Genomic DNA, 57,671 nt, shown 5'->3' on the forward strand with positions numbered 1-57,671 from the left:
CCCCAGAGGGGAGAGGGGCTTACACACATCCCCAGTAGCAGACCAGTGAGTAGCCTCAGAGTCAGGCTAGCCATCGCTTCACCCGCTTTTCGCTGTCAACTGTCCACTGTCAACTAACTAGCCCGCTGTTAACTGCTTCAACGCCGCCTCCAGCCGCGCCACCGCCGCATCCACATCCCCCAGTTTGTCCAGGCCGAACAGGCCCACGCGGAAAGTCTTGAAGTCCGCGGGTTCGTCACACATGAGCGGTACGCCGCCGGCGGTCTGCAGGCCCAGCTGCACAAAGGCGGCGCCGCTCTTGATGGTGTCATTGTCGGTGTAAGACACCACCACGCCGGGGGCTTCGAAGCCCGGGGCGGCGACGCTGGCGAAGCCGTGCTTGGCCATCAGCTCGCGCACGGCGGTGCCCAGTTTCCACTGGCGTTCCTTCACGGCGGTGAGGCCTTCTTTCATGGTTTCCAGCATGGTGTCACGGAAGCCGCGCAGGGCGTCGGTGGGCATGGTGGCGTGGTAGGCATGGCCGCCGTTTTCATAGGCGATCATGATGTCGCGCCATTTGCGCAGATCGCAGGCGAAGCTGGTGCTGGTGGTCTCGTGCAGGCGCTGGTCGGCGGCTTCGCTGAGCATCACCAGGGCACTACAGGGGGAGGAGCTCCAGCCTTTCTGGGGGGCGCTGATCAGCACATCCACGCCGATGGCTTTCATGTCCACCCAGATGGTGCCGGAGGCGATGCAATCCAGCACGAACAGACCGCCCACGCTGTGTACGGCGTCGGCCACCTGTTTCAGGTAGTCGTCCGGCAGGATGATGCCGGAGGCGGTTTCCACATGGGGGGCGAACACCACGGCCGGCTTCTCGGCCTTGATGGTTTCCACCACCTGCTCGATGGGGGCCGGAGCGAACGGCGCCTGGGGCTGGTCGCTGGTGGGGGACGCTTTCAATACGGTTTCTTTGGACGGGATGTTGCCCATCTCAAAAATCTGGCTCCAGCGATAGCTGAAGAAGCCGTTACGGATCACCAGGCAGTGCTGGCCGCTGGCAAACTGGCGGGCCACCGCTTCCATACCGAAACTGCCGCCGCCGGGCACAACGGTCACCGAGTGGGCGTTGTAGACCTGCTTCAGGTTGCTGGAAATATCCCGCATGACCTGCTGGAAACGCTGGGACATATGGTTCAGGGAGCGGTCGGTGAAAACCACGGAATACTCAAGCAGGCCGTCTCGGTCAAAGTCACGGGGCAAATCTGTCACGGGGGGTCACCTCTGCAGCAACCGGCGCCTGGCCGGTCTCGTCGCGTTATTGTCTGTCTTGGATACTGGATTGCCGCCAGCGCCGCAACCGTCCAGGGCCAAAAGGATGGCAAAACCGGCCTCAACTGCTTAATTCGCAGTCAATGACTGTCTCCTGCAGTCAAGTAAGCTTATGCATTATCATTCTTGAGCCAACCGGGGCGCTGCCTCATACTATGCGCCCTTAACGCCCTGTAAACACAGCGTTTAACGTCTTTCTTTCTCGGCAAGCGAGCCACGATCACATGACAGAGTACGTCCTGATTCTGATCAGCGCTGTGCTGGTAAACAATTTTGTCCTGGTGCAGTTCCTGGGGCTGTGTCCCTTTATGGGGGTCTCCAACAAGATCGAGACCGCCATGGGCATGTCCCTGGCGACCACCTTCGTACTGACGTTGTCGTCCGTGCTCGCCTACCTGACCTGGGCCTATATCCTGGTGCCCTTCGAACTGGAGTACCTGCGCACCATCAGCTTTATTCTGGTGATCGCCGTGGCGGTGCAGTTCACCGAAATGTTCGTGAAGAAGGCCAGCCCCCTGCTCTACCGGGTCCTGGGCGTGTTCCTGCCGCTGATCACGTCCAACTGTGCGGTGCTCGGTGTGGCGCTGCTGAATGTACGCCAGGAAGATGCCACCTTTATGTCATCGCTCACCTACGGGCTGGGCGCGGCGCTGGGCTTTTCCTTGGTGCTGGTATTGTTTGCCGCCATGCGTGAGCGTATTGCCGTGGCCGATGTGCCAGAGGCCTTCCGGGGCCCCAGCATCGGCCTGATCACCGCCGGCCTGATGTCGCTGGCCTTCATGGGCTTTTCCGGGCTGATCAAGTTATGACCGCTGTACTGATTGCCGTGGCCGCCCTGCTTGCCCTGGCCGCCGTGTTCGGTGCGGTGCTGGGCTTTGCCTCGGAAAAATTCAAGGTCGAGGGCGACCCCATTGTCGACCAGATCGATTCCCTGTTGCCCCAGACCCAGTGTGGCCAGTGCGGGCACCCGGGCTGTCGCCCCTACGCCGAAGCCATTGCCGAAGGCGAGGAGCATAACCGCTGCCCGCCAGGCGGCCAGGATACCGTGGACGCCCTCACTGACCTGCTCGGCCGTGACGAGCTGACCCTGGATGACGAAGGCGCCGAGGATGCGGACATCCCCAAGGTGGCCTATATCCGTGAGGACGAGTGCATCGGCTGCACCAAATGCATCCAGGCCTGCCCGGTGGATGCCATCGTCGGCGCCGCCAAGCTGATGCACACGGTAATCGTGGACGAGTGCACCGGCTGCGACCTGTGCGTCGAGCCCTGCCCGGTGGACTGCATCGACATGGTGGAAGTGCAGCCCACCCTGCAGACCTGGGGCTGGAACCGGCCCGCGGGTATCGGCCAGCGCCCGGACAGCCGTATTGAGGTGGTGAACCTGTGATTCGTACCCTGTTCCGTTCACGCAGCCGCAAAATCTACGACTTCCACGGCGGTATTCATCCGCCGGAAAGGAAAGACCTTTCCAATGGCACCGACATTGCCGCCGGCCCCCTGCCGTCGCAACTGATTCTGCCCCTGAACATGCACATCGGCGCCCCGGCCAAACCGCTGGTGGAACCGGGCGAGCGGGTGCTGAAAGGCCAGATGATTGCCGAACCCAGCGGTGCGGTGAGCGCGGCCATTCATGCCCCCACCTCCGGCACCGTCAGCGCCATCGGCCCGCGCGCCATTCAGCACCCGTCCGGGATGGATGCCATCTGTATCGTCATCGACACCGACGGCAAGGATGAATGGATCGAACACGCCGGTGTGGCCGACTACACCGAGCGCAGCCCCGGCGAACTGGTGGACACCATCCGCCATGCAGGCATCGCCGGCATGGGCGGCGCCGGCTTCCCCACCAGCATCAAGGTGAACCTGGGGGACCACCAGCGGGTAGAAGAACTGGTGATCAATGCGGTGGAGTGCGAGCCCTACATCACCGCCGACGACCGCCTGATGCGCGAGCGGGCCGCGGAGATTATTGCCGGTATCCATATCCTCCAGTACCTGCTCAATCCGCGCCGTACCCTGATCGGCATCGAAGACAACAAGCCGGACGCCATCTCCGCCATCAAGCGGGCCTGCAAGGGCTGCGACATCGAGGTGCGGGTGGTGCCCACCAAATACCCCTCCGGTGGCGAAAAACAGCTGATCCAGCTGCTCACCGGCAAGGAAGTGAAAAGCGGCCAGCTACCGGCCCAGGTGGGCGTAGTGTGTCAGAACGTGGGCACCGCCTACGCCATCAAGCGGGCGGTGATCGACGGCGAGCCGTTGCTGTCCCGGGTGACCACCCTCACCGGCGAAGGCGTGCGCCAGCCGGGCAACTTTGAGGTCCTGCTGGGCACCCCGGTACGGGACCTGTTGGTCCATGGCGGGGTGGACCCGGATAATATCGGTCGTCTGGTCATGGGCGGCCCGATGATGGGCTTCACCCTGCACAACCCGGCGGTGCCGGTGGTGAAAACCACCAACTGCATCATCGCCGCCACCCTGGAAGAGCTTCCCGAACCGCCGCCGGAACAGCCCTGCATCCGCTGCGGTTCCTGTGCCGACGTGTGCCCGGCCAACCTGCTGCCCCAGCAGCTCTACTGGCATGCCAAGAACGACGATCTGGAAAAGGCCCAGCACCACAACCTGATGGACTGCATCGAGTGCGGCGCCTGTGCCTATGTGTGCCCCAGCCATATCCCGCTGGTGCAGTACTACCGTTACGCCAAGGCGGAAGTGCGACAGCAGGCAGCCGATCAGGTCAAAGCCGACAAGGCCCGCCAGCGTTTTGAAGCGCGCCAGGCGCGCATCGACGCGGAAAAGGCGGAAAAAGAAGCCCGTCGCCAGGCGCGACTGGAAGCCAACCGCAAGAAGAAAACCGAAACGGCCAGTGCCCCCAGTGTGGATACGGCAGCGCTCAAGCAGGCCTCTCTGGAAGCGTCCAAGGCCTATAAGGCCGCCGTCAAAGCGGCCAAAGCCGCCGAGGCAGACAACGCGGACAACCTGGACGCATTGAAAGCCGACGTGGATCGCCTGAAAGCCATCGCCGACAAGGCCAAGGCAGCCGTTCGTGACGCCAAGGAAGCGGGCCCCGCCGCCGCACCGGCGGAAGATATCGTCGGCAAGCTGAAAAAACAGGTCAGTGACGCCTCGTCCGCTTACAAGACCGCGGTGAAGGCCGCCAAGGATGCGGAAGCCAATGGCGACGACAACGCTGCCGAGCTACGCGCCAAAGCCGATGAGCTCAAGGCCACCGCCGACAAACTCAAGGCGGAACTGCGTGACGCCAAGGCCAACGCCCCCGCCACCCCGGCAACTGCGCCCCAGGCCGACCCGGTGGCAGACCTGAAAAAACAGGTNGGCGAGGCCTCATCTGCCTACAAGGCGGCCGTGAAAGCGGCCAAGGAAGCGGAAGAAAACGGCGCTGACAATGCCGCCGAGTTGCGCAGCCAGGCGGACGAACTGAAAGCCAAGGCGGATCAGCTCAAGGCCGACCTGCGCGACGCCAAGGCCAATGCACCGGCCACGCCCGCCCCGGCACCTGCCGCTGCGCCAGCCGACCCGCTGGCCGACCTGAAGAAGAAGGTGGGCGAAGTCTCGTCTGCCTACAAGGCCGCCGTCAAAGCCGCCAAAGAGGCCGACGAGAACGGGGCGGACAACGCTGCCGAGTTGCGCGCCGAAGCGGATCGCCTGAAAGCGGAGGCCGACCACTGGAAAGCCGAACTGCGCGAGGCCAAAGCGTCCGCACCGGCCCCGGCTGCCCCCAAGACACCGCCCGCCCCCACGGATACGCCCAAGGCACCGGAGACCGAGGCCCCGCAGGCGCTCACTGCGGTAGACCCGGAGGTGGCGGCCAAGCGCCAGAAGCGTCTCAAGGCCCTGAAAACCGCCTACAACATGGCCCACAAACAGTACAAGGAAGCCCATGCCGCTCTGGAGCGCGGTGAGCGCAACGGCGATATACCCGCCGAAGAACTCAATGCCATGCAACAGAAGGTGGACAAGCTGAAAGGCAAAGCCGACGTGGCCCGCGATGCCCTGGATGCGTTGGTGGAAGAAGCCAAGGCGGATATCCGCGCACACACCGGCAAGGATCTGAAAACCCTGAAGCTGGAAGCCGCCCGGGCAGAAAGTGCCCTGGCCGACAAGCAGCGCGAGCTTGAGCAACAGCGGGACAGCGCCTCGGAAGATACCCTGGAAGCGCTCAGTTCCGAATTACAGGCCCTGGAGGCGGAAGCCCAGATCGCCCGCAAGGCGCTCAAGCAGGCGGTGGAAGAACAAGGACTGCAAGACTGATGGCACTGATCTCTTCAACCTCGCCCCATACCACGGTGAGCAACAACACCGGCGCCTTCATGCGTCAGGTGATTTACGCCACCCTGCCCGGCCTGGCAGTGCTGACCTGGCAGTTCGGCTGGGGCACGGTGATCAATGTGCTCTGGGCCGTGGTGGTGGCGCTGGTCAGTGAGGCGCTGATCCTGAAAGCCCGCGGTCGCCCGGTGGCCTTCTACCTGAAGGACTACAGTGCGGTGCTCACCGCCGTGCTGCTGGCCCTGGCCCTGCCCCCCACTTCACCCTGGTGGCTGACCCTGATCGGAGTAAGCTTTGCCATTATCGTCGCCAAGCAGCTCTATGGCGGCCTGGGCATGAACCCGTTCAACCCGGCCATGGTCGGCTATGTGCTGCTGCTGATTTCCTTCCCGGTGGCCATGACCCAGTGGATCGCCCCCGGCGAAGCGCCCAGCTTCGCACAAAGCTGGCAGCTGTTTACCGGGCAACTGCCGGTGGACGGCCTGAGCGGCGCCACGCCCCTGGATACCTTCCGCACCTGGGCCGGCAATGAAAGCGAACTGGCCAGCCACGGCATCCTCCATGGCCAGTTTGCCGGGCTTGGCTGGGAATGGGTGAACCTGGCCTTCTTGCTGGGCGGTCTGTATCTGATAAGCCGCAAGATCATTACCTGGCATATCCCGGTGGGTTTTCTGGCCGGCCTGGCCCTGCCTGCGCTGGTGGCCTGGCTGATTGACCCGGTGCGGTTTGCCGATCCGATGTTCCAGATACTCTCCGGCGGTGCCATGCTCGGCGCGTTCTTTATCGCCACGGACCCGGTGAGCGCCGCCACCAGCCGCAGCGGTCGGCTGATCTATGCGGCGCTGATCGGGGTGCTGATCTGGGTAATCCGCAGCTTCGGCGGTTACCCGGATGCGGTGGCATTCTCGGTGCTACTGCTTAACCTTTGCGCGCCCTTTATCGATTACTACACCCAGCCACGGACCTATGGCCACGACAAGCCAAACAGGGGCACCCAGTCATGATGCGTTATGCCATTACCAAAAACGCCGTGATCCTCAGCCTTTTTGCCATCAGCACCGCCGCGGCCCTGGCCATCACCAATGAACTGACCATCGGCAAGGTGGAGTGCAACAAGCAGGCTGCACTGATGGCCTCGCTCAATGAAGTGATGCCCCACGACCGGCATGACAACGATCTGCTGGCCGATCGCATTACCGTCAGCGACCCGCTGCTGGGCCGCAACGGCCATCATATTTACCGGGCACGCCAGGATGGCGAGCCCAACGGCGCCGTACTGGAAGCCACCGCCCCGGACGGTTACGGTGGCAACATTGCCCTGATCGTTGGCGTGGATATGCAAGGCAAGGTTCAAGGGGTGCGCGTGGTGCCCCCGCACAATGAAACACCCGGGCTGGGCGACAAGATCGAAACCAAAAAATCCGGCTGGATTTATGGTTTCAATGGCCTGTCACTGGGCAATCCTGCCGATGCCGGCTGGGCGGTGAAAAAGGACGGCGGCCAGTTCGACAGCTTTACTGGCGCCACCATCACTCCCCGCGCCGTGGTGGGAGCCGTGCACCGCGCCCTGCAATATTTCGACGCCAACCAGACTGCTGTCTTTGAGGCACCTTCCGAGGCAGCCCCGGCGGAGACCTGTGATGAGTGATGTGAATTACAAAAAGATCATGGGCCAGCTCCCGGTAGGATTTACGCATTCAGCGGCAAGCAGAGCTCGCAGAGCAAGGCATTTCGTTGCAGGCATAGCGGGCCTATTCCAAGACGAAATAACACAGCTATGCGAGCTCTGCTTGTCGCCCTTCGGGTCATCTCCAAAATGGCCCACTGCTTCGTTGTTTCCCCTCGAAAGAGGCCCACTCTTCCTTCGAGAAAACGCCTCACATTGGACCATTTTGGAGGTGACTGAATGAGTAAATCCTACCGGGAGCTGGCCTTGGACGGGTTGTGGAATAACAACCCGGCCACCGTGCAGATTCTCGGCCTCTGCCCCCTGCTGGCGGTGACCGGCACCGTGGTCAACGCCCTGGGCCTGGGCCTTGCCACCCTGGTGGTGCTGATGGGCTCCAACATCTGTGTCTCGCTGATTCGTCAGTACGTGACCGATGCGGTCCGTCTGCCCGCTTTTGTAATGATCATCGCCGCCATGGTGACGGTGATCGAAATGCTGATGCAGGCCTTCACTTTCGAGCTTTACGAAATCCTCGGCATCTTCATTCCGCTGATCGTCACCAACTGCACCGTGCTGGGTCGGGCCGATGCCTTTGCCAGCAAGAACCCGGTACTGCCGGCGGCCCTGGACGGTTTCATGATGGGGCTGGGTTTTCTGGTAATTCTGCTGATCCTTGGCGGCATGCGAGAGCTGATCGGCCAGGGCACGCTGTTCACCAACATGCAGCTGCTGTTCGGCCCCATGGCCGCGGACTGGCAGCTACAGGTGGTAAATAACTACGGCGGTTTCCTGTTCGCCATTCTGCCGCCGGGGGCGTTCGTGGGCCTGGGTCTGATCATTGCCGGCAAGAACGTGATCGACAAACGCTTGAAAGCAATCCAGAAAGCCAGGGCCAGCGACGAGCCCAAGGTCAGCCGCCGGGTACGCACCACCGGCAAAGTCAGTTAAATGCATCACTTCCCTGCCGTAGGAGCGTCGCTGGCGGCGCGATAACAGCCGTCGCGAGTTGCGAGAAGCGAGTATCGAAACGGTTTTATGGCGACGCGAGCGTCTCTCCTAAAGCACCAACCCTGCCACCAGTAAAGCCAACGCCACCAACCCGTGCGGCAGAAACACATGACGCCAGCGCAGAATGCGCAGTAGCTCCTTCATCCCACCGGCACGGCGGCTACGCTCCCAACTGGCAGCAGTCTGGAACGGGGCGATATCGTCCACTTCACCACGAAAATGCGCTTCGATTTTTTCGATACGCGCATAATGTGCAGCCTGAAATGCCTTCCAGTGCCCCTCCACCAGCCAAAACATCAAGCTACCGACCACACCCACCCAGAGCAGTGCCGAGCGATCGAAAAACGCGCCGGAACCAGCAAGCACTCCCGCCAGGGTAACGCTCCAGGCCTTGATGGTGAGCGACTTCTGGTCAAAGGAATCAATCAGCCCGGTCAGGTGGAAGTACTCGGCTTCCAATTGTTTATCCAGTTGTGACACACCATCCCCCCATGAATGGATCAGATTCTCCGATAAATTCGCGCTATTAAACGCGATTCAATCCACCCAGACAAAACGGCATAGTAGCGAACAAGGAGAAATGCCATGAACCACAAAACCGTGACTCCACGACGTCAACCAATGCCCGAGGACATTCGACGCCAACTGTACGGCCCCGAGCGAGACCAGTGGCGGGATCACCCCCACTACCTGATCAGCGATGCACGGGCCTTGCAACGTAATCACCGCAACCTGAAGCGACAGGCCAGGCAGTATCATGGCGCCCTCACCCATATGCTGGAAATAGCCGATGCTGAGAGAAAGACGGACAGCAGTCGCCAGCTATTCACGACTATTGGCCACCATGGTCGCAGCCTGCTGAAGAATCTGCACAGTCACCATGGCTTCGAGGACAGCAGTGTCTTCCCGATGCTACGCCAACATCACCCAAGACTGGCGGCAGGCTTCGACATACTGGAACAGGATCATCTTGCGCTGGATGCGTTACTGGCTGATATCGACCAACAACTTGACCACTTCCCGGCGCTGGCCAACGACCTGCAAAAACTGGAAAACGCTCATCAAAAAGCGTCAGAGCTGGAGGCGTTACTGCATCGTCATATGGACGACGAAGAAGACATTATTGTGCCTATCTATTTGTTGTAAATGCCATTATTTGCACTTTATTGAACGGAACAATTCACATTCTTTTGCACTTGTTGTGCGCCCGTTGGCGAACCTTGTAGGGGCAACGGGATCATACTAGTCACGATCAACAAACAAGGAGTGAGCCATGAAAAGTGCAGCAGTTGCCGCCCTCAGTATCGCCGGGGCCGTGGCCATCGCCGGTGTCGGCTACGGTGCCTACCAGACCATGACCCCGGCCACCTCAGGCTATGCGGAAGTGGTGAATGTGGATCCGATTGTGAAGACCTGGCAGGAGCCCCGTGAAGTCTGTCAGCAAGTGTCCGTTCAACGGCAGAAGCCGGTCAAGGATGAACACCGGATTACCGGTAGCGTGGTCGGCGCGGTGGTCGGTGGCGTGATCGGCCACCAGTTCGGCGGCGGCAGTGGTAAAGATGCCGCCACCGCCGGTGGTGCCATTGCCGGTGGTGTGGCCGGCAACCAGATCCAGAAAGGAATGCAGGAAAAAAACACCTACACCACCACGGAACAGCGTTGTAACACCGTGATGGAAGACAAGAGTCGTACTGAAGGTTATGACGTGACCTATGTCTTCAATGATCAGGAAGACACCATTCGCATGGACAAGAAGCCCGGCGAACGCCTGCGCATTGAAGATGGGAAAGTGGTTACCCAGTAACCTTCTCTTATCTGCATAAGAAAGCCCGCCTCTGCGGGCTTTTTTATGGGCGCAAACACCCACGGCTTCCGGGACGTAGGGTGCACTGAGCCTAAGGCGAACTGCACCGATCCGGCGCTTGATGGTGCAGTTCGCCTTAGGCTCAGTGCACCCTACGCAATCTGTGACGGCGGTGAGGAATTCAGATTTACGGTTCTGTCACCCACAAGATAATGCCGGGCACACCCGCAAGCCCCTTGGCCAGGATCCACTCGCTTCCGTTCCCGCTAATCCGTGATGAAGCGTTTTTATGGCACCTTTCCGGTCAACCCGACAGCACCGACACAAACGTCTGGATGATGGTCGCGTTGGCGATATCCACGATAAAGCCCCCCACCACCGGCACGATGATAAATGCCAGTGGCGACGGACCATGGTGCTGGGTCACCGCCTGGATATTGGCCACCGCCGTGGGCGTGGCTCCCATGGCAAAGCCGCAATGGCCAGCGCAGAGAACCGCCGAATCATAATTGCGTCCCATCAAGCGGAAGGTCACCAGAGTAATAAACGCCAGCGCCAGCCCTACCTGCACCAGCAGCATGGCAAGCATGGGCAGGGCCAGATCCACCAGCTGCAGTAATTGCAGACTCATCAGCGTGATCGCCAGGAAAATCCCCAGCGCGGTATTGCCTACCACATCGATGGTGGCATCGTTCACCTGCCACAGACGCCGCGCCGTATTGCCGAGAACAATGCAGACAAAAAGCACCCACACGAAGGTGGGCAAGCGAAACACGGACGCAAATTCTTCCGCCGCCACGGTGCCAACCACCACCCCCACCGCCAGCAACATCATGATGCGGATCACACTGGCGGAAGAAATGGGCCGGGGCGTTTCCGCCTCGTCATGCCCGGCATCTTCCACCGCCGCTCCGTGGGCGGGGGCGGCGAGCCGGTAGCGGCGAATCAGGAACATGGCCAGCGGCCCACCCAGCAGGGCCCCGAATATCAGGCCAAAGGTAGCAGACGCTGCCGCCAGCTCACTGACGCCAGTGAGGCCGAAATCCCGCTCGAAAACGCCCGCCCAGGCCGCGCCGGTGCCGTGACCACCGGTCATGGTCACCGAGCCACCGATGAGGCCGTACCAGGCCTCCAGGCCCATGAGCTTGGCCATCATCACACCGACCAGATCCTGCAGGGCCACCAGCACGATCACCAGCACCGCAAACAGCAACATGGCCCAGCCGCCCCGTCGTAACAGGCGAAAGTCCGCCGCCAGGCCCACGGCGCCAAAGAAGAACAACATGGCGGGGGTTTTGATGCTCTCATCAAAGGTCAGGCTGATCCCGGACACCTGCATGACCGTCACAATAATGGTGGCCAGCAGGCCGCCCACCACCGGCTCGGGCATATTCAGCCGGGACAGCAACTCGACCTTGTGCACAATCCACTGACCCGCGCCCAGCACCAGCAATGCGACCATCAGGGTTTCCATGGCGGAAAACTGCATCCCTTTCTCCTTGTTCGCGGCTGGGGAGCCGCCAATTGATCCGCTATACTGCCCGCGACAACTGGAAGCTGTTATGAATCGCGAGAAACGAACTGAAATCTTTACCCGTCTGCGGGACCAGAATCCTCACCCCACCACCGAGCTGGAGTACAGCAACGATTTCGAATTGCTGGTGGCCGTGGTGCTGTCTGCCCAGGCCACGGACGTGGGGGTGAACAAGGCCACCGCCCGGTTGTATCCGGTCGCCAATACACCGGAAGCGATCTTCGCCCTGGGCGTCGACGGGCTTAAAGAGTACATCAAGACCATCGGCCTGTTTAATTCCAAGGCCGAAAACATCATTCAACTGTGTAAAATTCTCATCGAGCAGCACGACAGCCAGGTGCCCCGCACCCGCGAAGCGCTGGAAGCGCTACCCGGCGTGGGCCGCAAAACTGCCAATGTGGTACTCAATACCGCCTTCGGGCTGCCCACCATGGCGGTGGATACCCACATCTTCCGGGTGTCCAACCGCACCCGCATTGCCCCGGGCAAGAATGTGCTGGAAGTGGAAAAGCGGTTAGTGCGACTGGTGCCGGAGGAATTCCTGCGTGATGCCCACCACTGGCTGATTCTGCATGGCCGCTATGTGTGCACGGCACGCAAGCCCAAGTGCGGCGAATGCCTGATCGCCGATTTGTGCGAGTTCCCGGCAAGTCAGCGGCCTTCGTAAACGGCGATTGAGACCCCCGCCGGCCGTTGCTACTCTGGGATTTCACGGTTCAACCGACGAAGGGACGCGATATGAAACATCCCCTCTTGCTGGCAGCGACGCTGGCCCTGTGCGCACCGGTTATGGCTGGCGACCTGAAGCCCGGCCTGTGGCAGATCAATACCACCATGGAAGGCGACAATCTGCCCCCACAGATGCGCGCCCATACCCAGCAGGACTGCCTCAGTGCCGATCAGGCCGAGGACGTGGTGACCGCCCTGCGCAAGGACTGGAATGCAGAAGGCTGCGACCTGGGCCAGGTGGATCGCAGCGGAGACAGCCTGAGCTGGGAGGCTTCCTGCAACCAGAATGGCATGCAGAGCACCATGAAAGGTTCAGTGACGTTGCACAGCGACACCCATTACACCAGCGTCATCGACATGACCATGCCGGGCAACCAGATGGTGTCGACAAGCGAAGGAAAATGGGCCAGCTCGGATTGCCCTGAATAAGAATTGGCGGTTCGCCTTGCCAGCAAGGCTCCAACGAAATCATCACATACCACCTAACCGTTGGAGCTATGCTTGCATGGCCAAGGGGCTTAGTCAGATGGTGATACCGGTCATCCACCCTTCGCCATGCGAGCATAGCTCCAACAACGCAGCGAGGCGCTTTATAGCTTCCCGGCAAACACCTTCTCAAAAAACGCCAACACCCGCTGCCAGCTGTCTTCCGATGCACCTGCATCAAATTTTGAGCGCAGCGGCGGCAGTGGCCCCAGTTTCTTGAAGGTGAAGGTCTGGTGGTCATTCATGAAGGAATGGCCCACGTCTTCATAGGTCTTGATATCGTGGGGCACGCCCAGCGCCTCCATGTGTTTTGCCAGACGATCACCATGGTCACCATAGATCATGTCTGTGCGACCCCAGCCACCGACTGCCGGGCAAATGCCGGTCACATCTTTCACGTTTTTCGGGATACCGCCATAGAACGGTGCCACGACCTGCACCGGTGCCTGGCTGGCGTAGAGCACCGCAAAACGCCCGCCCATGCAGAAGCCCATGACACCCACCTGGGTCACCGCCTCCTCGCCCTGATTGAGCAACCATTCCCGGCAGGCTTCCAGCTGCTCGAAGGTCTGGCCCTTGCCGGTCTCATGGGCCTTCAGGGTTTTCACCACACACAGGGCCTTGCTGCCGGGCAGATCGTAGAGGTCCGGCACCAACACCGGATAACCGTTATCCGCCAGCCGCTGGGCAATGCGCTCGATATCCTCGGTATAGCCGAAGATGTCATGGATGGCGATCACCGCCGCCTTATGGGGATTAGCGGTTTCGGGGCGCAGCCAACGGGCACGCATGGTATGGCCGCCGGGGATGGGAATGCCTACAGGTTGGTTGGACATGGGAAGACCAATGAATAGTTAATAGTGAATAATGAATAACGAAAACCAGAGGCTACTACTAGCCGGGGCAGACATCCCTGTCCATCGGGGCCACTCCACTTCGTTATTAACTATTAATTATTCATTATTAATTGCTTCTCACCCTTCCTGCATGGCCACCAACCGCGCCTCCTGCAGGGCGGCGGTGCGGTGTCGGGTGGCTTCCCGGTATTCCGGGTCGGCCAGCATGGAGGCAAAGGCCTGTTTGGAGGGGTAGCGGACCAGCAGCACGTCGTCCCACTTCTCTCCTTCCGGGGCAATCACGCCTGCCAGGGCCTTGCCCTTCCAGACCATCTCACCGCCGACACCGCGCACCTTGCCAAAGGCCACGTCGGAATATTTCTGGTAGGCCTCGCGCCCGCTGTAGTCTGCTTCGCCATCCTTGTAGAACGCGGTGTCGTTAAAACGCAGCAGATTCAGCATGACGATGGGGGTATCGTCCGGCAGGGACGCCAGAATCTCGGGCAGGCGTTGCGGGTTGGGATCAATAACCGGTTTCTCTGACATGGTGACTCCGTGTGTTTTTTTCAGTGAGGCCGAGTCTTCATTAGGGCTTCGCCTTGCCAGCAATTTACCAACGGCAGGCTTTACCCGAAATGTCCCCGGCAGACCAGAAGTCCAATCCCTACCCTGCCGCCATATCAGAAAAAGAGACAGGGCCAATCACGACACCCTGCACGCCAAAGCGGTCACTGTGTTGCCAGGGTAATGTGTTCCGCTGCACACAGGCTTTCCAGATCGGCCAGACTCTGCGTCGGGCAGCGCAACGTCATCGCCACCCGCTGGCTGTATTGCACGTCCAGGACCGCTGCTCCATTCTGCTCCGCCCAGTGACGAAGACGTTGCTCCAGGGGAAAGTCCAACGTCAGCTGGCAGGTACACTGCGGAACGCTCTCCACCCGTTCTACTTCCGCCAACACCGTTTCCGCGGCAGCCGCATAGGCACGAACCAGGCCGCCGGCGCCCAGTTTCACACCACCGAAATAACGGATCACCACCACCAGCACATCACTCATGCCCTTGTGCTGGATCACATTGAAAATGGGTTTGCCGGCGGTGCCGGAGGGTTCGCCGTCGTCATTCATGGCCGCCTGGGCAGACGCCGGGCTGCCCAGCAGATAGGCGTAGCAATGGTGACTGGCATCCGGATAAAGGGCTCTGGCTTCATCGATGATTGCCATGGCCTGTTCGCGGCTGCTCACCGGCCGAAGCCAGGTGATAAAGCGGCTTTTGTTGATCAGCAGCTCCCGGTCAACGGGACCGGCGGGAACGGGATAACCTTTGATGGCTGACTCCGGGTATCACTGACAGGAAACGGCTATGGTAAGGTAATTGCCGTTGTTATCCGAATACGTGACCCGCCATGACCGACCCCCTCCGCCGAGACAATGACAGCCTGCGCCGCCGCAAACAGCTGGCCGTTGGTGTCGCCCTGCCTGTCAGTGGCGTGATCTTCGCGCCGTTGCTGTGGGCCCTGTATCAGGATGGCAGCATTGTCTTTCTCACGCTGAGCGCCCTGCTCTGGCTTGGCGCCGGCCGGTTTATCTATCACTTGCTGGCACCGGATGAAAAAGGGCGGCCCATGGCCGCCCGCGATACGGATCAGTGATCCACGTAGAGGTAATGTTGCCAACTCATCATCCGCAACAGCATGCGGCGGATGATGGCCGTAAAGAAGCAATCTCCGAGACGTACAGTACAAACAGAGATGGCTACAGATCCCGCCCGCAGCCACTGTAGAGCGTTTCGTTGTGGGTCACCTTCACCTGATACTCGAAGCTCTCGCCACTCATCGTATCCTCGCAGGGCGTTTCGATGATTTCCACTTTCAGCTGTGCGGTGTCAGTCTCGGCCAGGTAAATGGTTTCCGTGCCTTCGGTCTGGGCGCCTGGGTCGGGAGTGGTGACTTCGGTTTCACCGTAATCCCCGACAAACATCAATTTTTCTTCCGGATAAATCGCCAGATGCCAGCCCGGCTCGTTCCCCACCGCCCAGAAAGTGGCCCCCGCTTCCCTGGCGCCTGCCATGCCGGTTTTTGGCGGCTCCGCAGCAACTTTCTGTAGCATGATGGTGGCATCCTCACCGCTGGCTCCTTCACCCAGCTCCACCGTGTGCCGTTCGGTTGTGGTCCATAATAATTGCCCTTCCGGGCCACGAATCTCTGCACGCAGCGCATAGGCCATGGGGTGCTCATGCACCACCGCATCTCTGGCATAGCGCAGGGTAAAAGGGACCGGGACCTGCCCCGGGTCATCGATGTGTTGTTCGGCGATCACGGTGGAGGGTGCGTCTGCCAGCGAGACATCTTCAAGCCTCACCGTGAGGGTGGCGCCTTCCGGCATGGCCATACGCTCGCGGTACATGATTTTGCCGCTGAGAACCTGCTGCTCGGTTTTTTCACTCTGTTGCGTCATGGCCGGTTGGTCGCTTTCGGATTCCGGTGTGTTCTGGTCACAGCCGGAGAGGCCCACCAGGGCAATTAGCCCGGCGCCACCAAGCAACACGGGAAGGGAGCGGAGAGTCGGTGTCAAAGATCGCATAATGATTCCTTTTGGTCGTCAGCGTGTTCAGAGTCTCTGCACGTGCGGCGGTTCCCTGCCGAGGTAACACTATTAAATCAAGCCACATAAAAAAGCAGCCTCGCGGGCTGCTTTTTTACTTTTCTTCAAGGTTTTCACCTATACGGTTACGACCAACTCCACATCAATATTGCCGCGGGTGGCATTGGAGTAAGGGCATACCTGATGGGCTTTTTCCACCAGCGTCTGTGCCTGCTCCTGATCCAGCCCGGGGAGATTCACATTCAGGGTGGCCTGAATGCCGAACCCGCCACCCAGCGGACCAATGCCCACCTGACCGGTAATGGCAGTTTCTTCCGGCAGGGACACCTTGGCCTTGCCGGCCACCAGTTTCAGGGCGCCAAGGAAACAGGCCGAGTAACCGGCGGCGAACAGTTGCTCCGGATTGGTTCCCTCGCCGCCCGGACCGCCCAGGGCCTTGGGGGTGGTGAGTTTGACGGACAGCTGGCCGTCATCGCTGGCGGCGCGGCCATCACGACCGCCGGTGGCTGTGGCTGTGGCTTCGTACAACACTTTTTCCAGACTCATCATGCTCTCCTTTTATGTGCCTTCATGTGATTTGCTGCGCCATTCAATATGCACGATTTAATCGTGCACTATTTAGTGGAGCGAAAACGTGCAATTCTGCTTCCTGGCCGGGCCCCGGTAACGGCACCGGGAACCCAACCCATTCGCTACGGAATCAATCTTCCGCGGCCAGCCGTGAACGCAGCGCATGTAACTCATCACGCAGCTGGACCAGTTCTTCCGGACGGCACTGGCTGGCGCACAATACCGCTTCGGGCACTTTCTCCGCCTGGTCGCGCAAGGCCTTGCCGGACTGGGTGAGCGTCACCTCCACATGGCGTTCGTCCGGCCGACTACGTTGGCGCAGCACCAGCCCCAAGCCTTCCAGTCGCTTGAGCAAGGGGGTGAGTGTCGCCGAATCGAGAAACAGGCGTTCGCCGATTTCCGATACGGACAGCCTGTCCTGCTCCCACAGCACCATCATCACCAGATACTGCGGATAGGTGAGTCCCAGCTCCTTCAACAGCTTGCGGTACACCTTGCTCATGGCAAGCTGCGCGGAATACAGGGCAAAACAGACCTGCAGGTCCAGCTTCAGCCAGGAGGTATTGTCAGGAGCGTCATCGTTCATGGGCCCACCTTAAATAGCGCGCTATTTAATAGCAAGCACCTTTTATTGGAGCCTTGCTCGCAAGGCGAATGGCGGGACGAAAAACCCCGGCTTGCCGGGGCTTCAGAGTCTTCAGCCTCGCGCTATCAACCGAATGCCGGAATCCCGGTCTGGGCACGACCCAGAATCAGGGCATGCACATCATGGGTGCCCTCGTAGGTGTTCACCGCCTCCAGATTCATCACATGACGGATCACGTGGTACTCGTCACTGATCCCGTTGCCGCCGTGCATGTCGCGGGCCTGACGGGCGATGTCGATGGCCTTGCCGCAGTTGTTGCGTTTCATCAGCGAGACCATTTCCGGCGCCCAGTGGCCGCTATCCATCAGCCGGCCCAGCTGCAATGCGCCCTGCAGGCCCAGGGTGATTTCCGTCTGCATGTCCGCCAGCTTTTTCTGGATCAGCTGGGTCGCCGCCAGGGGCCGACCGAACTGCTTGCGGTCCAGGGTGTATTGCCGGGCCGCCTGCCAGCAGAATTCCGCCGCGCCCATGGCGCCCCAGCTGATCCCGTAGCGGGCCTTGTTCAGGCAGCTGAACGGCCCTTTCAGTCCTTCCACGTCCAGGCGGTTTTCGTCCGGCACAAAACAGTCGTCCAGCATGATCTGTCCGGTGATGGAAGCGCGCAGGGAGAACTTGCCTTCAATTTTCGGGGTGGTGAAACCGTCAAAGCTGCGCTCCACCACAAAGCCGGTGATCTTGCCGTCCAGGTTGGCCCATACCACTGCCACATCGGCAATGGGGGAATTGGTGATCCAGGTCTTGGCACCGTTGAGCAGGTAGCCACCGTCCACCTTTTTGGCGCGGGTACTCATGGAGCCCGGGTCAGAACCGTGATCCGGCTCGGTAAGCCCGAAGCAACCCACCCACTCGCCGGTGGCCAGTTTCGGCAAGTATTTCTGGCGCACCGCTTCACTGCCAAAGGCATGAATCGGGAACATCACCAGCGACGACTGCACGCTCATGGCCGAGCGATAACCGGAATCCACCCGCTCCACTTCCCGGGCCACCAGGCCGTAGCTCACATGGTTCACCCCGGCGCCGCCATACTGCTCGGGAATGGTGGGACCGAGAAAACCGAGTTCCCCCATTTCCGTCATGATGTCCCGGTGGAAAATCTCGTGCCGGTTGGCTTCCAGCACCCGTGTCATCAGTTTGCTCTGACAGTAATCATGGGCCGCGTCACGGATCATGCGCTCGTCTTCGGTGAGCTGGGTTTCCAGCAACAACGGATCTTTCCAGTCGAATCTCTGCATGTCTTTTCCCAAATTCTTTCGCTGTTAACTATTCACTATTAACTGTTCACTGCCTTTCAATCACCATGGCCACACCCTGGCCAATGCCAATACACAGGCTGACCAGCGCATAACGGCCACCGCTGGCCTCCAGCTGGCGCATGGCGGTGAGGGCCAGGCGCGCGCCGGATGCCCCCAGTGGGTGCCCCACCGCAATGGCCCCACCATTGGGGTTAAGGCGTTCATCATCGCCAGCCAGCCCCAGCTGTTTGCAACAGCCCAGTACCTGGGTGGCGAACGCCTCGTTGATCTCGATTACATCCATCTGCGCCAGGGTGAGACCGGCCCGGGCCAGAGCCTTGCGGCAGGCCTCCACCGGGCCCAGCCCCATGACCCGTGGGGCCACACCAGCCACCGCACCCGCCAGAATACGGGCACGCGGGGCAATGCCCGCCGCGTCACCAGCAGCACGGGAACCGATAATCAGCGCCGCCGCGCCGTCATTCACGCCGGAGGCATTCCCTGCGGTGATGATGCCACCCTCAACGATAGCAGGCAGTTTTGCCAACTTTTCAGCGGTGGTGCCGGCGCGGGGATGCTCATCCTCTGTCACCGTCAGCGGCTCTTTCTTGCGGCCCTGGGGAACGGTCACCGGCAGAATCTCTTCCCGGTAGAAACCCTGTTCCCGGGCCGCCTGATAGCGTTGCTGGGAGCGAGCGGCAAACGCATCCGATGCCTCACGGCTGATGCCCAGGTCGTCGGCCACGTTCTGGGCAGTTTCCGGCATGGTGTCGCCACCGAACTGGCTGAGGATGGCCGGGTTGGGGAAGCGGGCACCGATGGTGCTGTCGAAAATGGTCATATCACGGCTGAAGGCTTTTTCGGCCTTGGCCATCACGAACGGCGCCCGGCTCATGGACTCGGTGCCGCCGGAGACAATTAGCTCGCCCTCTCCCACCGTCACCATACGCGCCGCATCGAGCGTCGCCGCCAGGCCACTACCACACAGGCGGTTAACGGTGATCCCGGCCACGGATTCCGGCAGCCCCGCCAACAGGCCGGCGTGACGCGCCACGTTGCGGGCATCTTCACCGGCCTGATTGGTATTGCCGATCACCACGTCTTCATAGCGGGACAGCTCGAACCCGTTGCGCTGTACCAGCTCACGGATCACCCCGGCCAACAGGTCATCCGGACGCACCGGCGCCAGGGCGCCACCATGGCGACCAAAAGGGGTTCGCAGGCCATCGTAGATATAGGCATCCAGCATTTGCACTCTCCAGGGAGCGGCAAGCTACAAGCTACAAGCTGCAACGCGGACCGGCATGGCGATAAACGAAAAACGCCCTCGCCGCGTTTCACTCTGTTTAATCATGCAACGGCATGGCGACACTGAAGATGAAGCGCGGAGGAAACACTTTCAGCCAGCCCGTAGCTTTACCGTGTTGCAGCTTGTAGCTTGAAGCTTGCCCCTTCTATGTCCGCTATGCGGAATGTTGTTTTGAAAACTTGACGGGCAGAATAGGCCGTGACAGAGTGCGATGCAAGTGATTCGCCTCGCGGTCACGCCCCCAAAAGACCCAATGTTACCGCCGGACCCGACCATGATTCGTGATGCCGAAATCCTCAGCCAGTTGACCGATACCATTGCCCGCTTTGTCCGTGAACGACTGGTGCCTGCTGAACAGCACGTGGCTGAGACGGACACCATTCCCGATGACATTGTCGCCGACATGAAGGCCATGGGGCTATTCGGTCTGTCGATCCCCGAGCAATACGGCGGCCTGGGGCTGACCATGGAAGAGGAAGTGCTGGTGGCCTTTGAACTCGGCCGCACCTCTCCGGCTTTCCGCTCCCTGATGGGCACCAATAATGGCATCGGCGCCCAGGGCATCCTCATTGATGGTACCGAAGAGCAGAAACAGAAATACGTCCCGGCGCTGGCCACGGGCGAAGTGATTGGCGCCTTCTGCCTGACCGAACCGGATGTGGGCTCTGATTCCGGTGCGGTGAAAACCCGCGCCCAGCGGGACGGCGACCACTACATTCTCAATGGCACCAAACGCTATATCACCAATGGCCCCCATGCGGGGCTGTTTACCGTGATGGCCCGCACCAACCCGGAGATCCAGGGTGGCGCTGGCGTTACCGCCTTTATCGTGGAAGGCGATACCCCCGGCATTTCCCGCAGCAAGGCCGATGTGAAAATGGGCCAGAAAGGCGCCCACACCTGCGACATCATTTTCGACAATTGCCGGGTGCCCGCCGAGAACATCATTGGTGGCAAGGAAGGGGTGGGTTTCAAGACCGCCATGAAAGTTCTGGACCGGGGCCGCCTGCACATCTCTGCGATCTGTGTGGGCGTGGCCACGCGACTGATTGAAGACGCAGTGAATTTTGCCGCCGAGCGCAAACAGTTCGGCAAGCCCATCATCGAACACCAGTTGATTCAGGCCATGCTGGCGGATTCCCGGGCGGAAATGTTTGCCGGCCGCTCCATGGTGCTGGAAGCCGCCCGCAGCAAGGACCGGGGTGAAAAGGTCAGTCTGGATGCGTCCTGCTGCAAGCTGTTCTGCTCTGAAATGGTAGGCCGCGTGGCCGACCGTGCCGTGCAGATTCACGGCGGTGCCGGCTATATGGCGGACTATGCAGTGGAACGCTTCTACCGCGACGTGCGCCTGTTCCGGATCTACGAAGGTACCACCCAGATCCAGCAGATCGTCATTGCACGAGAACTAGCACGCCAGGCAGCACAATCATGACCCTCTCTGTAGGAGCTATGCTTGCATGGCGAAGGGCCCGCTGATTCGCCATGCAAGCCCCCAAGGGGATCTTCGACATGCTCCTACGGCAGGCAAACCACACGCTTAACGCCACCCTCCCCCTGTGCATGCTGGGCACCCTGCTGTTTCTGGTGTTCGACCTGCAAGCCGGGGGCTGGCTGGCGCGCATCACACTGCTGCTTTATCTACTGGTGCAATGGCCCCGCCAGACCCGGATGGCAAAGGGGATTCTGCTGGGGGTGATCGCCATGGCTGCAGTGGTTGTCTGGCGTGACGCCCAGCCCGTTCCCATTCTGCTAGGGGCACTGGACCGGCTCTGTTTCTTTGCCACCTTTGTGTCGTCCCTGGGGCTGCTGCGAGTCTCCGCCATGCGCTCGCGGCTGGTGCGTGAGGCCGGCACTACCCTGATCCGCCAGAAACCGGCCCTGCGTTATCCCACCCTGTCACTGGGCACTGCTCTGTTCGGGGTGATCATCAATATCGGCGTGCTCAATCTGTTTGGCGCCATGGTACTGCGCAGCAATACCCTGAAAGCCGCCGGCGGCCATGAGGAGATTCAGGCAGCGCGGGAGCGACGCATGATGCTGTCGATTCTGCGCGGGTTTGCCCTGGCACCACTGGTCTCGCCTCTGGGTATCACCCTGGCAGTGATCCTGGCCACTATGCCGAGTCTCACCTGGGCCACACTGGCGCCGGTGGCACTGCCCACCGCCGGCCTGTTCTTCCTGCTGGGATGGTGGCTGGACTGGCAATTACGCCCCGGCCATCTGGCCAGCCGGGTGCCACACACCGCGCCACCCTCCCTGACACCACTGTGGCAATTCACCCTGCTGGCGCTGGCGATCACCCTGAGCGTTTTCGCCGTGTCGGTGACAGCGGACCTGCGTTTGCCCGTGGCAGTGCTGGTAGCCTGCCCGCTGTCAGCAATACTGTGGATGGCCCTGCAACGGCGGCGGCTGGGTGGCGGCACCGGCTTGCCCCGGGCCCTGACGTTACTGGGGAGACATTCACGGCTGATCTTTGGCGCCAATCGGGGAGAAATTGCCGTGCTGGGCGGCTCCGCCTGCCTGGGGGCACTACTGACGCCTCTGATTGACCAACACCTGTTACACGAGCTGCTGCAAGCCACCCACCTTCAGGGCGCCGCCATGGCCGTGGCCGCCATGTTGCTGGTGGTGGCGCTGGCACAGGTAGGGCTCAACCCGATCGTGTCAGTCACCTTACTGGCATCCTTGCTGGGTGATGGGGTCGGCGCCGACCCACGCCTGCTGGCCGTGGGCCTGATGTGCGCCTGGAGCCTGTCGATGATTTCCTCGCCGTTCACTGCCTCCATGCTCGTGCTCAGCCAATTGATTGGCCGCTCGCCCTATCGGATCGCCTGGCGCTGGAACGGGTTGTTCTTTGTGCTGGTGGTGCCGATGCTGGCGTTATGGATGATGCTGGTTGCGGCAATATTGTAGGTATTACCCCTTGATAAACCCGTTTCGAATTGCCACGCGTATGGCCTCAGCGGTTGTCGCCACCCCCAGGCGTTGCCGTGCCTTGCGCAGGTGATTCTCAACGGTTCGGTTGGACAAACCCAAGGTTGCCGCAATATCCGCCTGGCGCCAGCCTGCCGCTGTCCATGCCAATATCTCGCTTTCCCGGCCGGATAAAACTCTGGACGTCTCCCGGTCCGGCATTTCGATAAGCCGGCGAGCGGCAAGAAAAGCCGAGGTGGCCACCAGCCCTGCCGATAGCCTGGCCGCCGGTGACGCATCAATTTTTTCGCCGCCCAGGCTCATCGCCCCCTCCAGTCCGAGTGGTCCGAATATCGGAACCTGCAGTCCATGGATGCCAGGCCCCTGTGGCTTGCGAACAATGCGATAATGCTCGCCTTCCTGATCCAGTGTCTTGGTCCAGAAAAATGCCTCGCCGATATCCAGAATATGTCGGGTTACCGGACAACGCCTGACGTAGGTTTTCGCATCCACCGCTTTTCCGTCTCCGAACCAGTCCCCCTCTACCCAGTAAATGCGGTCGACCAGTTCGTCCAGTGACGCGGATGCCGAAAACAGGACGAAGCGGTCGTAACCAAAGCCGCTGGCGTAGCGACGAACCGCATCCTGGATACTTGTCAGGCTCTCGCTTCTTTCCAGCAAGAGAGCCACGCGCACGGCGTCATCGGTTGGCACAGGGGTTACTCATTACCCACAGCGTCAAGCAAGGCCTTCGCTGCCAGTTTCCCCAGCGCATTGCCGGCCAGAGGGCTGTCACCGGTCAACATTTTTCGATCCTGGCAGGTCTCTCCGGAGATGTTGTCATTCACAATTTCAAATCCCATGGACGTCAATTGTTCCCCGAATTTCCAGGTCAGATGGCCCGGCATATACCCCATGTCCGGGGTCTGGGCATCCAGTGCATCCGGGAAGGCACAGATTTTATATCCGGAAAAAGAAGGCCCGCCTTTCGCCGCCAGGAAGGCCGCGGGGCCATGACACAGGGAAATGATGAATTTGTCATTTTCCAGCGCCCACTCCAGAACCGCTTTCATATCGTCGCTCTCTGGCAGGCCGATCAGGGCACCATGGCCGCCGGGAATAAACACGCCGATATAATCCGAGTCTTCGCCCAGTGCGTCTTTCACCACATCTGCCAGCTTCAAGGGCTGCTTGAACTGGTCCCGGTACTTGGAGAACAAGCCTTTCACTTCCTCGTCCTCGGACGGCATGGCCCAGAACTCGAACTTGACCGGGTTGCCGGACAGGGTCGCGATGTCGAATGCAAAACCGGCTTTGTCCAGGTGATACATGGGCAGCAAGGTTTCCACCGGATGGTTACCGGTAGAGAACATGGTGCCGTTGTCAGTCATCAAATAGCGCTCATCCGCACCAACGACCAGCACTTTCCAGCGACCTCCGGTATAGGGGGACGGGTAGTCTGCGCCACTCAAGTCTGATTTCGGAGCAGTGAACTGGCTGAGGGAATATGGGGACGGAAAGAATGCATTGTCTTCCGCCGGGTCCGGAGTGGGACGCTTGTCATCAGATTGCGCTGTTGCCATGAAAACTCTCCATCACTGTATGGGACATTAGTCGCTTCAGTGTAGAACGAGTTTCATGACAGGCAATGAGGGATTTCCCCCAGTGGCAACGCCGATCTATTTCATCATGTGTCATTCGAGCCGCTTCGGTTGCCTTGCCCTTTTTGCAACGTTATTTTGACTCCGGTTCACGCAGCGCTTCTGAACACCCAGATTCCTCCACGGTTCTGCCGCTGCACCCTCCCCTGCTCCACCAGACAATTGAGGTGAGCAATGCTTTCGCCCATGGCAAACATCAGCTGTTGCACATCCAGTTCCCGACGGAACATGACCGGAAGCATGTCGTGGGCATTGTGGGGGTGCTGACGACAGGCGGCCTGCACCTGATCCAGTTGCTGGTCATGGTGGTCCACCAGTGCATTGATGCGCTGGTGCAAGCCTCGAAACGGCAGACCATGGGCAGGCAACACCAGGGTGTCCCGGGGCAAGGCATCGCGTATGGCCTTGAGGCTGCCCACGAAGGCGGCCACCGGGTTCGCTTCCGGTTCCGTGGGCCGCACCATCAGATTGCTGGAAATGGTCGGCAATACCTGATCGCCACTGATCAGCAGACGATCACTTTCCCGGTAAAGGCACAGGTGCTCGGGGGCGTGACCGCGACCGATATGAATCTGCCAGCGCTGGCCATTGATGGTCAGGCTGTCACCGGCGCCGACAAATTGCGGGTCCACCGGCATGGGCATCACCACGCGACGAAAGCCGTTACCCTTGCCGGCCACCTTGTCCAGGTTGTCGCCCTGCAGGCCATGGCTGCCGAGAAAATGTTTGAAGCGTTCGATGGTCTGTTCGTCGCTGGCGTCGCAAATATGGCTGGCCAGTTGCCATTCACCCCGACTCATGATGACCGGTGCCTGGCAGTGTTGCTGCAGCCAGCCGGCCATGCCCAGATGGTCCGGGTGGTAATGGGTGACGATGATGCGGGTCACCGGTTTGCCGTCCAGTTGTTCGCTGAGCAGCTGTTGCCAGATTTCCCGGCTGCGGCGGACTCCCAGCCCGGTATCCACGATCACCCAGCCATGGTTATCTTCCAGCAACCAGAGATTGATATGGTCGAGGGCAAAGGGCAGCGGAAACCGCAGCCAGTAAACCCCGTCGGCCACCTTGAAACGCTGACCTGCCGGCGGCAGATCAGTGAACGGATAGTGTAAGGACATAACGAACCTTTTCTTCACCACAGAGCCCTATCGTAGGAGCCTCGCTGGCGGCGCGATAAACAACGCTGAATATCGCGCCGCCAGCGACGCTCCTACGGGAAGAGAGTCTATTTTTCCGGCACGCTGTGCCGACTCATGTTTTAAAGGAGCACAACCATGCGTGCCTGGTGTATTGAGGATCAGCAACTGCAACTGGACACCCTGCCGGACCTGCAACCGGGGCCGGAGGAAATTTGCGTGCAGGTGAAAGCCATCGGCGTAAACCGGGCGGATCTGTTGCAGGTGCTGGGCCGCTACCCAGCACCGCCGGGCACCGACAGTCGCATTCCCGGGCTGGAATACGCCGGGGTGGTCAGCGCCGTGGGGGCGCGGGTGCAGCAACGGAAAGTGGGTGATGCGGTGATGGGCCTGGTGCCCGGTTGTGCCTATGCGGAACAGGTTGTCACCCATGAACGGGAAGCGCTGACCGTTCCCGATGGCATGGACTTCGCCCGCGCCGTCACCCTGCCCGAAGCGTTTCTGACCGCTTACCGGGCCCTGTTCCTGGAAGGCGGTTTGCAGCCTGGCCAGTGGTGTCTGATTCGTCCGGCCACCGCCGGCGTCGGCCTGGCCGCCACGCAACTGGCTGCAACGCTGGGCGCCCGCCCCATCGGCAGCAGCCGCGACCTGAGCAAGCTGGACACGGCCACCGACATGGGGCTGGCGGCCCAGGTTTGCGAGGACGACACCTTGAAAGCGCAGCTGGATGCGTTGACCGAGGGTCAGGGAGTGGCGGTGATTCTGGATATGGTTGGCCCGGACTGGAATGCCCTGCTCGGCGGCCTGCGTGCCGAGGGCACCCTGGTGAATATCGGCGTCCTCGGCGGACTGAGCACGGAGCTGAATCTGGGCGCCCTGCTGATGAAACGCCAGACGCTGAAAAGCATGACCATGCGCAGCCAGCCCCTGGAGAACCGCATCCGTATGGCGCAGCTGTTCAATGACCGTCTTGCGCCCCTGTTTGCCAGCGGTCGCCTGCTGCCCCTGCCACTGGAAACCTTCCCCTTCACCGACGCCAAAGCCGCCCACGAGCATATGGCCGGGAACGACTTCAGTGGCAAGCGAGTGATTGTGGTTGGCGACTGACATGCACAAGGCCCAGCGTGAAACAGTATTTGAAATACTATTTCACGCTTTCTGCCCGCGCCTCAATGACCAAAAACATCAGGTTGACCGAATCTCGGAACCTGCCAGAAGGGCTGGCCAGAATAACCCTTTTAGACCACGTCACCGACCAGAGCCTTGCTCCCCACGCGACGGTTTGAAGACGCAGGAGCAGATTCGACGCTTCGCCTTGCGAGCAAGGCTCCAACGGTTTTGCCGGGTATCAGAACGTGAAGCCCACCCCCAGGTGGAAGGCGTACACATTCATGTCCGCCACAAATTCCGCATCACCCACTTCCGCGAATTGATACTGGGGAAGCCCCGGGGCGCGAATAAAGGTGCGCTCCACCTTGGCTTTCACTTCCTTGACGCTGATGTACTTGGCGTCCGCCGTCAGCCACCAGTGGTCGCTCAGCCGCCAATCGGCACCTATCTGCCCCACCCAGCCAAATTTATCCTGAATCTCCAGTTCCGGTTCTCCCACTTCCGTGAGAATCGGGTTGGTGACATGGCTGTCGTAGGTAAACAGATACACGGCTCCCAGACCCACATAAGGCCGGAAGTTGTGGTCCAGGCGGAATCGCTTCACCAGGGTCACCATGGGCGGCGCCACCTTGGTTTCACCCACTTTTTCGCCCAATGCGGGCACCCCGGTGGGAATACCGTTGGCCTCGGTGACCAGTGGCTCATCCGCCAGCTTGCCCTTGGCCTTCAGTTCCAGAGTGGGCGGCAGGGCCGCCATGGTCTCGATGGACCAGCCACCGTCCCCCCAGCGCAGTTTGTAGCCGATGATGGCAGCCGGAATGGTGAGCGGATCACTGAACGCCTCCCCTTCCTGCTCACCAGGCTCCACAGCCACTTCAGCAATCTCTGACAGGTTGCTGAGCGTGATCGATCGGGTCTTTACGTCCGGGGACATATGGATGGCTCCGAAGCGAAAGTAGAGCCGGTCTTCGCCAAAAATTTTCTGGGTGAATTTCACCCCGGGGTAATCCGGGCCGTACATGTCCTGACTGGCAACATGGGCAGAAAGAAACCCCAGCACGACAAACAGGAAAATCCGTTTTTTCGCATCCATTGTTTTTCTCATTTTCAACGCTCCCCCGCATTTTCCTGACCCGCCGTGGTGAGGCGGGCGTGGGTGGGGTTGTTAACCACACGGATACGGAAGTCGTCCTTGGCAATGCCCAACTCCAGTGAACCCACGCCCTCTTCCGGGAGAATGCCGCCGATGATCAGGTCAAGCAGGTCTCCCAGTACCGGGATCAGAGCACCAAGGTCCACTGACAGGTTCAGCGTCGCGGCAATGGCGGACGCATTGCGCGACTCCAGGGTGATCTGTCCGTTGCGCAGGAATTTCACCGGCCCGGTCAGGTAGGCCGATACCGGCAGGCTTCTCACGTTGGCATCCGCCACATTCGGAATGGCTTGCCCACCGGGGATCAATGCGGAGAGCAGGCGCAGGTCCGGCGCATCCAGCCAGGCATCCAGGCGGGTGATAAAAATCGGATCGTCGATTTCTTCCCCGGTATCCGGATCAATCTGGTTCACCACGAAGCCGCGCAGGGGCTGAGGAGGCTTGTCGTCATAGGGGCGGAAGCGGAGCACCAATGCGCCGGTTTCCAGGGGCAAGGGAATCAGATCGCCCAGAATCGGAATGGCCAGCGTCGCGTTGGCAGTCAGAGATGTGCCCATCACATGCTGGGCATTGATCTCCACCGGAATCGCCGACTCTCCTACGGTCTGGATACAGAAGATTTCGCCATCGGCATCTTCCTGGGTGGCGCACCAGCGGCCATTGCCTTCATCGACCAGACCGATATAACTCAGGTCCAGCGGTTGCTTTGGCAGAAACGCCATGGGCAACGCCGCATGGGTAAAGATCTGGTCACCTTGATCCAGGTTGGCGCCGCCAATCAGCCCACCGGTGCTTTTCACATGACCGCGGGCATGGTTGTTTACCGCTTCCACTTCATCGTTATCCCAGTTGCCATTGCCATTGACGTCGGTGTACTCCCGGGTCAGAACAGTGGCATAGGCAGCCCCTTCATCCGGGGTGGCGGTGAAATCGAGCAGAATCGGCGGCCCTCCTACACAGGGCTGGTTGGAAAGCGGGCCACAGGTGCCCATGCCATTGAGCGGGTCCGTGTTGATGCCCAGGTTGCCGAAGCGATCATGACTGCGGAACACCGCTTCGCCACTGTCGCCGCCATTGATCACCAGACGATAGGCATTGCCGGGCGTAATGGTATCCGGTGCCGGCTGAGCCCGCAGACGCAGACTGTTGCGTCGTGCTGACACGGGGATGTTCTGCCACTGGCCATTCACCTGCTCACCCAGACACATGGCCCCGCCTTCACAGGATTGGCCATCGGCGGCAATGGTGCCGAACGTCATGGAGGCCATTTCCATGGGCATATTGAAACTGATCTCGATGGGGCGACTGACGTCATAGAAGAAGGGGTAGTAAAGCGAATCCGACGCCAGGCCGCCCACACACCGGCCAGCCATTTGCACGGTGTTGCCATCGGCATCCTGGCGTTCCACACCACGGTCTTCCAACGCACACCCGATGCCCGGGTAGGCCCCCAACACCACCGGTGGCAGTACCGGCGCGCCATTGTCCGCCGCGTAGCTGGCCGTATCGAAAACAATCTGACCCGTGCCATCGGTGGCATCCCCGGGCACGAACTGCAGATGCGAAGGATCAAACAGGTCCTGATCTTTCAAGCCATCGCCAAGATCCAGGTAATAGCGCTGCCCTGCTGCCAGTTCATTGAGCGGAGTAATCACCAGGTTGGAGCCACTGCTACGGACCTGCACCGGCATCGGTTCGCTGCTGTCCTGACGGAACAGTTTCACCTGCTCCATTCCTTCGTCATGCACTGGCTCGTTGAACACCACAACGATGTTGTTGCTCGGCTCCACCTGGGTCTGATTATGCTCCGGGAACGACCCGGTTGCCTGAAGTGGGTCGCGGTTGAACTGCTCGAACTCGAAGTCCACGTCTGCACGGACGCCAAGTGCAAAGTCCGCGCTGACTTTGGCAGCTCCGCTGAGAATATCCAGTTCCAGGGTTCGGAATACCTCGAAGGTCAGCGCGCCATCCTTCACATCCACCACGCCAACCGCCTGGATGTGCATCAGGTTCTGGTTCACTGAAGCATTGCCCCGTGGTTCGACTGCATGCATGGCCAGATCAAAATTCATGTACACAAACATCGGCGCATAATCATCATCGGGCTGGAACCCCTTGGGGCGATAGGGGTTGGTCACCAGATAACCGGTCACATCGGTCACAAAAGTGCCGATGATGTCGCCGGTAAACATGGGAGTGCGCACCTCGCCACCCAGCTTGATCGGATCAATACCGGTAATGCGCAGCTGCTGGCCGGCTCGGGCGACCACGGGCACCGCATCCACATGTACGTCCGGACGGCCCATCCAGCCCTCCAGTACCAGCGGCATGGCATTCACCTGGGTCACACCCAGTGCCTCGGTAACCAGGTTGAACTGGTTAAGCGGCAACCCGTGCAGCCGTGAGGCTTGCGGGTAGCCCGGGTCCCCCAGGGCCGGCTGGGCTTTCATCAGCTGCTTGATGGGCGGGTTGAGGTCGACCACGTCGTCCTTGGACAGGGTGGGCGTCAGCTCATAGGTCACTGTCTCCAGAACGTCTTCATCAAAATCTTCCAGCCCCTGCAGGGTGAGTGTGTAGGTGTCGCCGCCGATCAGGTCCTCTTTGGGATCCAGGGTGATGTAGTGGCGCTCATTGAGAATCCTCACATCCACCAGTTCCCCGGACTGCTGATGCTCCAGCTTGACCGTGTCACCGTAACGGACGGTGGTCTCCACCAGCGGCTCGGTGAAGGTGATGCGCACCGGCGAGAAATCCATGAACGGGAAACGCTCTTCTGCAACAGGCTCCGGCAGATAGGCCCCGGGATTTTCCTGGTTGATGGCCAGCACCTCGGGAACCTGATCAGGCAGCGGGTGGTACTGGCGGGTGCGAAACGTAATCAGCGGGCCGTCCTGATCATCCAGGTTGACGATGCCGGAGGCGATCTGCGGCGACACCCACAACCGGTACTCTTCACCGGGGCGCAGACCCGACATGGAAAAGGTAAAAGTATGGTTGCGGTTGGAGACCTGGGCGCTGGACAGATCCACCAGGTTCCCTTCACTGTCGGCCAGACACAGGGCGCCGGCAAAATTTTCACCGTCAGGCTGACATTCTGCCTTGGCGGCAGCCTCATCAATGGCACTGGAAAAAGTCAGCAGCAACTTGCTGCCCAGGGGCAGATCCACCATGCCGTCAGACGGATATGCGTAGATCAGCGCATCACCCGGCTCCGGAGGGATAAACACATCCGGGTCGTCTTCACAGGCATTGAGCAGGGGATAAAGCAGACATAAAACAGCCAGACGCTGTATCGATATTGTGCGCATCCTTTCACCCGTTTCTTGTTTTTGGAGGCAGATTTTTCTATTGATTCCGGGGACAGGATTCAGTGGCGCGGTGACGGGGACAAGTTATCGTTTGCAAGCAAAAATCCACATAATGGTGCGTTTTATCTACCTGATAAATAGACACTTTCTGCATTCACGTATACTTCACGCAGCAAATTCCCAAGTAATTCAACGGCTTTGGAAAAGGGGATTTTTGCTCAGGGATTCCGCACTAAAACTTTGTTCGTAATCCCTGGTTGACAAGAAAAACCGCAACATGACGTTTTGTATCATGCTGCGAACAGAACGCCGCCTTATTGGTAACGAATACGCAGTGCGGTCAGCACCGTTTTCAAGTGAGGGACAGCCACTCCATGGCGTTCGGCAATCGCCACCACATTACCCAGGATGGCATCCAGTTCGATGGGCCGGTCGTTCAGGTAGTCCAGTGCCATGGAATTTTTGTAGGCGCCCATCTTGCGGGTACCGGCCAGATTTTTTTCCACCAGATCGTCCGGGAGCGGATAGCCATCGGCAGCGGCGACGGCCATCACTTCTTTCATCATGGTACGGACCAGGTCTTCGCCACCGGGGGCATCAAGAATCGATAACGTATCGGCCCCATTGCACAGCACGCTGAGAGGATTGAACGGCGCATTCCAGACACACTTGCGCCAGCGCTCCCCCACAACCGCTTCGCTATCGTTAACCTCAATGCCCCCTTCCCTGAACAGGGCGCTCAAGCGGCGGCAGTGCTCATCAAACCCCGCGGGAAAATTGCCCATTACCAGTTGGCCGTAGGCCTGATGATGAACCTCACCGGGGCCCGTGCGGCTGACAGCGATAAATGCCAAGCAGCTCACCAGGGGATGCTGCGGATAGGCATCGGCCAGCTCCCGTTCGATATCCAGGCCATTCTCAATCAGCACCAGGCCGGTGTGGTCGCCCATCCACGGGCGCACCAGCGCGGCACGATCCACGCCGGGCAACACCTTGACGCAGAGCAGAACATAATCGGGAAACGCGTCCGGGGTGTCATCCGGGCGATACACCCGCTCCGGCTGCCAGGACAACTCCCTCAGTGGGCTGGTAAAACGAAAGCCGCCCTCCTTAACCGCGTCATAATCCGAGCGCAGCACCACACTCACCTCACAGCCAGCCCGTTTAAGAATGGCCCCATAAAAGCTGCCGATGGCACCGGCACCGACGATCAGAATGCGAGGTTTATCCGTCATAACAGTGTCTCTTTATCAAGCCCTGCCGCATGGCATGCAAGGGCCACAACGACAGCAGGAAAACGATTAACAACAACCAGAAAGCCCGATCAAAACCAAATTCAAAGGCCTCTGCCAGCGACAACCCAGGATCAGTCTGCCCATAGCGATCACTGAAAAATTGTATGCAAAGGGCGCACAGATTCACGCCCAGGGCACCGCCGATCTGCCGGGCGAAATTGAAAATGCCCGAGCCCTGTGGAATCAATGCCGGTGGCAGCAAGCCCAGTGCCCCGGTGGACGATGGCGGCATCATCAACCCCAGCCCCACCCTGCCCAGCAGCGTCCACCACACCAGCCATACCGCCGATGTCGCCAAGGTGGCACCCGCCATCAGCGCCATGTTGAGGACAAACAACAGCAGACCGATGATCATGATGCGGGTCTCGGAAAATCGGTCGGTAAGGTGTCCGGCCACCGGAAAGGTGAACGCCATGGCCAGTCCCGCCGGCATCAACATCAGGCCGGCACTGGCGGCGCTTTCGCCCAGTACCTGCTGAAAATACAGCGGCGTCACATAGGTGGAGGCGAACACCCCGGCACCAATCACCATGGACATGAGAAAGCTGCCCGTGAAGCCCGGATACGCAAAGACCCTCAGATCCATGAGAGGGTGGGCATGGCGCCGCTGCCACACCACAAACCATGCCAACGAGACAGTGCCAACAAGCAACGTGGCCAGCAACCAGGGGTCGCTCCAACCACGGCGATGGCCATTGGCCAGACCCCACAGCACTGCCGTGATACCCAGGGCCAGCAACAGCACGCCAGCACGGTCGAGGCGAACCGGTGCCAGCTGGCGATCCTTGCCGGGCAGGTACCGCCAGGCCATCACCATGCCCACCACACAGGCCGGCAGCACCACCAGGAACACCGCCCGCCAGGACAGGGTATCCACCAGCACTCCTCCGATGGCAGGGGCAATCGCCGGCCCCAACACCACGCCAAGCCCATAGATTCCCATGGCCTGGCCGCGCCGGTTAAGCGGGAAGACCTGAAAGATGGTAATCATGGCCAACGGTTGTACCAGCCCGGCCAACAGACCTTGTCCGATACGGGCCGCCACCAGCAGAGGAAACTGCTCACTGACAGCACCGATAATGGACACGACGATAAACAGCCCCATGGCCAGCAGATAGGCACCACGGGCACCGAATCGCTGGGCACACCAGGCATTGAGCAGCATGCCCACGGTCATGGCAGCAAGAAAGCCGGTGGCCAGCCAGTGCACCTGATCCTGGGCCAGCCGAAACTCCACCATGATGGTGGGAATGGCCACATTGATAATGGTGGACGCCAGCACCACGGACATGGTGCCGAGCATCACGGTTATGGTGGCCAGCCAGCGGTAGCGTGGCCCATAACGGTCGAACAACCGTTCGACCTGGGCCTCTACCGACGCCATTACCGGGTGGGGTCCTCGCTGACCTGCACCAGCAGCTTGCCGCGATTACGTCCGGTCAACAGGCCCTGGAAGGCATCCACGGTGTTTTCCAGACCCTGGACGATATCTTCCTGGTACTGAATTTTTCCAGCCTGCATCCAGGTACTCATGTCACGGACAAAGTCCTTCATCAGGTGGGCGTAATCGAACTGGATAAAGCCTTTGATCAGGATCCGCTTGACCAACAGCTTGGTCAGAAACGCGGGCAACTGATCCGGTCCCTGAGGCGCTTCGGTATCGTTGTAGTGGGCGATGCGACCACACAGGGGAATGCGGGCGAAATCGTTGACCTGCTTCATCACCGCATCGAACACCTTGCCGCCCACGTTTTCGAAATAGATATCGATGCCGTCCGGGCAGGCTGCCTTGAGCTGCGCGTCAAAATCCTCGTCCTTGTAGTTGACGCAGGCATCGAAGCCATAAGCCTCAACCACATGCTCGCACTTGTCCGGCGCCCCGGCCACGCCCACCACACGGCAGCCTTTGAGCTTGGCGATCTGACCGACCACCTGCCCCACGGCCCCGCTGGCGGCGGACACGACCACGGTTTCGCCTTCTTTCGGCTGACCGATTTCCAGCAGCCCGGCATAGGCGGTAAAGCCCGGCATGCCCAGCACACCCACGGCGGTGCTGATGGGCGCCTGCTTCGGATCCAGCTTGCGCAGCATGGCCTTGCCCTGCACGGAGTATTCCTGCCAGCCCCCGAAGCCGAGCACGTAATCACCGGCTTCATAGCCTTCCAGCCGCGACTCCACCACCTGCCCCACGGTGGCCCCCTGCATCACATCACCCAGCTCCACACTGGCGGCATAGGACTTGGCCGGGCTCATGCGACCGCGCATGTAGGGGTCCAGGGACAGGTAGATGGTCTTGATCAGAACCTGCCCGTCTTGCGGGGTTGGTATCGCCCCTTCGCGCAGGGGCAGATGCTCAGCCTGCGGCATCCCCTTGGGATACTCGGACAGAATAATCTGGCGGTTGATCGTCATGGTGCTCTCCCGGATTTCAAACCTATCTGTAGGAGCGTCGCTGGCGGCGCGATCACCCAAAACCTGAAAAGCGGTATTTACCACAGAGGACACAGAGATCACTGAGGAAAAAACGGGTTCTTCTCTGTGTACTCTGTGCCCTCTGTGGTGAGAGTGCTTTTGATCCTGGTCTTTTATCGCGCCGCAAGCGACGCTCCTACGGCTAAGAAATATTTTTTATCATCAAAAAAGGCGGCCGAAGCCGCCTTGGTGTGTTGCGTTACGCAGCGTCTTCGTCCACATCCAGCAGGTTTTCCAGCTGCTGCATGTGATAGCCCAGATCACCAAGCTGGTGGTCAATCATCACGATACGCTTGGCGTAATGAGACACGGCGGTTTCTTCCATCATGCCCATGCCGCCATGGAGCTGGATGGCTTCTTCCGCCACCTTGCGCCCGGACTTGCCGATGATCGCCTTGGCCGCCGCCAGGCGCTTGGCACACACCGGTGCCGACAACTCCAGGGAGCAGGCTGCCAGAATGGTCATGGAACGGGCTTTTTCCAGCTCCATGCGCATTTCCACCATGCGATGTTGCAGGGCCTGGAACTTGCCGATGGGCACGCCGAACTGCTGACGTTCCTTGATGTAGTTCAAGGTGTGGTCACAGGCCACTTCCATGGCGCCGGTGGCTTCCGCACAGAGGGCAACGATACCCAGCGCCAGGGATTTCTCCAGGGCGTCAATGGCATTGCCTTCTTCACCCAGCAGCTCCGCCGGCGCCTTGTTGAGGCTAATTTCCGCCGCATGCAGACCATCAATGGTTTCATAACCGCGACGGCTCACGCCCTCGGCGGCAGCATCCACCACAAAGGCGGACAAGCCATTGCGGTCATTGGCATTACCAGCGGTACGGGCAATCACGACCAGCTTGTCGGCGCTATCCCCGTGCAGGACCACCGCCTTGCTACCGCTGATCACATAGCTATCGCCGCTCTTTTCCGCCGTTGTCGCCACATGGGTATGGTCATAACGACCTTCCGGTTCATAGGCGGCCAGGGCCAGGCGCAATTCACCGCCAACGATGGCGCTGATCAATGCCTCTTTCTGGCTGTCGCTAGCCAGGGCATTGATCAGGGTGCCACTGAGCACCACGGTGGCAAGATAGGGCTCCAGGACCAGGCCGCGACCAAAACCTTCCGCCACCACCATCAGTTCCGGACCGCCACCATTGAAGCCGCCGAAATCTTCGGAAAACGGCACGCCCAGCAGGCCCAGTTCGGCGAACTGCTGCCACATTTCTTTGGAGAAGCCCAGCTCGCTGGTGCGGGCTTTTTCGCGTACGTCGAAGGGGTAACCATCGCGAACCAGACGGCCCACGGTTTCCTCGAGCATGCGTTGTTCGTCGCTCAGTTTGAAGTCCATGGTCGTCTCCTTACAGTCCCAGAATCATCTTGGCGATGATGTTCTTCTGAATTTCATTGGAGCCGCCGAAGATCGACAGCTTGCGCATGTTGAAGTACTTGGTGGAAACACTGTTGGCAAAGTCGGGGCCCACCATTTCACCGTCGTAATCTGCGTCAAAGGTTTCCGGCAGGAACGGCTGGGCGTAGGGACCCGCCGCACGACGGAACAGGTCGGTAATTTCCTGACGCAGTTCGGTGCCCATGATTTTCAGGAAAGAACTTTCTGCGCCGGGGACACCGCCCGCCTGGGCTGCGGCCACGGTACGCAGGTTGGTCATTTCCAGTGCCATCAGCTCCATTTCCACATCCGCCAGACGGTTGCGGAACAGCGGGTCTTCAATCAACGGTTTGCCGTTCTGCTGGACCTTGCGAGCCACCTCTTTCAAGTGCTTGAGCGCCGCCTTGGACTGGCCCACACCGGCAATACCGGTACGCTCGAAAGTCAGCAGGTACTTGGCGCAGGTCCAGCCCTTGTTCTCTTCACCGACCAGGTTTTCCACCGGCACTTTTACGTCGTCGAAGAACACTTCGTTCACTTCGTGCTCGCCGTCCAGGGTAATCAGAGGCCGCACGGTGATGCCCGGGGTTTCCATGTCGATCAACAGGAAGGAAATCCCTTCCTGTTTCTTGGCATTCGGATCGGTACGTACCAGACAGAAGATCCAGTCTGCATGCTGCCCCAGGGTAGTCCAGGTTTTCTGGCCATTGACCACATAGTGGTCGCCTTCACGAACCGCCTTGGTTTTCAGGCCGGCCAGATCAGAGCCGGCACCCGGCTCCGAGTAGCCCTGACACCACCACACATCACTGTTGAGGATGGGCGGCAGGTATTTCTGTTTCTGCTCGTCGGTGCCGAACTTGATGAGCACCGGCGCCACCATGTTCACGCCGAAAGGCAGCACGGTAGGGGCGCCATACTCGGCGCACTCTTCCTCGAAGATGTGCTTCTGGATGGGAGACCAGCCAGTACCGCCGTGCTCTGTGGGCCAATGCATGGCCATCCAGCCCTTTTCGTTAAGGATTTTCTGCCAGCGGATGGTGTCTTCCTTGCCCAGGTGCTGGCTGTTCTTGACCTTGCTGGCGATGTCCTTGGGCAGCTTTTCATCCAGAAAGGCGCGCACTTCATCGCGAAACGCCAGTTCTTCCGGGGTGTAGTTGATATCCATCTTTGAACCTCTTGAAAGGTTGTTCTTTGCTTCGCAACCACTGTTGGAGCCTTGCAAGCAAGGCTCAAACGACGGGTTGCAACATTCGTTTCTCAGCGGTAAAAGCCTTTGCCCTGCTCTGCCAGGTCGCTGAGCAGTTTGGCCGGCTTCCAGGCATCCGAGCCGGTTTGCTGATAGATCTCGTTGATCTTGTCGTGGATGGTTTTCACACCCACCTGGTCCGCCCAGAACAGCACACCGCCGCGGTACACCGGGAAGCCGTAGCCGTAGATCCAGATCACATCCACATCCAGCGGGCGAGCGGCGATGCCCTCTTCCAGGATCTTCGCCCCCTCGTTGACCATCACGTACATGCAGCGCTCCAGGATTTCCTGGTCGCTGATTTCACGGGGGTTAATCCCGTTATCACTACGATATGTAGCAATAATGCTCTCAACAGCCGGTGAAGGAACAGGGGTGCGGTCGCCGTCTTTATAGTCAAAAACGCCAGCCTGGGTTTTCTGACCGAGACGACCGGCTTCCACCAGTTCGTCAGTCCAGTTGCGCGGCGGTGCGTTATCCGGGTCTTCCTTGCGCAGTTCCTCGCGGATGCGATAGCCCACATCCATACCGGCCAGATCAGACATGGCAAACGGCCCCATGGGGAAGCCCAGATCGAACAGTACCTTGTCCACCTGCTCCGGGCTGGCCCCTTCGTTGACCAGCTCGATGGCTTCCGCCTGGCGCTTGTGCAGCATGCGGTTGCCGACAAAACCATGGCACACGCCCACCAGCACACCGACCTTGCCGATGCGACGGCTCAGGTCCATGACAGTGGCGATCACTTCATCGGAGGTCTTCTCACCACGCACGTTTTCCAGCAGCTTCATCACGTTGGCGGGGCTGAAGAAGTGCATGCCCATCACGTCTTCGGGACGGCGGGTGAAGCTGGCAATGCGATTCACGTCCAGGGTGGAGGTGTTGGTGGCGAGAATGGCGCCGGGTTTGCAGACCCGATCCAGCTCACTGAACACTGCCTTTTTTACGTCCATGTTCTCGAACACCGCTTCGATCACCAGGTCCACATCGCTCAGATCGTCGTAGCTGAGGGTGGGCTGAATCAGCGCCATGCGCTGCTCCACCTGCTGTTGGGTAATGCGGCCTTTCTTCGCGGTGTTTTCGTAGTTCTTGCGGATGATGGCGATGCCCTTTTCCAGGGCCTCTTCTTTCACCTCGAGAATCTTTACCGGAATGCCCGCATTGGCGAAATTCATGGCGATACCGCCGCCCATGGTGCCCGCGCCGATCACCGCCGCCAGCTTGATCTCGCGCTTGGGGGTGTCCTTGTCGAGCCCTGGCACCTTGGCCACTTCCCGTTCGGCAAAGAACACATGACGCTGGGCCGCGGATTCGCTGGAAACCAGCAGCTTGAAGAACAGCTCCCGTTCCCGCTCCACGCCCTTGTCGTATGGCAACTCCACCGCTGCCTTGACCGCCTTGATACAGGAAAACGGCGCCTTGAAGCCGCGCTGTTTTCTGGCTATGGATTGCTCGAAATGCTCGAACAGCTCGGCACTGGTATCCCCGGGCACGTCCAGTTCGGAGAGTTTTCGCAGCGGCGCGCCATCGGCCACCAGCCTGCAGGCAAAGGCCAGTGCGCCATCCAGCAGATCGCCACTGACCACCTCGTCCACCAGACCCAGCTCCCGGGCCTCGGCTGCCTTGATGGGGTTGCCGCCCACGATCATTTCCAGGGCTTTCTGTGCCCCCACCAGACGCGGCAGGCGCTGGGTGCCACCGGCACCGGGCAGCAGGCCCAGCTTCACTTCCGGCAGGCCCAGGCGGGCGCTGTCCAGGGCCACGCGATAATCGCAGCCCAGCGCCACTTCCAGCCCGCCACCCAGGGCGGTGCCATGGATGGCAGCGATCACCGGCTTGTCGCTGGCTTCGTATTCATCAATCACCGCGGGCAGTACCGGCTGCTGGGGCGGCTTGCCGAATTCACGGATATCGGCGCCGGCCGGAAAGGTCTTGCCCTCGCCGATCACCACCACCGCCTGGATGCCATCGTCCGCCAAGGCCTCGCGTAGACAGCTCTGCAGTCCTTCCCGGACCCCATGGCCCAGCGCATTGACGGGGGGATAGTTGATTCGGATTACGCCAATATCGCTATCGCGACTGAGGCTGACCGGATGACTCATAGTACTCTCCTCGTTGAACTGCCATGCTCCGGTGAAGCCAGGCAGTACCTGCCCGGTCTGAGGCCGGGTCAGGAAGATGAAATCTCGACGTGCTATCAACCTTGCAGGTTGCAGGAGCGTCGCTGGCGGCGCGAAAACCGTTGCGAGTTGCGAGAAACGAGTTTCGAAAGGCAAAACCTCAAAGCGCGGAGGTTTCCGGTTTTCGCGACTCGAAACTCGTGCCTCGAAACTGTTATCGCGCCGCCAGCGACGTTATTCGCTCCGCTCATCCTTCGGGCCGACCCGCGGTCGTTGCTCCACTGCGCTACGCTCCTGCGGCAGAGGGCCACTGCTATTGCACAGGCATTTCATTGCCGCTTGATAACACTGATCTGCGATGCCTAATGGCGACGCACATAACTGTTAACTGCCCCCAGTATAAGCAAAGGCGGATCGCTTTCAATTATTTTGGAATAATATTTCATTATCTGAAGAAGACGAAAAAACAGGGCGCCTGGCGCCCTGCTTCCCCTCCTCGCCAGGTTACTCGCCCAGCACCTCGGAAATACGCTGCAGCTCAACGGTGCCACCTTTCTTGACGGTAGCGATATTGGGATCGGCCATCATGCCACCCTTGGCATCGATTTCAGTCACGCCGTAGGGGTTATGCTCCTCCGCCAGGTTTTTCAGCGCATCGCCCATGGCCGCCCGGATTGCCTTGGCGTCCTCCACGGTACCGGCTTCCTTCATGGCCTGAACCACGGTATGCATGGCGAAATAGTTGTAGGCCACTTCGGTGGTGGGATCCTTGCCGTCATTCTGCGTGTGGTACTTGGCAACAAAATCCTTGGCGCCCTGCTCCTCGTACATGGTCAGCGGGACCACACCCACGGAGCCTTCCAGCATCTTGTAGCCGCCAATGATCTTCGACATTTCGCCCATCTTGGCCTGGTCCATGATCACGAAGCCGCCTTTGAAGCCCAGCTGGCGGGCCTGCTTGGCCACCAGCGCTGTGGGTTCGGACGCCCCGCCAATGAACAGCACGTCCGGCTTCTCTGCCAGCACCTTGCTGACGCCGGTATAGAAGTCCGCCGACTTGTTGTAGTCCATGGGGTTATCCGCCACCACGGTGCCGCCCATGGCTTCCCAGGTGGGCACGAATGCCTTGGTCCAGTACTTGGCGTAGTCATGGGTGGCATTGGCGATGGCCACTTTCTTGCCATTCTGTTCCATGGCGATCTTGGTGAACGGCTTCATGTAGCCGGTAAAGGTGGGCGGGATACGCACGGTCAGTTCATTGCCCTTCTCGGTCACAGTGGGCACCGAGGTATAGGACATCACCAGGAAATCATCCCGCTCATTGAACGCTTGCAGGGCAAAGGTGCCACCGGAATGCGGCGTAAAGATCACCGGTGCATTGTACTGCTGCACCAGGCGCTTGCCGTTCACCGCCGCCTGACTGGGGGCGTACTTGTCATCCAGGGATACCAGGTTGATCTCGTAGGTGTCATCACCCACCTTGAAACCACCCTTGTCGTTGATTTCCCGGGCAGCCATTTGCAGGCCTTCCAGGGTGTTCTGCCCGTACAAGGCGGCACCGCCACTCAGTGGCCCGGTGAAACCGATGGTCACGGTTTCGGCCGCCTGTGCGCCGCTGGCGGCCAGTGCGATGGCGCTGGCGCAGGCCAGGCGGCAGAAACGCTTAACCAGTGTATTTTTTCCGTTGCTCATGAAACTCTCCCGTTATTATTTCAACCTTGTTGTGTAGCGCACACGTTGCGGGTGATCGCCTCAGGCCCCGATGTAGGCCTTGCGAATTTCTTCATTACCCAGCATCGCGTCTTTATCACCCTCCATCACCAGGCGACCGTTTTCGATCACGTAGGCGCGGTGAGCAATTTTCAGTGCGGCGAAGGCATTCTGCTCCGCCAGCAACACGGTGGTGCCCTGTTCGTTGATGCCCTTGATGGTTTCAAACATCTGCTTCACGACCAGCGGGGCCAGCCCCAGAGAAGGCTCGTCCAGCAGCAGTAGTTTCGGCCGCCCCATCATGGCGCGACCAATGGCCACCATCTGTTGCTGCCCGCCACTGAGGGATCCAGCCGCATGGTCCTTCTTCTCGTCGAGAATCGGAAACAGCGCCAGCACCTGGTCCAGCGTCTTCTTCATGGCGGCCTTGTCCCGGCGATGCACATAGGCACCCAGCATCAGGTTTTTCAGCACCGACATTTCCGGGAACAGCTTGCGTCCCTCCGGGCACTGCACCACGCCACTCTGTACCAGGCCGGAAGGCTTGAGGCCGGTGACATCCTTGCCATTCAGGGAAATTTTGCCGGCAGTAGGTTTGAGCAAGCCGCTGATGGTATTGAACAGGGTGCTCTTGCCGGCGCCATTGGCGCCCAGCAATACCACCAGTTCACCCTCGCCCACCGTCATGGAGACTTTTTCCAGGGCCTTGAAGCTGCCGTAGCGGGCTTCCACATCGTTAAGCTGCAGCATCGTCATCACTCCCCAGATAGGCTTCGATTACCACCGGATTGTTTCGGATTTGTTCCGGGGTGCCTTCGGCAATTTTTTCACCGTGGTCCAGCACCATGATCTTGTCCGCCAGGCTCATGATCATGTCCATCTTGTGCTCGATCAGGCAGACAGTGACGCCGTGCTCCACCATCTTGCGGATCAGTGAGGCCAGATTCTCGGTCTCCTCCGGGTTGATGCCACCGGCGGGTTCATCCAGCAGTACCAGCTCCGGGTCGGTGGCCAGGGCCAGCGCAAAGGCCACGCGCTTTTTTTCTTCCTGGCTGATGTCCGCGGTAATGCGATGACCGATATGGGACAGGCCGACGAAATCCAGCACTTCCTGGGCCCGGGAACGACATTTTTTCTCTTCATCACGCAGACGCTTTGAGTTGATGATCACGTCCCACAGGCGCGACTGGGTGCGAAGACGGTGGCCCACAATCAGGTTGTCCAGCACAGTAGATTCATCGAACAGTGAGGTGGTCTGGAAGGTCCGCGCGATACCCAGGCGGGCAATGCGGTCACAAGCCATACCGGTGATATCCATACCCTGGTATTCGATGGAGCCTTCCGTGGGCGCCATGGCGCCGGCCACCAGATTGAAGAAAGTGCTTTTCCCCGCACCGTTGGGGCCGATGATGGCGTTGATCTTGTTGGCGTCGAATTCGATGCTGACGTTGTTCACCGCCGCCAGACCCCCGAACCGTTTGGTCAGGTTATTGATCTTAAGCATGGTTACCGGCCTCCTGATTGCGAGGTGTTACCGCCTTGTTCGGCTGCGACTTTTTTTCGCTGGCAGATTCCTTTTGGGCGGTTTCATGGGCTGCGGCCAGACGGCGACCACGCCAGGTCAGGAAGGTGCCCACCACACCGCGTGGGAAAAAGATCACCAGCACCACCAGCAGCGGGCCGAACACGATCATCCGGTACTCTTCCAGGAACTGCAGGGACTGGGTCAGCCAGGTAATCGCCAGGGTGCCGAACAGCGGCCCCATCAGGGTGCCGATGCCACCCACCAGCAGGAAGGTAATCATGTCGAAGGTATGCACCACGTCGGCTTCTGCCGGGCCGATAAAGCGCACCATGCCGGCATACAACGCACCGGCCACACTGGCGTAGGTGGTGGACAGCACGAATGCCAGTACCTTGTTGCGCATCAGGTTGATACCCAGGGACGCGGCCAGCTCGTCACTGATACGAATGGCCCGGAAGCTTCGGCCCAGCAGGGAGTTGGCAATCCGCGCCGCCAGCCAGATGGACAGCACCATGAACACCAGGGCCAGGTAATAGAACGGCGTGGTTTCGGTGAAATCCACCAGGCCGAATCCGCTCGGCGCCGGAATATTGATAATGCCCAGGGCACCGTGGGTCAGCTCCTCCCATTTATCGATCAACAGATAAATGATGAAGCCCACACAGAGGGTAAAGATGGCGAAGTAGTGCTCTTTCAGGCGCAACGACACCACCCCTGCCAGGAAGCCCAACAGGGCGCCGGCAATACCCGCTGCCACAAAGGCCCACCAGAACGCCCAACCATGATCCACGGTGAGAATCGCCAGGGTATAGGCGCCGATGGCAAAGAAGCCGCCATGGGCGAGATTCAACTGGCCACAAAGCCCGGTGATGATATTCATGCCGTAGACCGCAATGGCCCAGACAAATGCCAGTGCCATCACGTAGATCTGGTATTCATTGCTCGCCACGAAGGGGAACAGCAGTGCCGCAAGGATCATCACGATCTTCATCGCCGGCGTCATGAAAAAATCGGAAATCTTGTGCAGGGCGTTCATTAGCGCACCCCCTTGGTGAACAGACCAGTGGGCTTGATGGAGAGAATCACCACCAGCAAGGCGAAGGCGATGATGTCCTTGTAGTCGGTGGAGATGTAGAAGCCACCAAAGGCTTCCGCAAAACCGATGATCAAGCCGCCGACAATGGCACCGGGAATGGAGCCCATGCCACCGAGGATGATGATCACAAAGGCTTTCATGATCAGCAGATGCCCCATGGCCGGATACACCAGGTTAATCGGCGCGAACAGGGTGGCCCCCACCGCCGCCAGCACCCCGGAGATGGCAAAGGTCATCATCGCCACCCGGTTGGCATCGATCCCTACCAGGAAGGCCCCTTCCCGGTTCTGGGCCATGGCCACAATGGTGGAGCCGGTCAGGGTCTTCTTCAGGAATAGATGCAACACCGCCATCAGCGAGAAGGCGCCGACAATGATCAGTATCCGTTGGGCCGGCAGGGTCAGGCCGGCAAATTCCACAATGCCGGTGTAAGGCGTGGGCATGCGGCGGAATTCCGCGCCCCAGTGCATCTGCACCAGCGCTTCCAGAAACAGCATGATGCCGATGGCGGCAATCTTGTCGTGGATTGGCGGCGCATCACGCAAGGGGTTGAACACCAGTCGCTCGCACAACACCGCCAGCAACGCCACAGCACCGGCGGCGCCAAGCATGGCCAGCCAGTAGTTGGCGCCAAAATCGACCATGATCACGTAGGACACATAGGCGCCCACCATATAGAGCGCCCCGTGGGCAAAGTTCGGTACGTGCAAAATGCCGTACACCAGGGTCAGCCCCAGGGCCACCAGCCCGTAGATGCTGCCCAGCGTCAGGCCGTTAAGCACTTGCTGCATGAATAAGTCCAAGGCAAAGCCTCCTGTATGGGGGAACCGCCGCTCAGTGGCATTGGCGTTTCCCGTTTTTCCTTTGTTATGTCAGCCCCTGCGACGTAGCGCTGCCGCGTAGGTTTTATTGTGGTGCTGACCGGGTGTTGTCCTGCTAGCAAGCCTGCTGTTTCTGCTCACTGGCCCATTCCTGCTCCTGCAGGGCTCGCCACATCACCTTGCCGGTGGGCGAACGGGGCAGCTCATCGCGAAACTCCACCACCTCTGGCACCTTGTAGGCGGCCATTTCTTCCTTGCACCAGTCGATGATGGCCTGCTCGGTGAGCGTGCCTTTCATCTCGTTGCGCAGAACCACACAGGCTTTCACGGTTTCACCGCGACGGGGGTGGGGAGTGGAAATCACGCAGCTTTCCTGGATGGCCGGGTGGCGGTACATGAGGCTTTCCACCTCGGCGGGCCAGACCTTGAAGCCGGACGCGTTGATCATCCGTTTGACCCGATCGACGATGAAGAAATAGCCCTCTTCGTCGTGGTAACCCAGATCACCGGTGCGGAAGAAACGCTTGCCATCCAGCTCGACAAACACCTTTTGCGTTTCCTGGGGACGCTTCCAGTAGCCCTGGAACACCTGCGGGCCATGGATGAGGATTTCCCCCACTTCACCCGGCCCCAATTCCCTGCCGGTCTGGCCGTCGTCTTCCACTGCCACAATGCGTGAATCGATATCGAATACCGGAATCCCCAGACACTGGGACTTGGGGTTATCGGTGGGATTGATGTGGGTGCCGGCAATGGTTTCGGACAGGCCATAGCCTTCCATGTAACGCAGTCCGGTGAGCTGGAAGAGTTTGTCGGAGACTGCCGCGGGCATGGCTGCCCCGCCACCGCCAATATTTTCCAGTGAAGACAGGTCATATTTCTCCACGTCCGGATCGGAGAGCAGATCGATGGCCATGGTGACGATATTCACCCAGCGGCTGACCTTGTAACGCTCAATCAGCGTGGCCGCCACGCGACGATCCCAGCGGGTCATCAAGACGATCAATGAGCCGCCATAGATCGGCGTGTTCATGGAGCCCTGCATGCCGGTCACATGAAAGTACGGCAGCGTGGCCAGAGTCACCGACTCGGTGGTGCCATGACTCCAGATCGCCCCCTGGACACAGGTGGCCATTACCGAACCATGGGTGTGCATGCATCCCTTTGGCGCCCCGGTGGTCCCGGAGCTATAGGGAAACACCGCCAGATCGTCCGGGCCGACCAACAGTTCGCCGGGGGATTCACCGGCACCAATGGCGTCTTTCCAGGCAATGTGCGCGGGATGATTCAGCGCTACTGCCGGCGCTTCCACCTCGGCGGGCAGCGGCAGGTCCGTGTCACGGGTGAGGTAATCGCTGTAGGCCGCCACGATCACATGGCGCAGGTTCACCATGCCCACCACCGGGGCCACCGCCGGCAACAATTCCTGGCCACAGATGGCCACGGCAGCATCGGTATCCTCCAGGTAATGCTCCAGTTCGGCGGCCCGGTTCATGGGGTTCACCGGCACCACAATGGCATTGGCACGGAGGATGGCGTAGTAACTGATGATGAACTGGGGGGCGTTCTGCATGAACAGCAGCACCCGGTCACCCTTCTCCACGCCCAGCGATTGCAGGTAACCCGCCAGGGCATCCACCTGCTGCTTGAGCTCCGCGAACGTGATGGGGCTGTCGTAATAGTTGATTGCATCCCGGTGGGGATAACGCAGGGCCGAAACCTCCAGATTGGTATAGAGGCTGGTCTGCGGCAGGCTGAGGTGGCGCGGCATATTCTCCGGCCAGACCGCATAGTGCCGATCAAACATGTTGTGCTCTCCCGCGGCGCTTTTATAAGCGCCTTTTATTTGTGTTGCTGCTGTAGCGAATGCTGAAGGGAATCGGCGGTCCCACCGCCCTTCAGCGGAAACAAGATGTTGACTCGCCAGTCAATCTGACATGGCTCGGGAGGGTCGTCAATACTATTTTGGAATGACGTTTCGTTTTTTGAAACGAAATCTGAAGTTGGCTGGAAAGGCGCTTTTATCTCGGCAGGCCCAAAAACATACCACTGGGTATGTGCTCTGCCCAGACCGACCATCGGAAATGCGGACCGGTATTTCAGTGGGATCTTCAGGGGCCGGGATCAATCTCCGGGACGCTGACGCAGGGAGGGAGCATGCTGCAGGGCGAACAGGCAGGTATCGACAAAATCCGTGGCTGCCCGCTCCAGGTCCAGTACCTCTGGATCGAGTAGCCAGGTCATGATCACGCCGGTGAGCTGGCTGTGTAACCAGCTAACAGACTTTCCCGTATCCAGACTTTCCGGGAGCTGGCCGCGGGCAATGGCGTTGGCAAAGGTCCGCGCCAACCGCGCGGAGGAGTCCCGACAGGCCTCACGCTGGCGATCCAGCAAATCGGCATTCTCACCGCTGAACTCGCATTTCTGGAACATGATCTCGAAAAGCCGTCGCTGGCCGGGATCACAGACCGCTTGCTGTAACAGAAAGACCATAAACTCGCGCAGGCGCCCCAGTGGATCCGGCTCGCTGGCGTCCTCTGCCCGCTCCGCCAGGCTGTCGAACGGCAGACGACTGCGATCCACCATGGCCATGAACACATCATGCTTGTTTTTGAAGTGCCAGTAGATCGCCCCTCGCGTCACCCCGGCCTCGCTGGCAATATCCTTTAAAGAGGCGGACAGTACCCCTTTACGGTGAAAAACCTGCTCGGCGGCATCCAGGATCTGAGCCCGGGTTTGCAGCGCTTCTGCCTTCGTTCGCCTGACCATGGGAGACTCTTATGGACGTGAAAAAATCAAATGGATTCCGCGTTCGGGTCTATACATACATCACTGAATGTATATACTGAACCTGATTCATATTTCCTGCAAGCAGCGCCCGCTCACCGAGCCGGTGCCTGACGGCGTGTATTAAAACTAGAGGTGATTATGCGCAGCGGTTTGATTCTCTCCTTCCTGGCAGGCGCCCTTGCCCTGCAGCTTGGCGGTTGCAGTGACGGCGACCAGGCCGGACAGCAACAGCAGCAACAGGCGCCGCAGGTTGGCTTCATTACGGTAAAGGCTCAATCCACCACCCTCAGCCGGGAGCTGCCCGGGCGCACCACCGCTCACCAGATTGCCGAAGTGCGCCCACAGGTCAGCGGCGTGATCGAACAGCGCCTGTTCGAGGAAGGCCAGAAGGTGGAAGCCGGGCAACCTCTCTACAAGATCGACTCCCGGACCTACCAGGCTGCCGTGGACTCTGCACGGGCGGAGCTGGCCCGGGCCCAGGCCACCCTGAACTCCAACACCCTGCGCGTGGATCGCTTCAAGACCCTGCTGGAACGCCGTTCCGTGAGCCAACAGGAATATGACGAAGCCAAAGCTGCCCTGGACGAGAACAAGGCCGCGGTGGCCGCCGCTCGCGCCAACCTGAAAAGCGCGCAGATCAACCTGGACTACGCCACCATTGAGGCACCGATCAGCGGCCGCATCGGGCGCTCCACCGTCACTGCCGGCGCCCTGGTCACCGCCAACCAGGCCAACGCCCTGGCCACCATCCGCCAGCTGGACCCCATTTACGTTGACCTGACCCAGTCCAGCATTGAGCTGCGCCGTCTGCGCCAGGCCATGGAAGCCGGCGAACTGCAGCAGGTCAGCGATGATGAAGCACGCATTACCCTGATCCTGGAAGACGGCAGCGAGTACAGCAAGGCAGGTGCCCTGCAATTCTCCGAATACGCAGTGGACGAAAGCACCGGCTCGGTGACCCTGCGCGCCCTCTTCCCCAACCCGGATGGTGATCTGTTGCCTGGCATGTTTGTGCGCGGCCGGCTTCCGGAGGGCCAGCGCGACGATGCCATTCTGGTGCCCCAGAAAGGCATTACCCGTGACCCTACTGGTCAGGCCAGCGCCATGCTGATTGACGAGAACAATACGGTGAAAAAAGTGAACGTGGTCACCGAACGGGCCGTGGGCAGTGAGTGGCTGATTGCCAGTGGCCTGAAAGACGGGGATCGCCTGATCGTGGATGGGCTGCAGAAAATTCAGCCGGGTATTCCGGTCAGCCCGGTAGATACCGAACAGCAGTCACAACCCTCCCAGGCACCCGCTGCGCAAGGCGGGGCCCAAGGCACGGGACAATAAACGCACGCGGCTCACTGGGCGCACACTAACTCGACGTAACGAGAAACGGGAATACCATGGCCAGATTCTTTATTGACCGCCCGATTTTTGCCTGGGTTATCGCCATCATCATGATGATGGCCGGTGCCCTGGCTATTTACACCCTGCCGGTGGAACAGTACCCGGCAGTGGCCCCGCCCGCGGTGACCATTGCCGGTAACTATCCGGGGGCCTCGGCAAAAACCGTGGAAGACTCGGTCACCCAGGTGATTGAGCAGCAGATGAGCGGTATCGATAATCTGCTCTATATCGGTTCCAGCAGCGATTCCTTCGGCAACGCCCAGATCACGCTCACCTTCGCCCCGGGGACCGACGCGGATATTGCCCAGGTTCAAGTGCAGAACAAGCTGCAACTGGCCACACCGCTACTGCCACAGGAAGTGCAACAGCAGGGTCTGCAGGTGAGCAAATCCTCGGATTCATTCCTGATGGTGGTGTCGTTTTCCTCCGAGGACGGCAGCCTTACCCGGGCCGATCTGGCCGATTATGTGGCCTCCAATGTGCAGGACCCGATCAGCCGGGTACCGGGTGTGGGCAAGATCCAGCTGTTCGGCTCTCCCTATGCCATGCGTATCTGGCTCGATCCGAACCAGCTCAACAAATACGATCTGACGCCCCAGGACATTACCCAGACCATTCAGGTACAGAACAACCAGGTGGCCAGCGGCCAGCTTGGGGGTGCCCCGGCGGTGGAAGGCCAGCAACTGAACGCCAACATCATTGCCCAGACCCGCCTGCAAAGTACCGAGCAGTTCGAGAATATCCTGCTCAAGGTCAATCCGGATGGTTCCCAGGTGTTTCTGCGTGATGTGGCGCGGGTGGAATTGGCGGCCCAGAACTATGATGTGGTGGGCCGCTATAACGGCCAGCCTGCCGCCGGTCTGGCCATCAGCCTGGCCTCCGGGGCCAACGCGCTGGATACCGCTGATGCGGTGCGCGCCCGCCTGGAAGAGTTGAAACCCTTCTTCCCGGAAAAGATGGAAATGGACTATCCCTACGATACGACCCCGTTCGTGGAGATCTCCATTGAGGAAGTGGTCCACACCCTGTTCGAAGCCATCATCCTGGTCTTCCTGGTGATGTATCTGTTCCTGCAGAATTTCCGCGCCACCCTGATCCCGACCATTGCGGTGCCGGTGGTGCTGCTGGGCACCTTCGGTGTGCTGGCGGCTTTCGGTTTCTCCATCAATACCCTGACCATGTTCGGCATGGTGCTGGCCATTGGCCTGCTGGTGGATGACGCCATCGTGGTGGTGGAAAACGTGGAACGGGTCATGCACGAGGAAGGGCTGCCACCCAAGGAAGCCACCCGCAAATCCATGGGGCAGATTACCGGCGCCCTGGTGGGTATCGCCCTGGTACTGTCCGCGGTCTTTATCCCCATTGCGTTCTTCCCCGGATCGACCGGGGCGATTTACCGCCAGTTCTCGATCACCATTGTGTCCGCCATGGTGCTGTCCGTGCTGGTTGCCCTGATCCTCACCCCGGCGTTGTGCGCCACCATGCTCAAGGCCAAGGACGCGGAGCACCAGACCGATTCAGGCTTCTTCGGCTGGTTTAACCGCACCTTTGATCGCAGCAGCAAGGCGTATCAGGGTCGGGTGGAAAAGATTCTCGGCCGCCGGGGTCGTTATCTGGCCATTTACGTGGTGATCGTGGGTGTGCTGGGTTATTCCTTCATGCGCCTGCCGTCCAGCTTCTTGCCGGAAGAAGACCAGGGCATCATGTTCACCCTGGTCACGCTGCCCGCCGGGTCCACCCAGGAGCAGACCGTGGACGTGCTGAAGAAGATGGAGAATTACTACCTCAACGAGGAAACCTCCGCCGTGGATGGCCTGTTCACCGTTGCCGGTTTCAGTTTCACCGGCCAGGGCCAGAACGCCGGCCTGGCATTTGTGAACCTGAAAGACTGGAGTGAACGGGACTTGTCCGTGGATGGGGTCGACCAGGTAGTGGGCCGCTCCATGGGCTTCTTCGCCAGCATCCGCGAAGCCATGATCTTTGCCCTGAACCCTCCCTCGATTCCGGAGCTGGGTAACGCCAGCGGCTTTGACTTTCAGCTTCTCGATCAGGCCGGTCGGGGTCACGAGGCCCTGATCCAGGCGCGCAACCAGTTACTGGGGATGGCCAGCCAGGACCCGCGCCTGGCCGGGGTACGTCCCAATGGTCTGGAAGACAGCCCCCAGTACCAGCTCGACATTGACCAGCAGAAAGCCAAGGCCCTGGGGCTCAGCATCAGCGACATCAACAGCACCCTGCAGATTGCCTGGGGCTCCAGCTACGTGAACAACTTTGTGGACCGGGGCCGGGTGAAGCGGGTCTATGTGCAGGCCGACGCGCCCTATCGCATGCTGCCGGAAAACATTGATGACTGGTATGTGCGCAATAATCAGGGCGAAATGGTGCCTTTCTCCGCCTTTGCCACCGGCCACTGGACCTACGGGTCGCCGAAGCTGGAACGCTACAACGGTGTCTCCTCAGTGAACATCCAGGGGAACGCCGCCCCCGGCTACAGTACCGGTGATGCCATGGATGCCATGGAAGAGCTCACCGCCAAGCTGCCGGCCGGTTTCGGCTTCGAATGGACCGGCCTGTCCTATCAGGAGCGCCAGTCCGGCGATCAGGCTCCGGCACTGTATGCCCTGTCGCTTCTGGTGGTATTCCTCTGTCTGGCCGCCCTCTATGAGAGCTGGTCGATTCCCTTTGCGGTGATGCTGGTAGTGCCACTGGGGGTTATCGGTGCCGTACTGGCTGCCACCTTCCGGGGGCTGGAAAACGATGTGTTCTTCCAGGTAGGCCTGCTGACCACTATCGGGCTATCGGCGAAGAACGCCATTCTGATAGCGGAATTTGCCCTGGAGCTGGAGCAGAAAGGCGAGCACCTGGTCAAGGCCACTCTGGAAGCGGTACGCATGCGACTGCGGCCCATCCTGATGACCTCCCTGGCCTTCATGCTCGGGGTGACCCCGCTGATGATCAGCACCGGCGCCGGCGCTGGCGCCCGAAACGCCATCGGTACCGGGGTGTTCGGCGGCATGCTCACCGCCACGGTGCTGGCGATTTTCTTTATTCCGCTGTTTTATGTGGTGGTCCGCAAGCTCGCCGGCGTTCCCTTGAACGGCAAGCCGAAAGAAAACGCACCGCACTGATTCAGTCTGAACCTGTCAGGCGCCACCCGGAGTGGCGTCTGACAGCCCCTTTTCCCTCCTGACAGCCCCCAACCGACGTCCGTTCATCGCCATTCGATTTTCGCCTGTCCCCTGCGCGACGCCAGCGTGAAGGAAAACATGGTACTTCTGTTCCTATCGATGGCGCATGGCAATTTTTGTGAATCAGATTTGGAAAAACGGCTGCAGATCAGTTACGGCGAACATCCATAAAACCGCACCGTTTATCCTTTTCGCCTGTTAATTCCATTTTTTGCATCTATAAAAATCATAGCGCCTGTTCTGAATGGGGAAGCAGTTCAACCTGCTTCAGAGGTCTCACAACGAGATCCGGGGGAACAGAATGGAAGTAGCCGCTCCACAGGGAAGAGTCATGGACAGACTCCGTATCCTGGTGGTGGACGACAGCACCACCATCCGCAGCCTTATCACTGCCAAGTTGCACGAACTGGCAGCCGGCTCCTATGACCTGGACATTACCCAGGCCGCAGACGGCAGTGAGGCTCTGGCCTGTGCCCGGAAGCACCCTTTCGATCTGATCTTCCTGGATGTGGAAATGCCGGTAATGGGTGGCCTCGAGGCCTGCAGCGCCCTGCGACAGCAAGGTAACCCGGCACGCATCGCCATGCTCTCCAGCATGACCTCCGCGGAGGCGCATCTGGCCGGTCGCCAGGCCGGCTGCGACAACTATCTGGTCAAACCCCCGCATGACGCCGATCTGCGTTCCATATTACGCCTGGCTTCGTTGCGAAAACTCGCCGCTGGCTGAACAACAACCTCGATACGCATAACAAACCTACGACAGGTTCCAGGGGGAGAAGGCCCGATGCAGGAAAACGACAAGGCACTGCAAAGCTTTCTGATCGAAAGTGACGAGAACCTGGGGCAACTGGAACAGGATATCGTGGCACTGGAGCGCTCCCCCCGGGACAATGACCGTATCGCCAGCGCCTTCCGGGCAATCCACACCATCAAGGGCACCTGTGGCTTCTTTGGGTTCAGTCATCTGGAGACCCTTAGCCATGCCCTGGAAGATCTCCTTGGCGCCATGCGCGACGGCGATGTGCAGATGGACTTGCCCCATGCCACCGTGCTGCTGGATGGGGTGGATGAAATTCGTGTTTTCCTCAAACGTATCCATGATGACGGCAACGATGGGGACCCCGCTCCACAGGCGCTGATGCTCCGGTTGCATCGGTTGATACCGGACCGCGCGCAAACCGGTGCCGCAACCCACCCGCCACCATCGGCCTCACTGAATTCTGAACCGGAATCCCTGGAACAACCGGAACCTCCGCTTTCGCACCTCCATGACGAAGAGCCGGAAAAAAATGGCGGCGCACACACCGCCATGGCCGAAACCACCGTACGTGTGGACGTGGTGCTGCTGGATAAACTGATGAACGTGGTGGGCGAACTGGTGCTTACCCGTAACCAGCTGCTGCAACACACCGCCAGTCAGAACGACGCCCAGCTGGTCAATCTGTCCCAGCGTCTCAACATGGTCACCAGCGAGCTGCAGGAAGGATTGATGCAAACCCGCATGCAGCCCATCCGGAATGCCTGGTCCACCTACCCTCGCCTGTTACTGGATCTGGAGAGGAAAACCGGTAAACGGGTGACACCGGTACTCAAGGGCGGCGACACCGAGCTGGACCGTAGTCTTCTGGAGGCCATTCGCGACCCCCTTATTCACCTGGTGCGCAATGCCGTGGACCATGGCATCGAAAGTCCGGAAAAACGTCGCGCACAGGGCAAGCCGGAAACCGGCACGCTGACCCTGAGCGCTTACCACGAAAGCGGCAATGTCACGGTGGAAATCAGCGATGACGGAGCCGGGCTCGACAGTGAAAAAATTATCCGCCGGGCCCTGGAGATCGGCCTGGTTCGGCCGGAACAGGTGGAGCAGCTCAGCGAACAGGAAAAGATCCGCTATATTTTTGAACCCGGGTTTTCTACCGCAGAAACGGTCAGTGACCTGTCCGGGCGCGGCGTGGGCCTGGATGTGGTGCGCACCAATGTGGAACGCATCGGGGGATCCATCGATATCAAGAGCCTCACCGGCCGTGGCACCACCCTGAAACTGAAAATTCCGCTCACCCTCGCCATTGTCCCGGCGCTGATCGTGCGTTGTCTTCATCAACGCTTTGCCATTCCCCAGGCCAATTTGATGGAAGTGGTCTACGTGGAGTCCGACCGTCTCGACAAGGATATCGAAACGGTCCACAACGCCCTGGTCTATCGATTACGTGGCCGATTACTGCCGCTGGTCGACATGCGCTCCCTGATGCAGATGGGGGACAGGGAAACCGAGAAAGACCAGTTCATTCTTGTCCTCACCGCCGATCAACAGGAGTTTGGTTTGTTGGTGGACGACGTTCGCGACACCGAAGAAATTGTGGTGAAGCCGCTGGGAAAACTGCTCAAGGATAACCCCTGTTTTGCCGGTGCCACCATCATGGGCGATGGTCGCGTGGCATTGATTCTGGATGTGAAATCCACCGCCGACTTTGCCGGTGTCACCCGCCATGAACGCAAACTCCGTCATCAGGAAAATCCGTTGGCCGCAGATACCCAGCCCATTCGTGCCGCCGAAAACTATCTTCTGGTTCGACCGGATGGCACATCCGGTCGCTCCGCCATCTCCCTGTCAAAGGTGTCACGGCTGGAGGAAATCAGCACCGATCGCATCGAATACTCTGCCGGTCGGGAAGTGATCCAGTATCGCGGCGGTATTCTGCCGCTGATCCGCCTCGACAATCACCACGATAACCGCCCGGACGACCAGGACATTATCCGCATTGTTGTACAGCCCACGGAATTTGGCGAAGTGGGCCTGGTGGTCAACGACATTATCGACATCGTCAGCGATGACGAGGCCGCCATGCAACAGAACGGCAAAACCGAAGGCATTCTGGGCACCGGTATTCTGCAAGGCCGCGTCACCGACTTTATCGACTGTGATTCCCTGTTCAAGCGGTTCCATGGCACGCACGGCAATGAGGACAGCAATGGAAGCTAATCAACTGATCTGCACCTTTTCGGTGGCGGAAAAACATTACGGGGTGGTGGTCGACCATGTTCAGGAAGTGCTCGCCAACCACCAGATTACCGATATTCCACTGGCTCCCCCGGGAGTACTGGGATTAATGAATATTCGCGGCCGCATCGTGCCAGCCATTGCCCTGCGCAAAGTATTGCGATTGCCCGGTGAAAACGAAGACGACAACACCATCAACATCATCATCAATCATGGTGGCGAGCAGGTAGGCCTGATGGTGGATCGCATTGGTGACATTGTCAGTGTGCTGCCGGAAGAGATTGAACCCCCACCAGAAACGCTCAAGGGGGCGCCACGGAAGTTCATGCGTGGCGTCTTTCCTGTCCAGGGCACCCTGTACCTGCTACTGGATCTGGACACCTTACTGGCGGACGAATTATGCAGCCGCTCAGCCAGCCGCGCGGCACACTCACTATTGCAATAGGAAGACGGGGATAGACAGCAATGACCGACAATCCGGATCACGCAAACAACAACTCACTCTATAGCCAGGTAGGTGGTGAAACTGCTGTCCGGGCCGTGGTAACCGAATTCTACAACCGGGTGCTGGAAGACCCGGCCCTGGCGCCCTATTTCCGCCACAAACAGCGCAAGGGGCTGGAAGAATCCCAGGTCCGGTTTTTTACCCAGGCGCTGGGAGGCCCAACGATTTATCAGGGCCCGTCCATGGCCGATGCCCACAGGAACCTCCATATCACCGCCCGGAATTTTGACCGGGTGGCCGATCATCTTAACGAGACACTGGCATCGCTGGGCGTGGACTCCGCCCACATCGACGCCATCATGAATACCGTTGCGCCTTTGAAGGGGGACATCGTGAACGAGAACAGCATGGACACAACCAGCAGCAATTCGACAAACTCCGGCGATACCGTCCTTCGTGATGTGGATACCAGCAAGTCTGTCACCGACAGCCTGGAAGGCATCAAGGGCACCATGGCAAGTCTTCAGGCCAATGTGTTTGTGGCGGACACCAACCTCAATATCGTCTACATCAATCCCCGCGCTGCCGAAACCCTGTCGACCATTGCGCAGCCGATCTTCAAGACCTTTGGCGTCCGCATCGAAGATATCCTCAACGGCCATATTCACCGGTTTCACCGTGACCCCAAACGGGTAGAAAGCATTCTTCGTGACCCCAAGGCCATGCCCCATTCCGCGGACTTCAACTTCGGTGGCGTGACCTTGCGCACCCGTATCAATGCGGTAATGAGCACGGAAGAAAAAATCATTGGTTACACCGTTTGCTGGGAAGATGTGACCACCGAGCTGCGTCAGGAAAACGAATTCCGCCGGGTGATGAACATGGTGGACCAGATGCCCACCAACGTTTTCCTGTGCGACCGTGACCTGCAGATCATCTATCTGAACCCGGCCGCCACCGCCACCATGGAAAAGCTGGAATCCTACCTGCCCATCAAGGCCAGCGAACTGCTGGGTGCCAACATTGATATTTTCCACAAGCATCCGGAACACCAACGGCGCATTCTTTCCGACCCCACCAACCTGCCTTACCGCGCCCGCATCAACATTGGCGAAGAAAAGGCTGATCTGCTGGTCAATGCCATCTACGACGCGGAAGGCAACTATGTGGGCCCCATGCTCACCTGGGAAATCATCACCGAGAAAGTGCTGCTGGAAGAGCGGATTCGCGGCACCGTGGAAGTGCTGGCCACCTCCTCCGAGGAAATGATTGCCACCAGTGACCAGATGGGGTCCAACGCCGGTGTCACCAGCAGCCAGGCCATCTCTGCCGTACGCACCGCCGAAGATATCAACGAGAACGTGCAGGCGGTGTCCAGTGGTATTGAAGAAATGGGCGCCAGCATCAAGGAAATCGCCAAGAACGCCACCGATGCGGCCCGCGTGGCCGATGAAGCGGTCAGCATCGCCGAAGGCACCAACACCACCATCAGCAGCCTGGGCACCAGCAGTGCGGAAATTGGCAAGGTGATCAAGGTGATTACCGGGATTGCGCAACAAACCAACCTGTTGGCACTCAACGCCACCATCGAAGCGGCCCGCGCCGGGGATGCCGGTCGCGGCTTTGCGGTGGTAGCCAACGAAGTGAAGGAACTGGCCAAGGAAACCGGCCGTGCCACCGAGGACATCGGCCAGAAGATCGAGGCCATCCAGGTGGATGTGAAAGGTGCCATCGAAGGCATTGCCCGCATCAGCGAAGTGATTCATCACATCAGCCAGGTACAGGGCTCCATTGCCTCCGCGGTGGAAGAGCAAACCATTACCACCAACGAAATGGGCCGGCGTGTCGCCGACGCCGCCAAGGGCACCAACGAAGTGGCCGGCAATA

49 protein-coding genes (1 of these 49 running past the window's edge) are annotated in these 57,671 nt (G+C 59.7%); 20 read left to right on the forward strand and 29 right to left on the reverse strand.

Annotated elements, in window-relative coordinates:
* Positions 1 to 117: 117 nt before the first annotated feature.
* On the reverse strand, positions 118 to 1,251 hold the full coding sequence (locus tag A3714_RS13625) for an aminotransferase class V-fold PLP-dependent enzyme (RefSeq protein ID WP_063509190.1): 1,134 nt from the start codon (positions 1,249 to 1,251) through the stop codon (positions 118 to 120).
* A gap of 284 nt (positions 1,252 to 1,535) precedes the next feature.
* Here A3714_RS13625 and rsxA point away from each other — a divergent pair, with 284 nt between their 5' ends.
* From rsxA to A3714_RS13655, 6 genes are all read left to right on the forward strand, one after another.
* On the forward strand, positions 1,536 to 2,120 hold the full coding sequence (gene rsxA, locus A3714_RS13630) for an electron transport complex subunit RsxA (RefSeq protein ID WP_035250378.1): 585 nt from the start codon (positions 1,536 to 1,538) through the stop codon (positions 2,118 to 2,120).
* Entirely contained in the window at positions 2,117 to 2,701 is a 585-nt protein-coding gene (rsxB, locus tag A3714_RS13635) for an electron transport complex subunit RsxB (RefSeq protein WP_062816297.1), read from the forward strand. Before rsxA ends, rsxB begins: the two co-directional genes overlap by 4 nt.
* Positions 2,698 to 5,586 carry an electron transport complex subunit RsxC gene (gene rsxC, locus A3714_RS13640; RefSeq protein WP_063527195.1) on the forward strand — a complete coding sequence of 963 codons (2,889 nt, stop codon included), beginning with the start codon at positions 2,698 to 2,700 and terminating at the stop codon, positions 5,584 to 5,586. The genes rsxB and rsxC overlap by 4 nt, the downstream gene beginning before the upstream one ends.
* Complete coding sequence (rsxD, locus tag A3714_RS13645; protein WP_063508064.1) at positions 5,586 to 6,605, forward strand: electron transport complex subunit RsxD; 1,020 nt, start codon at positions 5,586 to 5,588, stop codon at positions 6,603 to 6,605. The genes rsxC and rsxD overlap by 1 nt, the downstream gene beginning before the upstream one ends.
* The gene (gene rsxG / locus A3714_RS13650; RefSeq protein ID WP_063508065.1) at positions 6,602 to 7,249 is read left to right on the forward strand and encodes an electron transport complex subunit RsxG; all 648 of its coding nucleotides are present in this window, start codon (positions 6,602 to 6,604) and stop codon (positions 7,247 to 7,249) included. The genes rsxD and rsxG overlap by 4 nt, the downstream gene beginning before the upstream one ends.
* A 258-nt stretch (positions 7,250 to 7,507) precedes the next feature.
* Positions 7,508 to 8,218, forward strand: coding sequence for an electron transport complex subunit E (locus A3714_RS13655; protein ID WP_063508066.1), 711 nt, complete (start codon positions 7,508 to 7,510; stop codon positions 8,216 to 8,218).
* Between the two features lie 108 nt (positions 8,219 to 8,326).
* On the opposite strand, the gene A3714_RS13660 is transcribed toward A3714_RS13655, so the two are convergent.
* Positions 8,327 to 8,758: a hypothetical protein gene (locus A3714_RS13660; RefSeq protein ID WP_062816302.1), complete on the reverse strand. Its 432-nt coding sequence runs from the start codon at positions 8,756 to 8,758 to the stop codon at positions 8,327 to 8,329.
* Between the two features lie 105 nt (positions 8,759 to 8,863).
* Between A3714_RS13660 and A3714_RS13665 the strand changes: the two genes are divergently transcribed.
* Both A3714_RS13665 and A3714_RS13670 read left to right on the forward strand, forming a co-directional pair.
* A complete protein-coding gene (locus A3714_RS13665) occupies positions 8,864 to 9,424 on the forward strand; it encodes a hemerythrin domain-containing protein (protein ID WP_063527018.1) in 561 nt (186 codons plus the stop codon).
* 127 nt (positions 9,425 to 9,551) lie between these two features.
* Complete coding sequence (locus tag A3714_RS13670; RefSeq protein ID WP_063508068.1) at positions 9,552 to 10,082, forward strand: glycine zipper 2TM domain-containing protein; 531 nt, start codon at positions 9,552 to 9,554, stop codon at positions 10,080 to 10,082.
* Positions 10,083 to 10,386: 304 nt separating this feature from the next.
* On the opposite strand, the gene gltS is transcribed toward A3714_RS13670, so the two are convergent.
* Complete coding sequence (gltS, locus tag A3714_RS13675) at positions 10,387 to 11,571, reverse strand: sodium/glutamate symporter (protein ID WP_063508069.1); 1,185 nt, start codon at positions 11,569 to 11,571, stop codon at positions 10,387 to 10,389.
* Positions 11,572 to 11,644: 73 nt separating this feature from the next.
* On the opposite strand from gltS, the gene nth reads away from it, so the two are divergent.
* Entirely contained in the window at positions 11,645 to 12,283 is a 639-nt protein-coding gene (gene nth, locus A3714_RS13680; RefSeq protein WP_062816306.1) for an endonuclease III, read from the forward strand.
* 71 nt (positions 12,284 to 12,354) lie between these two features.
* Positions 12,355 to 12,774, forward strand: coding sequence for a DUF3617 domain-containing protein (locus A3714_RS13685; protein WP_062816307.1), 420 nt, complete (start codon positions 12,355 to 12,357; stop codon positions 12,772 to 12,774).
* Between the two features lie 161 nt (positions 12,775 to 12,935).
* Here the strand turns inward: A3714_RS13685 and A3714_RS13690 are convergent, their stop codons facing one another.
* From A3714_RS13690 to A3714_RS13700, 3 genes are all read right to left on the reverse strand, one after another.
* Positions 12,936 to 13,667: a dienelactone hydrolase family protein gene (locus A3714_RS13690; protein WP_062816308.1), complete on the reverse strand. Its 732-nt coding sequence runs from the start codon at positions 13,665 to 13,667 to the stop codon at positions 12,936 to 12,938.
* A gap of 138 nt (positions 13,668 to 13,805) precedes the next feature.
* Entirely contained in the window at positions 13,806 to 14,213 is a 408-nt protein-coding gene (locus A3714_RS13695; RefSeq protein ID WP_063508070.1) for a DUF1330 domain-containing protein, read from the reverse strand.
* 182 nt (positions 14,214 to 14,395) lie between these two features.
* Complete coding sequence (locus A3714_RS13700) at positions 14,396 to 14,992, reverse strand: YigZ family protein (protein WP_062816310.1); 597 nt, start codon at positions 14,990 to 14,992, stop codon at positions 14,396 to 14,398.
* A gap of 77 nt (positions 14,993 to 15,069) precedes the next feature.
* Here A3714_RS13700 and A3714_RS13705 point away from each other — a divergent pair, with 77 nt between their 5' ends.
* On the forward strand, positions 15,070 to 15,315 hold the full coding sequence (locus tag A3714_RS13705) for a hypothetical protein (RefSeq protein ID WP_063508071.1): 246 nt from the start codon (positions 15,070 to 15,072) through the stop codon (positions 15,313 to 15,315).
* A 103-nt stretch (positions 15,316 to 15,418) separates the two neighbouring features.
* Here the strand turns inward: A3714_RS13705 and A3714_RS13710 are convergent, their stop codons facing one another.
* The 5 genes from A3714_RS13710 to A3714_RS13730 form a co-directional block, all read right to left on the reverse strand.
* On the reverse strand, positions 15,419 to 16,246 hold the full coding sequence (locus tag A3714_RS13710; protein ID WP_063508072.1) for a YbaY family lipoprotein: 828 nt from the start codon (positions 16,244 to 16,246) through the stop codon (positions 15,419 to 15,421).
* 138 nt (positions 16,247 to 16,384) lie between these two features.
* Entirely contained in the window at positions 16,385 to 16,813 is a 429-nt protein-coding gene (locus A3714_RS13715; RefSeq protein WP_063508073.1) for an organic hydroperoxide resistance protein, read from the reverse strand.
* Between the two features lie 154 nt (positions 16,814 to 16,967).
* Complete coding sequence (locus A3714_RS13720) at positions 16,968 to 17,423, reverse strand: MarR family winged helix-turn-helix transcriptional regulator (RefSeq protein ID WP_062816316.1); 456 nt, start codon at positions 17,421 to 17,423, stop codon at positions 16,968 to 16,970.
* 125 nt (positions 17,424 to 17,548) lie between these two features.
* The gene (locus tag A3714_RS13725; protein WP_063508074.1) at positions 17,549 to 18,715 is read right to left on the reverse strand and encodes an acyl-CoA dehydrogenase; all 1,167 of its coding nucleotides are present in this window, start codon (positions 18,713 to 18,715) and stop codon (positions 17,549 to 17,551) included.
* 46 nt (positions 18,716 to 18,761) lie between these two features.
* Positions 18,762 to 19,964 carry a 3-oxoadipyl-CoA thiolase gene (locus tag A3714_RS13730; protein WP_063508075.1) on the reverse strand — a complete coding sequence of 401 codons (1,203 nt, stop codon included), beginning with the start codon at positions 19,962 to 19,964 and terminating at the stop codon, positions 18,762 to 18,764.
* 334 nt (positions 19,965 to 20,298) lie between these two features.
* Here A3714_RS13730 and A3714_RS13735 point away from each other — a divergent pair, with 334 nt between their 5' ends.
* Entirely contained in the window at positions 20,299 to 21,456 is a 1,158-nt protein-coding gene (locus tag A3714_RS13735) for an acyl-CoA dehydrogenase family protein (protein WP_063508076.1), read from the forward strand.
* A 77-nt stretch (positions 21,457 to 21,533) separates the two neighbouring features.
* A complete protein-coding gene (locus A3714_RS13740) occupies positions 21,534 to 22,937 on the forward strand; it encodes a hypothetical protein (protein ID WP_231866014.1) in 1,404 nt (467 codons plus the stop codon).
* Between the two features lie 3 nt (positions 22,938 to 22,940).
* Here A3714_RS13740 and A3714_RS13745 read toward each other — a convergent pair whose 3' ends face one another.
* From A3714_RS13745 to A3714_RS13755, 3 genes are all read right to left on the reverse strand, one after another.
* Positions 22,941 to 23,651, reverse strand: coding sequence for a PA1136 family autoinducer-binding transcriptional regulator (locus A3714_RS13745; protein ID WP_063508078.1), 711 nt, complete (start codon positions 23,649 to 23,651; stop codon positions 22,941 to 22,943).
* Between the two features lie 5 nt (positions 23,652 to 23,656).
* Entirely contained in the window at positions 23,657 to 24,520 is an 864-nt protein-coding gene (gene hchA, locus A3714_RS13750; protein ID WP_063508079.1) for a glyoxalase III HchA, read from the reverse strand.
* Between the two features lie 167 nt (positions 24,521 to 24,687).
* Positions 24,688 to 25,713, reverse strand: a complete 1,026-nt coding sequence (locus A3714_RS13755) for an MBL fold metallo-hydrolase (protein ID WP_063508080.1) — start codon at positions 25,711 to 25,713, stop codon at positions 24,688 to 24,690.
* A 156-nt stretch (positions 25,714 to 25,869) separates the two neighbouring features.
* Here A3714_RS13755 and A3714_RS13760 point away from each other — a divergent pair, with 156 nt between their 5' ends.
* Complete coding sequence (locus A3714_RS13760; RefSeq protein ID WP_063508081.1) at positions 25,870 to 26,838, forward strand: NAD(P)H-quinone oxidoreductase; 969 nt, start codon at positions 25,870 to 25,872, stop codon at positions 26,836 to 26,838.
* A 241-nt stretch (positions 26,839 to 27,079) separates the two neighbouring features.
* Here the strand turns inward: A3714_RS13760 and A3714_RS13765 are convergent, their stop codons facing one another.
* The 15 genes from A3714_RS13765 to A3714_RS13835 all read right to left on the reverse strand — a co-directional run bounded on the left by A3714_RS13765 (position 27,080) and on the right by A3714_RS13835 (position 47,737).
* The gene (locus A3714_RS13765; protein ID WP_231866015.1) at positions 27,080 to 27,934 is read right to left on the reverse strand and encodes an OmpW family protein; all 855 of its coding nucleotides are present in this window, start codon (positions 27,932 to 27,934) and stop codon (positions 27,080 to 27,082) included.
* A 14-nt stretch (positions 27,935 to 27,948) separates the two neighbouring features.
* Complete coding sequence (locus A3714_RS13770) at positions 27,949 to 31,302, reverse strand: Ig-like domain-containing protein (RefSeq protein WP_063508083.1); 3,354 nt, start codon at positions 31,300 to 31,302, stop codon at positions 27,949 to 27,951.
* A 314-nt stretch (positions 31,303 to 31,616) separates the two neighbouring features.
* Complete coding sequence (locus A3714_RS13775) at positions 31,617 to 32,537, reverse strand: ketopantoate reductase family protein (protein WP_063508084.1); 921 nt, start codon at positions 32,535 to 32,537, stop codon at positions 31,617 to 31,619.
* The gene (locus A3714_RS13780) at positions 32,527 to 33,981 is read right to left on the reverse strand and encodes a DHA2 family efflux MFS transporter permease subunit (RefSeq protein ID WP_063508085.1); all 1,455 of its coding nucleotides are present in this window, start codon (positions 33,979 to 33,981) and stop codon (positions 32,527 to 32,529) included. The genes A3714_RS13775 and A3714_RS13780 overlap by 11 nt, the downstream gene beginning before the upstream one ends.
* A complete protein-coding gene (locus A3714_RS13785; protein ID WP_063508086.1) occupies positions 33,981 to 35,009 on the reverse strand; it encodes an NADP-dependent oxidoreductase in 1,029 nt (342 codons plus the stop codon). The genes A3714_RS13780 and A3714_RS13785 overlap by 1 nt, the downstream gene beginning before the upstream one ends.
* A gap of 259 nt (positions 35,010 to 35,268) precedes the next feature.
* The gene (locus A3714_RS13790) at positions 35,269 to 36,411 is read right to left on the reverse strand and encodes an acyl-CoA dehydrogenase family protein (RefSeq protein ID WP_063508087.1); all 1,143 of its coding nucleotides are present in this window, start codon (positions 36,409 to 36,411) and stop codon (positions 35,269 to 35,271) included.
* 10 nt (positions 36,412 to 36,421) lie between these two features.
* Positions 36,422 to 37,618: an acyl-CoA dehydrogenase family protein gene (locus A3714_RS13795; protein WP_062817927.1), complete on the reverse strand. Its 1,197-nt coding sequence runs from the start codon at positions 37,616 to 37,618 to the stop codon at positions 36,422 to 36,424.
* Positions 37,619 to 37,710: 92 nt separating this feature from the next.
* Positions 37,711 to 39,798, reverse strand: a complete 2,088-nt coding sequence (locus A3714_RS13800) for a 3-hydroxyacyl-CoA dehydrogenase NAD-binding domain-containing protein (RefSeq protein ID WP_063508088.1) — start codon at positions 39,796 to 39,798, stop codon at positions 37,711 to 37,713.
* Positions 39,799 to 40,320: 522 nt separating this feature from the next.
* Positions 40,321 to 41,508, reverse strand: a complete 1,188-nt coding sequence (locus A3714_RS13805) for an ABC transporter substrate-binding protein (RefSeq protein WP_062817929.1) — start codon at positions 41,506 to 41,508, stop codon at positions 40,321 to 40,323.
* Between the two features lie 60 nt (positions 41,509 to 41,568).
* Complete coding sequence (locus tag A3714_RS13810; RefSeq protein WP_063508089.1) at positions 41,569 to 42,276, reverse strand: ABC transporter ATP-binding protein; 708 nt, start codon at positions 42,274 to 42,276, stop codon at positions 41,569 to 41,571.
* Entirely contained in the window at positions 42,263 to 43,030 is a 768-nt protein-coding gene (locus A3714_RS13815) for an ABC transporter ATP-binding protein (protein WP_063508090.1), read from the reverse strand. Before A3714_RS13815 ends, A3714_RS13810 begins: the two co-directional genes overlap by 14 nt.
* Complete coding sequence (locus A3714_RS13820; RefSeq protein WP_063508091.1) at positions 43,023 to 44,087, reverse strand: branched-chain amino acid ABC transporter permease; 1,065 nt, start codon at positions 44,085 to 44,087, stop codon at positions 43,023 to 43,025. Before A3714_RS13820 ends, A3714_RS13815 begins: the two co-directional genes overlap by 8 nt.
* Positions 44,087 to 44,950: a branched-chain amino acid ABC transporter permease gene (locus A3714_RS13825; protein WP_063508092.1), complete on the reverse strand. Its 864-nt coding sequence runs from the start codon at positions 44,948 to 44,950 to the stop codon at positions 44,087 to 44,089. The genes A3714_RS13820 and A3714_RS13825 overlap by 1 nt, the downstream gene beginning before the upstream one ends.
* Positions 44,951 to 45,083: 133 nt before the next feature.
* Positions 45,084 to 46,775: a long-chain fatty acid--CoA ligase gene (locus A3714_RS13830; RefSeq protein WP_062817934.1), complete on the reverse strand. Its 1,692-nt coding sequence runs from the start codon at positions 46,773 to 46,775 to the stop codon at positions 45,084 to 45,086.
* A gap of 317 nt (positions 46,776 to 47,092) precedes the next feature.
* The gene (locus A3714_RS13835) at positions 47,093 to 47,737 is read right to left on the reverse strand and encodes a TetR family transcriptional regulator (RefSeq protein ID WP_063508093.1); all 645 of its coding nucleotides are present in this window, start codon (positions 47,735 to 47,737) and stop codon (positions 47,093 to 47,095) included.
* 159 nt (positions 47,738 to 47,896) lie between these two features.
* On the opposite strand from A3714_RS13835, the gene A3714_RS13840 reads away from it, so the two are divergent.
* From A3714_RS13840 to A3714_RS13865, 6 genes are all read left to right on the forward strand, one after another.
* Positions 47,897 to 49,093, forward strand: a complete 1,197-nt coding sequence (locus A3714_RS13840) for an efflux RND transporter periplasmic adaptor subunit (protein WP_062817936.1) — start codon at positions 47,897 to 47,899, stop codon at positions 49,091 to 49,093.
* Positions 49,094 to 49,149: 56 nt separating this feature from the next.
* The gene (locus A3714_RS13845; RefSeq protein WP_063508094.1) at positions 49,150 to 52,281 is read left to right on the forward strand and encodes an efflux RND transporter permease subunit; all 3,132 of its coding nucleotides are present in this window, start codon (positions 49,150 to 49,152) and stop codon (positions 52,279 to 52,281) included.
* A gap of 391 nt (positions 52,282 to 52,672) precedes the next feature.
* A complete protein-coding gene (locus tag A3714_RS13850) occupies positions 52,673 to 53,068 on the forward strand; it encodes a response regulator (protein WP_063508095.1) in 396 nt (131 codons plus the stop codon).
* Between the two features lie 57 nt (positions 53,069 to 53,125).
* Positions 53,126 to 55,321 (forward strand): chemotaxis protein CheA, encoded by a 2,196-nt coding sequence (locus A3714_RS13855; RefSeq protein ID WP_063508096.1) that lies wholly within the window; start codon positions 53,126 to 53,128, stop codon positions 55,319 to 55,321.
* The gene (locus A3714_RS13860; RefSeq protein ID WP_062817940.1) at positions 55,311 to 55,784 is read left to right on the forward strand and encodes a chemotaxis protein CheW; all 474 of its coding nucleotides are present in this window, start codon (positions 55,311 to 55,313) and stop codon (positions 55,782 to 55,784) included. Before A3714_RS13855 ends, A3714_RS13860 begins: the two co-directional genes overlap by 11 nt.
* Positions 55,785 to 55,804: 20 nt before the next feature.
* A protein-coding gene (locus A3714_RS13865) for a methyl-accepting chemotaxis protein (RefSeq protein ID WP_063508097.1) crosses the window boundary here: on the forward strand, positions 55,805 to 57,671 show its 5' portion. It continues 149 nt past the right edge of the window; the window shows 1,867 of its 2,016 coding nt (coding positions 1-1,867); it begins with the start codon at positions 55,805 to 55,807; its stop codon lies beyond the right edge, outside the window.

The sequence above is a fragment of the Alcanivorax sp. HI0007 genome (assembly GCF_001635525.1).
Taxonomy (GTDB): domain Bacteria; phylum Pseudomonadota; class Gammaproteobacteria; order Pseudomonadales; family Alcanivoracaceae; genus Alcanivorax.

Bases quoted from the DNA above. Each gene is read 5' to 3' on its own strand.
- rsxA (WP_035250378.1), top strand. From the start codon at position 1,536: ATGACAGAGTACGTCCTGATTCTGATCAGCGCTGTGCTGGTAAACAAT.
- rsxB (WP_062816297.1), top strand. From the start codon at position 2,117: ATGACCGCTGTACTGATTGCCGTGGCCGCCCTGCTTGCCCTGGCCGCC.
- rsxD (WP_063508064.1), top strand. From the start codon at position 5,586: ATGGCACTGATCTCTTCAACCTCGCCCCATACCACGGTGAGCAACAAC.
- rsxG (WP_063508065.1), top strand. From the start codon at position 6,602: ATGATGCGTTATGCCATTACCAAAAACGCCGTGATCCTCAGCCTTTTT.
- A3714_RS13655 (WP_063508066.1), top strand. From the start codon at position 7,508: ATGAGTAAATCCTACCGGGAGCTGGCCTTGGACGGGTTGTGGAATAAC.
- A3714_RS13665 (WP_063527018.1), top strand. From the start codon at position 8,864: ATGAACCACAAAACCGTGACTCCACGACGTCAACCAATGCCCGAGGAC.
- A3714_RS13670 (WP_063508068.1), top strand. From the start codon at position 9,552: ATGAAAAGTGCAGCAGTTGCCGCCCTCAGTATCGCCGGGGCCGTGGCC.
- gltS (WP_063508069.1), bottom strand. From the start codon at position 11,571: ATGCAGTTTTCCGCCATGGAAACCCTGATGGTCGCATTGCTGGTGCTG.
- nth (WP_062816306.1), top strand. From the start codon at position 11,645: ATGAATCGCGAGAAACGAACTGAAATCTTTACCCGTCTGCGGGACCAG.
- A3714_RS13685 (WP_062816307.1), top strand. From the start codon at position 12,355: ATGAAACATCCCCTCTTGCTGGCAGCGACGCTGGCCCTGTGCGCACCG.
- A3714_RS13690 (WP_062816308.1), bottom strand. From the start codon at position 13,667: ATGTCCAACCAACCTGTAGGCATTCCCATCCCCGGCGGCCATACCATG.
- A3714_RS13695 (WP_063508070.1), bottom strand. From the start codon at position 14,213: ATGTCAGAGAAACCGGTTATTGATCCCAACCCGCAACGCCTGCCCGAG.
- A3714_RS13705 (WP_063508071.1), top strand. From the start codon at position 15,070: ATGACCGACCCCCTCCGCCGAGACAATGACAGCCTGCGCCGCCGCAAA.
- A3714_RS13710 (WP_063508072.1), bottom strand. From the start codon at position 16,246: ATGCGATCTTTGACACCGACTCTCCGCTCCCTTCCCGTGTTGCTTGGT.
- A3714_RS13715 (WP_063508073.1), bottom strand. From the start codon at position 16,813: ATGAGTCTGGAAAAAGTGTTGTACGAAGCCACAGCCACAGCCACCGGC.
- A3714_RS13720 (WP_062816316.1), bottom strand. From the start codon at position 17,423: ATGAACGATGACGCTCCTGACAATACCTCCTGGCTGAAGCTGGACCTG.
- A3714_RS13725 (WP_063508074.1), bottom strand. From the start codon at position 18,715: ATGCAGAGATTCGACTGGAAAGATCCGTTGTTGCTGGAAACCCAGCTC.
- A3714_RS13730 (WP_063508075.1), bottom strand. From the start codon at position 19,964: ATGCTGGATGCCTATATCTACGATGGCCTGCGAACCCCTTTTGGTCGC.
- A3714_RS13735 (WP_063508076.1), top strand. From the start codon at position 20,299: ATGATTCGTGATGCCGAAATCCTCAGCCAGTTGACCGATACCATTGCC.
- A3714_RS13740 (WP_231866014.1), top strand. From the start codon at position 21,534: ATGCTCCTACGGCAGGCAAACCACACGCTTAACGCCACCCTCCCCCTG.
- hchA (WP_063508079.1), bottom strand. From the start codon at position 24,520: ATGGCAACAGCGCAATCTGATGACAAGCGTCCCACTCCGGACCCGGCG.
- A3714_RS13755 (WP_063508080.1), bottom strand. From the start codon at position 25,713: ATGTCCTTACACTATCCGTTCACTGATCTGCCGCCGGCAGGTCAGCGT.
- A3714_RS13760 (WP_063508081.1), top strand. From the start codon at position 25,870: ATGCGTGCCTGGTGTATTGAGGATCAGCAACTGCAACTGGACACCCTG.
- A3714_RS13765 (WP_231866015.1), bottom strand. From the start codon at position 27,934: ATGGATGCGAAAAAACGGATTTTCCTGTTTGTCGTGCTGGGGTTTCTT.
- A3714_RS13770 (WP_063508083.1), bottom strand. From the start codon at position 31,302: ATGCGCACAATATCGATACAGCGTCTGGCTGTTTTATGTCTGCTTTAT.
- A3714_RS13775 (WP_063508084.1), bottom strand. From the start codon at position 32,537: ATGACGGATAAACCTCGCATTCTGATCGTCGGTGCCGGTGCCATCGGC.
- A3714_RS13780 (WP_063508085.1), bottom strand. From the start codon at position 33,981: ATGGCGTCGGTAGAGGCCCAGGTCGAACGGTTGTTCGACCGTTATGGG.
- A3714_RS13785 (WP_063508086.1), bottom strand. From the start codon at position 35,009: ATGACGATCAACCGCCAGATTATTCTGTCCGAGTATCCCAAGGGGATG.
- A3714_RS13790 (WP_063508087.1), bottom strand. From the start codon at position 36,411: ATGGACTTCAAACTGAGCGACGAACAACGCATGCTCGAGGAAACCGTG.
- A3714_RS13795 (WP_062817927.1), bottom strand. From the start codon at position 37,618: ATGGATATCAACTACACCCCGGAAGAACTGGCGTTTCGCGATGAAGTG.
- A3714_RS13800 (WP_063508088.1), bottom strand. From the start codon at position 39,798: ATGAGTCATCCGGTCAGCCTCAGTCGCGATAGCGATATTGGCGTAATC.
- A3714_RS13805 (WP_062817929.1), bottom strand. From the start codon at position 41,508: ATGAGCAACGGAAAAAATACACTGGTTAAGCGTTTCTGCCGCCTGGCC.
- A3714_RS13810 (WP_063508089.1), bottom strand. From the start codon at position 42,276: ATGCTGCAGCTTAACGATGTGGAAGCCCGCTACGGCAGCTTCAAGGCC.
- A3714_RS13815 (WP_063508090.1), bottom strand. From the start codon at position 43,030: ATGCTTAAGATCAATAACCTGACCAAACGGTTCGGGGGTCTGGCGGCG.
- A3714_RS13820 (WP_063508091.1), bottom strand. From the start codon at position 44,087: ATGAACGCCCTGCACAAGATTTCCGATTTTTTCATGACGCCGGCGATG.
- A3714_RS13830 (WP_062817934.1), bottom strand. From the start codon at position 46,775: ATGTTTGATCGGCACTATGCGGTCTGGCCGGAGAATATGCCGCGCCAC.
- A3714_RS13835 (WP_063508093.1), bottom strand. From the start codon at position 47,737: ATGGTCAGGCGAACGAAGGCAGAAGCGCTGCAAACCCGGGCTCAGATC.
- A3714_RS13840 (WP_062817936.1), top strand. From the start codon at position 47,897: ATGCGCAGCGGTTTGATTCTCTCCTTCCTGGCAGGCGCCCTTGCCCTG.
- A3714_RS13845 (WP_063508094.1), top strand. From the start codon at position 49,150: ATGGCCAGATTCTTTATTGACCGCCCGATTTTTGCCTGGGTTATCGCC.
- A3714_RS13850 (WP_063508095.1), top strand. From the start codon at position 52,673: ATGGACAGACTCCGTATCCTGGTGGTGGACGACAGCACCACCATCCGC.
- A3714_RS13855 (WP_063508096.1), top strand. From the start codon at position 53,126: ATGCAGGAAAACGACAAGGCACTGCAAAGCTTTCTGATCGAAAGTGAC.
- A3714_RS13860 (WP_062817940.1), top strand. From the start codon at position 55,311: ATGGAAGCTAATCAACTGATCTGCACCTTTTCGGTGGCGGAAAAACAT.